The 53321-nt window shown below is 68.4% G+C and carries 49 protein-coding genes and 1 tRNA gene; 34 read left to right on the top strand and 16 right to left on the bottom strand.

Annotated features, from left to right (window positions below; genetic code table 11):
• From RJ03_RS00395 to RJ03_RS00385, 3 genes are all read left to right on the top strand, one after another.
• Positions 1–935 (top strand): LCP family protein (locus tag RJ03_RS00395; protein WP_036496983.1); only part of this gene is annotated, 935 nt, incomplete at its 5' end.
• Between the two features lie 9 nt (positions 936–944).
• Positions 945–1484, top strand: coding sequence for a ferritin (locus RJ03_RS00390; RefSeq protein WP_036496968.1), 540 nt, complete (start codon positions 945–947; stop codon positions 1482–1484).
• A 152-nt stretch (positions 1485–1636) separates the two neighbouring features.
• Positions 1637–2185, top strand: coding sequence for a ferritin (locus RJ03_RS00385; protein ID WP_036496967.1), 549 nt, complete (start codon positions 1637–1639; stop codon positions 2183–2185).
• A 93-nt stretch (positions 2186–2278) separates the two neighbouring features.
• Here the strand turns inward: RJ03_RS00385 and RJ03_RS00380 are convergent, their stop codons facing one another.
• From RJ03_RS00380 to RJ03_RS35710, 4 genes are all read right to left on the bottom strand, one after another.
• The gene (locus tag RJ03_RS00380; protein WP_036496966.1) at positions 2279–3205 is read right to left on the bottom strand and encodes a DUF5926 family protein; all 927 of its coding nucleotides are present in this window, start codon (positions 3203–3205) and stop codon (positions 2279–2281) included.
• 124 nt (positions 3206–3329) lie between these two features.
• On the bottom strand, positions 3330–4097 hold the full coding sequence (locus RJ03_RS00375; RefSeq protein WP_036496965.1) for a glycerophosphodiester phosphodiesterase: 768 nt from the start codon (positions 4095–4097) through the stop codon (positions 3330–3332).
• Positions 4094–5191 carry a DUF4328 domain-containing protein gene (locus RJ03_RS00370; protein ID WP_245552137.1) on the bottom strand — a complete coding sequence of 366 codons (1098 nt, stop codon included), beginning with the start codon at positions 5189–5191 and terminating at the stop codon, positions 4094–4096. The genes RJ03_RS00375 and RJ03_RS00370 overlap by 4 nt, the downstream gene beginning before the upstream one ends.
• Before the next feature lie 72 nt (positions 5192–5263).
• Positions 5264–5647 (bottom strand): rhodanese-like domain-containing protein, encoded by a 384-nt coding sequence (locus RJ03_RS35710; RefSeq protein WP_036496981.1) that lies wholly within the window; start codon positions 5645–5647, stop codon positions 5264–5266.
• A gap of 450 nt (positions 5648–6097) precedes the next feature.
• Between RJ03_RS35710 and RJ03_RS00360 the strand changes: the two genes are divergently transcribed.
• The 4 genes from RJ03_RS00360 to RJ03_RS00345 all read left to right on the top strand — a co-directional run bounded on the left by RJ03_RS00360 (position 6098) and on the right by RJ03_RS00345 (position 9395).
• Positions 6098–6706: a hypothetical protein gene (locus RJ03_RS00360; RefSeq protein WP_036496964.1), complete on the top strand. Its 609-nt coding sequence runs from the start codon at positions 6098–6100 to the stop codon at positions 6704–6706.
• 258 nt (positions 6707–6964) lie between these two features.
• Positions 6965–7588, top strand: a complete 624-nt coding sequence (locus tag RJ03_RS00355) for a superoxide dismutase (RefSeq protein ID WP_036496963.1) — start codon at positions 6965–6967, stop codon at positions 7586–7588.
• Between the two features lie 203 nt (positions 7589–7791).
• Positions 7792–8319: a hypothetical protein gene (locus tag RJ03_RS00350; protein ID WP_036496962.1), complete on the top strand. Its 528-nt coding sequence runs from the start codon at positions 7792–7794 to the stop codon at positions 8317–8319.
• A gap of 356 nt (positions 8320–8675) precedes the next feature.
• Positions 8676–9395 carry a TMEM165/GDT1 family protein gene (locus tag RJ03_RS00345; protein ID WP_245552135.1) on the top strand — a complete coding sequence of 240 codons (720 nt, stop codon included), beginning with the start codon at positions 8676–8678 and terminating at the stop codon, positions 9393–9395.
• A gap of 23 nt (positions 9396–9418) precedes the next feature.
• Here the strand turns inward: RJ03_RS00345 and RJ03_RS00340 are convergent, their stop codons facing one another.
• The gene (locus RJ03_RS00340; protein ID WP_036496961.1) at positions 9419–10408 is read right to left on the bottom strand and encodes a helix-turn-helix transcriptional regulator; all 990 of its coding nucleotides are present in this window, start codon (positions 10406–10408) and stop codon (positions 9419–9421) included.
• 61 nt (positions 10409–10469) lie between these two features.
• On the opposite strand from RJ03_RS00340, the gene RJ03_RS00335 reads away from it, so the two are divergent.
• Together RJ03_RS00335 and RJ03_RS00330 are read left to right on the top strand one after the other, a co-directional pair.
• Positions 10470–11039, top strand: a complete 570-nt coding sequence (locus RJ03_RS00335) for a DinB family protein (protein WP_036496960.1) — start codon at positions 10470–10472, stop codon at positions 11037–11039.
• Complete coding sequence (locus RJ03_RS00330) at positions 11039–11476, top strand: VOC family protein (RefSeq protein WP_036496959.1); 438 nt, start codon at positions 11039–11041, stop codon at positions 11474–11476. Before RJ03_RS00335 ends, RJ03_RS00330 begins: the two co-directional genes overlap by 1 nt.
• Positions 11477–11494: 18 nt before the next feature.
• On the opposite strand, the gene RJ03_RS00325 is transcribed toward RJ03_RS00330, so the two are convergent.
• On the bottom strand, positions 11495–12187 hold the full coding sequence (locus RJ03_RS00325) for a TetR/AcrR family transcriptional regulator (protein WP_051024072.1): 693 nt from the start codon (positions 12185–12187) through the stop codon (positions 11495–11497).
• A gap of 186 nt (positions 12188–12373) precedes the next feature.
• Here RJ03_RS00325 and RJ03_RS00320 point away from each other — a divergent pair, with 186 nt between their 5' ends.
• Together RJ03_RS00320 and RJ03_RS00315 are read left to right on the top strand one after the other, a co-directional pair.
• Complete coding sequence (locus RJ03_RS00320) at positions 12374–13141, top strand: SDR family NAD(P)-dependent oxidoreductase (protein WP_036496958.1); 768 nt, start codon at positions 12374–12376, stop codon at positions 13139–13141.
• Between the two features lie 263 nt (positions 13142–13404).
• Positions 13405–14682 carry a lipase family protein gene (locus tag RJ03_RS00315; protein WP_083870496.1) on the top strand — a complete coding sequence of 426 codons (1278 nt, stop codon included), beginning with the start codon at positions 13405–13407 and terminating at the stop codon, positions 14680–14682.
• Positions 14683–14780: 98 nt separating this feature from the next.
• Here RJ03_RS00315 and htpG read toward each other — a convergent pair whose 3' ends face one another.
• Both htpG and RJ03_RS00305 read right to left on the bottom strand, forming a co-directional pair.
• A complete protein-coding gene (htpG, locus tag RJ03_RS00310; protein WP_036496957.1) occupies positions 14781–16763 on the bottom strand; it encodes a molecular chaperone HtpG in 1983 nt (660 codons plus the stop codon).
• Positions 16760–18439: a TM0106 family RecB-like putative nuclease gene (locus RJ03_RS00305; protein WP_051024073.1), complete on the bottom strand. Its 1680-nt coding sequence runs from the start codon at positions 18437–18439 to the stop codon at positions 16760–16762. The genes htpG and RJ03_RS00305 overlap by 4 nt, the downstream gene beginning before the upstream one ends.
• A 432-nt stretch (positions 18440–18871) precedes the next feature.
• Here RJ03_RS00305 and RJ03_RS00300 point away from each other — a divergent pair, with 432 nt between their 5' ends.
• From RJ03_RS00300 to rraA, 7 genes are all read left to right on the top strand, one after another.
• A complete protein-coding gene (locus RJ03_RS00300; RefSeq protein WP_036496956.1) occupies positions 18872–19513 on the top strand; it encodes a DUF6474 family protein in 642 nt (213 codons plus the stop codon).
• A gap of 13 nt (positions 19514–19526) precedes the next feature.
• Positions 19527–20132 carry a hypothetical protein gene (locus RJ03_RS34730; protein ID WP_051024071.1) on the top strand — a complete coding sequence of 202 codons (606 nt, stop codon included), beginning with the start codon at positions 19527–19529 and terminating at the stop codon, positions 20130–20132.
• Between the two features lie 74 nt (positions 20133–20206).
• Positions 20207–20863 carry a YcnI family copper-binding membrane protein gene (locus RJ03_RS00290; RefSeq protein WP_036496955.1) on the top strand — a complete coding sequence of 219 codons (657 nt, stop codon included), beginning with the start codon at positions 20207–20209 and terminating at the stop codon, positions 20861–20863.
• On the top strand, positions 20860–21414 hold the full coding sequence (locus RJ03_RS00285; protein WP_083870495.1) for a copper resistance CopC family protein: 555 nt from the start codon (positions 20860–20862) through the stop codon (positions 21412–21414). The genes RJ03_RS00290 and RJ03_RS00285 overlap by 4 nt, the downstream gene beginning before the upstream one ends.
• Positions 21411–22352 carry a CopD family protein gene (locus RJ03_RS00280; RefSeq protein WP_036496953.1) on the top strand — a complete coding sequence of 314 codons (942 nt, stop codon included), beginning with the start codon at positions 21411–21413 and terminating at the stop codon, positions 22350–22352. Before RJ03_RS00285 ends, RJ03_RS00280 begins: the two co-directional genes overlap by 4 nt.
• 90 nt (positions 22353–22442) lie before the next feature.
• Complete coding sequence (locus tag RJ03_RS00275; RefSeq protein WP_036496952.1) at positions 22443–22901, top strand: SRPBCC family protein; 459 nt, start codon at positions 22443–22445, stop codon at positions 22899–22901.
• A gap of 72 nt (positions 22902–22973) precedes the next feature.
• Positions 22974–23459: a ribonuclease E activity regulator RraA gene (gene rraA, locus RJ03_RS00270; RefSeq protein WP_036496951.1), complete on the top strand. Its 486-nt coding sequence runs from the start codon at positions 22974–22976 to the stop codon at positions 23457–23459.
• Positions 23460–23493: 34 nt separating this feature from the next.
• Here rraA and RJ03_RS00265 read toward each other — a convergent pair whose 3' ends face one another.
• Complete coding sequence (locus RJ03_RS00265) at positions 23494–23715, bottom strand: RNA-binding S4 domain-containing protein (protein WP_030516732.1); 222 nt, start codon at positions 23713–23715, stop codon at positions 23494–23496.
• Positions 23716–23871: 156 nt separating this feature from the next.
• On the opposite strand from RJ03_RS00265, the gene lysX reads away from it, so the two are divergent.
• The 4 genes from lysX (at position 23872) to RJ03_RS00245 (ending at position 28852) form a co-directional block, all read left to right on the top strand.
• Positions 23872–27207, top strand: a complete 3336-nt coding sequence (gene lysX / locus RJ03_RS00260) for a bifunctional lysylphosphatidylglycerol synthetase/lysine--tRNA ligase LysX (protein WP_036496975.1) — start codon at positions 23872–23874, stop codon at positions 27205–27207.
• A 69-nt stretch (positions 27208–27276) separates the two neighbouring features.
• A complete protein-coding gene (locus RJ03_RS00255) occupies positions 27277–27906 on the top strand; it encodes a histidine phosphatase family protein (protein WP_036496950.1) in 630 nt (209 codons plus the stop codon).
• Between the two features lie 123 nt (positions 27907–28029).
• Positions 28030–28308, top strand: coding sequence for a hypothetical protein (locus RJ03_RS00250; RefSeq protein WP_232329210.1), 279 nt, complete (start codon positions 28030–28032; stop codon positions 28306–28308).
• 241 nt (positions 28309–28549) lie between these two features.
• The gene (locus RJ03_RS00245) at positions 28550–28852 is read left to right on the top strand and encodes a hypothetical protein (protein WP_036496948.1); all 303 of its coding nucleotides are present in this window, start codon (positions 28550–28552) and stop codon (positions 28850–28852) included.
• A 63-nt stretch (positions 28853–28915) separates the two neighbouring features.
• Here the strand turns inward: RJ03_RS00245 and RJ03_RS00240 are convergent, their stop codons facing one another.
• From RJ03_RS00240 to aroQ, 4 genes are all read right to left on the bottom strand, one after another.
• A complete protein-coding gene (locus RJ03_RS00240) occupies positions 28916–29839 on the bottom strand; it encodes a cutinase family protein (protein WP_083870494.1) in 924 nt (307 codons plus the stop codon).
• A 348-nt stretch (positions 29840–30187) separates the two neighbouring features.
• On the bottom strand, positions 30188–31657 hold the full coding sequence (locus RJ03_RS00235) for a glutamate synthase subunit beta (protein ID WP_036496947.1): 1470 nt from the start codon (positions 31655–31657) through the stop codon (positions 30188–30190).
• Between the two features lie 59 nt (positions 31658–31716).
• Positions 31717–36405 carry a glutamate synthase large subunit gene (gene gltB / locus RJ03_RS00230; RefSeq protein ID WP_051024070.1) on the bottom strand — a complete coding sequence of 1563 codons (4689 nt, stop codon included), beginning with the start codon at positions 36403–36405 and terminating at the stop codon, positions 31717–31719.
• 719 nt (positions 36406–37124) lie between these two features.
• The gene (gene aroQ, locus RJ03_RS00225) at positions 37125–37883 is read right to left on the bottom strand and encodes a gamma subclass chorismate mutase AroQ (protein WP_157163309.1); all 759 of its coding nucleotides are present in this window, start codon (positions 37881–37883) and stop codon (positions 37125–37127) included.
• A 282-nt stretch (positions 37884–38165) separates the two neighbouring features.
• Here aroQ and RJ03_RS00220 point away from each other — a divergent pair, with 282 nt between their 5' ends.
• From RJ03_RS00220 to RJ03_RS00200, 5 genes are all read left to right on the top strand, one after another.
• Complete coding sequence (locus tag RJ03_RS00220; protein WP_157163308.1) at positions 38166–40139, top strand: DUF4407 domain-containing protein; 1974 nt, start codon at positions 38166–38168, stop codon at positions 40137–40139.
• 163 nt (positions 40140–40302) lie between these two features.
• Positions 40303–41211 carry a hypothetical protein gene (locus tag RJ03_RS38225; protein WP_245552133.1) on the top strand — a complete coding sequence of 303 codons (909 nt, stop codon included), beginning with the start codon at positions 40303–40305 and terminating at the stop codon, positions 41209–41211.
• Positions 41208–42245, top strand: a complete 1038-nt coding sequence (locus RJ03_RS38220; protein ID WP_036496946.1) for a DUF4129 domain-containing protein — start codon at positions 41208–41210, stop codon at positions 42243–42245. Before RJ03_RS38225 ends, RJ03_RS38220 begins: the two co-directional genes overlap by 4 nt.
• A 10-nt stretch (positions 42246–42255) precedes the next feature.
• Positions 42256–43239, top strand: coding sequence for an AAA family ATPase (locus RJ03_RS00205; RefSeq protein ID WP_036496945.1), 984 nt, complete (start codon positions 42256–42258; stop codon positions 43237–43239).
• A 4-nt stretch (positions 43240–43243) separates the two neighbouring features.
• On the top strand, positions 43244–44536 hold the full coding sequence (locus RJ03_RS00200; RefSeq protein ID WP_036496944.1) for a DUF58 domain-containing protein: 1293 nt from the start codon (positions 43244–43246) through the stop codon (positions 44534–44536).
• A 4-nt stretch (positions 44537–44540) separates the two neighbouring features.
• On the opposite strand, the gene RJ03_RS00195 is transcribed toward RJ03_RS00200, so the two are convergent.
• On the bottom strand, positions 44541–45371 hold the full coding sequence (locus tag RJ03_RS00195; RefSeq protein ID WP_036496943.1) for an RDD family protein: 831 nt from the start codon (positions 45369–45371) through the stop codon (positions 44541–44543).
• Between the two features lie 78 nt (positions 45372–45449).
• Between RJ03_RS00195 and RJ03_RS00190 the strand changes: the two genes are divergently transcribed.
• Both RJ03_RS00190 and RJ03_RS00185 read left to right on the top strand, forming a co-directional pair.
• Entirely contained in the window at positions 45450–46442 is a 993-nt protein-coding gene (locus RJ03_RS00190) for a stage II sporulation protein M (RefSeq protein ID WP_036496942.1), read from the top strand.
• 711 nt (positions 46443–47153) lie between these two features.
• Positions 47154–47492 (top strand): GNAT family N-acetyltransferase, encoded by a 339-nt coding sequence (locus RJ03_RS00185; protein ID WP_036496941.1) that lies wholly within the window; start codon positions 47154–47156, stop codon positions 47490–47492.
• Positions 47493–47520: 28 nt separating this feature from the next.
• Here the strand turns inward: RJ03_RS00185 and RJ03_RS00180 are convergent, their stop codons facing one another.
• On the bottom strand, positions 47521–48144 hold the full coding sequence (locus RJ03_RS00180) for a TetR/AcrR family transcriptional regulator (protein ID WP_051024067.1): 624 nt from the start codon (positions 48142–48144) through the stop codon (positions 47521–47523).
• A gap of 78 nt (positions 48145–48222) precedes the next feature.
• On the opposite strand from RJ03_RS00180, the gene RJ03_RS00175 reads away from it, so the two are divergent.
• Together RJ03_RS00175 and RJ03_RS00170 are read left to right on the top strand one after the other, a co-directional pair.
• Positions 48223–49230, top strand: coding sequence for a GlxA family transcriptional regulator (locus tag RJ03_RS00175; RefSeq protein ID WP_036496940.1), 1008 nt, complete (start codon positions 48223–48225; stop codon positions 49228–49230).
• A gap of 109 nt (positions 49231–49339) precedes the next feature.
• Positions 49340–50305, top strand: a complete 966-nt coding sequence (locus RJ03_RS00170; RefSeq protein ID WP_036496939.1) for an alpha/beta hydrolase — start codon at positions 49340–49342, stop codon at positions 50303–50305.
• A gap of 54 nt (positions 50306–50359) precedes the next feature.
• Here RJ03_RS00170 and RJ03_RS00165 read toward each other — a convergent pair.
• Positions 50360–50442 (bottom strand) — tRNA-Leu (locus tag RJ03_RS00165).
• Positions 50443–50721: 279 nt separating this feature from the next.
• Here RJ03_RS00165 and RJ03_RS00160 point away from each other — a divergent pair.
• The 3 genes from RJ03_RS00160 to RJ03_RS00150 all read left to right on the top strand — a co-directional run.
• Positions 50722–52173 carry an FHA domain-containing protein gene (locus RJ03_RS00160; protein ID WP_036496938.1) on the top strand — a complete coding sequence of 484 codons (1452 nt, stop codon included), beginning with the start codon at positions 50722–50724 and terminating at the stop codon, positions 52171–52173.
• 186 nt (positions 52174–52359) lie between these two features.
• Positions 52360–52827 (top strand): FHA domain-containing protein FhaB/FipA, encoded by a 468-nt coding sequence (locus RJ03_RS00155; RefSeq protein WP_030516711.1) that lies wholly within the window; start codon positions 52360–52362, stop codon positions 52825–52827.
• Positions 52824–53321, top strand: a 498-nt coding sequence (locus RJ03_RS00150) for a PP2C family protein-serine/threonine phosphatase (protein ID WP_036496937.1), incomplete at its 3' end; no start/stop codon positions are given. The genes RJ03_RS00155 and RJ03_RS00150, both read left to right, overlap by 4 nt.

Below are 53321 nucleotides of genomic sequence, written 5' to 3'. Positions count from 1 at the left end.
GCAGGTGGTTGCTGATTCTGCTGCTCATCGTCATCCTGCTGCCGGTCGCCGGGCTGATCTATCTGGATCGCTCACTTCACCGCGTCGACGCGCTGGCCGCCTATCCGGACCGCGTCGCGCAGACAGCCGGTACCAATTGGCTGCTCACCGGATCCGATACCCGCGTCGGTCTGACGCCGGAACAGGAGAAGGAACTGTCGACCGGCGACAGCGCCGACGCGGGTGGTGAGCGCAGCGACACCATCATGCTCGTGCACATCCCGAAATCGGGTGCGCCCACCGTGGTGAGCCTGCCGCGCGATTCGTATGTGAGCATTCCGGGTGTCGGCAAGGACAAGCTCAACGCGGCGTTTTCCGCCGGTGGCCCGAAATTGCTGGTGCAGACGGTCGAGAACGCGACCGGCCTGCGCATCGACCATTTCGCCGAAATCGGCTTCGGCGGTTTCGCCGGCATGGTCGATTCACTCGGCGGTATCGATATGTGCCTGCCCGATGCGATCGACGATCCGAAGGCCGGTATCGACCTTCCGGCCGGATGTCAGCATCTGTCCGGCTCTCAGGCGCTCGGGTTCGTGCGGACCCGCGCCACCCCGCGAGCGGACCTGGACCGCATGAACAATCAGCGGCTGTTCCTGTCCGCGCTGCTGGAGAAGGCGACCAGCGCGGGTACGCTCGCCAACCCGTTGAAGGTGTGGCCGCTGGCCCGCGATGTGGCCTCCTCGATGCAGGTCGACAACGGCGATCACATCTGGGATCTCGGCCGGTTGGGCTGGGCGCTACACGGTAAGACGATCGCCACCACCGTGCCGATCGGCGGCTTCGTCGACGAATCGGGTTCCGGCAACGTGCTGCTGTGGGACAAGGATCGGGCGAGCCGCTTCTTCGATGCGCTGGCACACGACCAGGCGGTCCCGGACGATCTGCTCACCCGGTAGCGTCGGGGTATGTCCGGCACCGGCCCCTTCCCCGACCTGTTGCGCGCGCAGATTCGACGCGAATTCACCGCCTCACAGCAATATCTCGCCGCGGCCGTCCATTTCGACGCGCAGCGGCTGCCGCAGCTGGCACGTATCTGCTATCTGGGCGCGGAGGACAAACGCGCCCATGCCCTGCGGATGGTGCGATATCTGCTCGACCGGGATGTCGCCGTCGCGGTCACCGGTACCGACGAGGTGCGCTCGGATTTCGAATCACCCTCGGCCACCGTGGAATTCCTGCTGACTCGCGAACGGGAACTGACCGATCACATCACCACGCTGACCCGCACCGCCCGCGACGCGGGAGATTATCTCGGCGAGCAGTTCGTTCGCTGGTTCCTCGAGGATCAACTCGCGGAGGTCGCGCGGCTCACCACCCTGGCGGCGGTGTGCGAGCGAGCGGCGGGCAATCTGTTCGACATCGAGGAGTTCGTGGCGCGCGAGATCCCGGCCACACGCACGCCCGACGCCTCCGCTCCGAAACCGGCGGGAATCGCGCGGCGATGAAAATGCGAGGGCGCCCGAAATCGCAGGCAGCCGGCGAATTCCGAATTGCGGCCGCGCCGCTCGGGTGAGGCGCCGGTAACTAAGGCAATACTTGCCTCATTAAGGGTGTACTTGGATGACAGCCGAACTTGACCAGCACTAATGTCGGATTCATGTCCAGCCACGCCGATTCCTCGCACAGCAAATTTCACGCCCTGCTCCACGATCAGATCCGGCATGAATTCAATGCCGAGCACCAGTACATCGCGATCGCGGTGTGGTTCGACAATGCCGATCTGCCGGTTCTGGCGAAGCACTTCTATGCCCAGGCCATCGAGGAACGCAATCACGCGATGATGATCGTGCGGTATTTCCTCGATCGGGACATGAGCGTCGAACTCTCCGGGGTCGACGCCGCGCGGTCGCAATTCGAGAATGCGCGCGAGCCGATCCAATTGGCGCTCCAGCAGGAGAAGACCGTCACCGAGCAGATCGTCCAATTGGCCAGCACCGCCCGCGAGGAGGGCGATTACCTGGGCGAGCAGTTCATGCAGTGGTTCCTGAAGGAGCAGGTCGAGGAGGTGGCGCGGATGACCACGCTGCTCACCGTCGCCGACCGGGCCGGATCCAACCTGTTCGATCTCGAGTATTTCGTCTCGCGCGAGATGAGCGGTCCGAGCGATACTTCCGGGGCGCCGGCGGCGGCCGGCGGAAATATCTGACGCGAGAGACATCGACGAACTCGGCCTGCCGTCCGGCGGGCCGAGTTCGTCGTATGGTGCCGGTGCGGAACGCTTGTCCCGCAGTGGGTTTCGCTAGCGCAGCGTGACCTGGCGCGAGCGCAGTCCGTCGCGGGAGCGCCGCTCCTCCGAGCTCAGCGGCGCGTCGGAGGCCAGCGCCTCGGCCAAGCGGGCACCGAATTCGTGTGCGGGAGTGACCCATTCGTTCGGGTGCCGTTCGCGATCCAGATCGAAGACCGGCACCAGCAGGCCGTGCGTGCGGAACGAACCCGCGAATCGGGAGCCGTCGCCCAGGTGCAGTCCACCCGCGGCGTGGACGCGTGCGAGGGCCAGCATCAAGGCATCTTCGTCCTCGGGCCGGACCCAGCGCAGATGCGCCTTCTCGCCGGCGTCGACCCACCAGGCCGCGCCCACGGATTCGGCGCCGAGGGCCAGCCGATCCGACGGCATGATCGCCTGATCGGCCTGGTCGATGGTCGCGGCGACCTGCGGATCCGGCGTGACGCCCTCCGGCACCCACCACTGGAAGTTCTGGTGGACGGTCAGATCCAGATTCGCCTTGGGATCGATGACCTCGGACAGCGGAGGCACCGCGTCCTGGGCGGCTTCGCTTGCCGCGGTGAGCGATTCGCCGGGTTCGGCGGCCTGCGTCCACAGAATCGCGGCGGCCAGATCGGCGGCCGGATCGTCCGACTGGACCTGCACCTGCGCACCGACGAATCCGGTCGGCTCGTCACCCGCGCGAACCAGGGCGGCGACCGCGCCGGGCAGCACGGTGGCCAGCGTCACCGGGCGCTCGGCGGAGACGCCCGCGGCCAGTTCCAGGGTCGCGGTCGCCGACGGGACGAACTCGCGGAGTGCGACCAGGTCGCATTCGGCGGCCAGCCCGGCGAAGGGGCGCGTCACGGCCGAAGCGGCCTGCTGTTGCGCCGCACGACGTTCGGCGAGGCGCTGGGCCCGGTTGCTGTCGGGCTTGGGACTGTTGCGCTTGCTCTTACCCACGAACGCAGAACCTACAGGTTCCCGCGGCCACCGCCGCGCAGGGGCGCACCGAATTGCCGCGCAGGCGTGGACAGAATTCGCCGCGGAGGGCGAACCGATTCCCCCGCCGGGCTGTCCCGTTCGATCAGATACCGTCCAGCACGTTCTTGGTCCGGCCGGGATGGTTGGTAGCGACCCAGCTGACGCCCAGCTCCGCGCACAGTTCGACGTCCTGGGGATCGTCGACGGTCCAGCAGTAGGTGGCGCGTCCGGCGGCGGCGGCCTTGTCGACCAGTTCGGGATGTTCGCGCAGGGTTTTCACCGACGGGCCGACCGCGGTGGCACCGACCGTCGTCGCGGCGCTTCCGCCCAGATACCGCGAGGATTCGCCGAGCAGGACGGTCGGCAACAGCGGCGCGGCCCGGCGGATGCGCCACACCGCGGTGGCGGCGAACGACATCACGACCGCGCGGGAATGGTCGGCCGAGGCCGGTGTGGCGATGCCGAAGCGCTGCAGTTCGGCCAGCACCTTGTTCTCCACCAGCGCGCCGTAGCGGACCGGATGCTTGGTCTCGATGAACAGTTTGGTCGGCCGGCTGCGCCAGTCCAGTACCAGCGTGATCAGCTCACTCAGCGTCAGCACCGGTGCGGGGCTGCCGTTGCCGCCGAAGTCGAGATCCCGCAGCTCGTCGAGGGTCATCTCGCTGACCAGGCCGGTGCCGGACGAGGTGCGGTCCACCGTGCGGTCGTGCACACAGACCAGGTGACCGTCACGAGTCAGCCGGACATCGCATTCGACACCGTCCGCGCCCTCCTCCAATGCCAGCTCGTAGGCGGCGAGGGTGTGTTCGGGACGGGTACCCGACGCACCCCGGTGCGCGACCACGAACGGTGCGCGATTGCCCTGGCTCACTTGGCCATGACCTCCTCCTGTTCGACGCGCTCCGCCTCGGTGTTCTCGGCGCCGGTGTTCCCGGCTTCGGTGTGCTGTGTTTCGGCGTTCCCGGCGGCCGCCCGGTCCGCTGTTTCCACCGCGGTGACCGGATGGACGGGCTCGATCACCGGTACCGCCGGACCGGCCGCGGGCAACCAGCGCTTGGCCGTCCGGATCCGGCCGCGCAGATCACGACCCTCGCACATCCGCAGCACCCACAGCGACAGCACCGCCGCCGCGACCGCGACCAGATCGGTGTAGACCGTGAAGATCACACCGTCGGCTTGGCCCTGCAGCGTATCGGCCGTACGCCAGAACAGCGACGCAATGACCATCACACCGTTGAGAACCCAGACACCCCACCAGATCCGCACCGCGCGCAGCGTGCGTGGGTCACCGCCGAGCTGGCGAGCCAGTTCGGTGAGGAAAACACCCGGCCAGACCAGATTGACCACCGGGATGAGCCCGCCGCACAGCAGCGCCCGCAGGGACCGGGGATCGCGGCGGCCGTTTCCGGCGTAGGCGCTGCGGCGAGCACGGACCAGCCAGCCGAGCAGGCCGATCGCGGTGATCAACGCGCAGATCAGCGCGGCGACCGAGGTCGCGTAGACGGTGAGGTCGGAGAAGAACAACAGCAGCGGCTGGATCAGCCTGGTGCGGTTGCGCAGCAGAATCAGATAGCGGCCGAATTCGGCGACCGCCGACAGTCCGAACAGGATGACGGTGGCCAGCAGCAGACCGGCGACCCGTTCGGTCAGCCAGTGCAGGACGGCCTGGATCCGATTCTGCGGCGCGGCGGCGAGGTGCGGCGGCCGGTCCTGCAGTCCCCAGCGCGGAATCTCGGTGTAGCGCGGGGTGGCCGGATCGATCGCGGGCGCCGGACGCGGGCGTTCGACCCGCGGGCCGCGCCCCGGCGGGCGGGCCACCCAGCGGTAGTTGCGCCGTTCCGGCGGGGCATCGACGGGCGCCGGTGACAGCAGCACACCGCGGCAGCGCGGGCACCAGTGCATCGGGGTGCCGTGCACCGCCCAGCGGGCGCCGCACCGGGCGCAGGGTTGCACGACCGTACTCACCGGGCTGCTCCCCCTTCCATCCTGTCGACCTTCATCATCGGGTGTGCGGTTGCGCTCGTATTCGACGGCTCGTCAGTAGATTTTCGCCTCGATGTCGCCCGCGCCGGTCAGCGGGCGTCCGGCCTGCTGCCAGGCGACCATGCCGCCGACGACCTGGTAGACCTCGAATCCCACGTACGCGAGATATTTGGCGACCTCGATCGAGCGTCCGCCCTGGCGGCAGACGACGTAGATGTCGGCGTCGTAGTCCAGCTCGTCCAGACGTGCGGGCACGTCGATCATCGGGATGTGCAGCGCGGCCGGCGCGTGGCCGAGCTGCCATTCGTCGTCCTCGCGGACATCGAGCAGGATCGCGGACGGGGCGCCGGCTCCGGATCCGGCACCCGCCGACGGTGCGGCGTCGAATTCGGCAGGCAGATCCTGGACCGGCACCGAGGGGATTTCGGAGCTCGTCACAATGGACGATCCTGCCACGTCCCCCGGATCGGCGGGGAGACCCGGCAGTCGATCGCCCGGGTGAACTCCAGGTTTGTTCCGGCCGTCCATACCGTGCCGCACACCCCGGGCACACCGACCTGTGTATATCTCAACCCCAGTTATCCACATAATCCACAACCTCATCCACAGGTTGCGACTTGCGAGACCGGTCGGTTCGCATCAACCGATTCGGGAAAACGGAACGGGGGCCGCTCCGGGACTCCCCTCCTCGGTCCCGGAGCGGCCCCCGCCGCCGCCTGCGGGTCTCCTGCGCTGGTCAACGGCGGATCACCGGCCGCTACGAGAGCCCGACACATACTTGGACGGGGCGGCTGACCGATCGGTTCCCTCTCTTCGGCAAAAAAACGACAACACTAGCGAGAAACCCAAATACCGGGCTCTACGGCGGGGAATCGGTAGCCTGACGCTATGGACGCGAGCAGGGCGTTACTCGACGGATTGGATACGACCGGGCTCAACACCGCACTCGCCGAGGCGACCTGTCTCGGACTCGTGGTCGACGCCGCGGACGGACGACTTCGAATCGAACTGGAGGTACTCACCCTCCCCGGTGACGGGCAGCCCGCCGACGGCCGGGTGTCGCTCACACTGTCCGGGGTCAGCCGGGTCGCGGCATCCCTGCGCCGGCAGCGCTGGGACGATCTGGCACCGCGCATCTTCCCGCTCACCCTCGACACCCTCGGGGACGCCATCGCCGGATTCGGCGGCGGCGCCCTGCACGGCTGGGATTTCATCGACGTCGACGACAGTGGCTGGGCGCTGTGGCGCGAGCTGCTGAGTTTCGACACCACGATCAGCGCTCGGACCCCGGCCCACGTCCTCGAGTTCTCCCAGCAGGAGGGCACCGATCCGCGCGAGCTGGATGTGCGGGTCTGGTTCGAGGACGTCACCATCGAGACCGCCGACGGAACTCTGGTCGGCCTCGACGAATTCGCGGCCGGCGCGCGGCGCTGGTGGAAGGCACACGACTCGTGCGATCCGCGCACGATGCTGCCCGACGTCGCACCGCCGATGTAGCCGCCGGCCCACCGCCGGCGTGGCGGAACTCCGTACCGCGATCCGGGCGAAATCGCGCCGACATGCGTTCAGCGTGAATAAATCTCCGAGCCGGGGCATACCACGGGCGTGCGCCCTCGATCCTGGCCGAGCCGTCGATTTCGGGCCGTGGGAATCTAGGGTGGACCGGACCCGGTTGCATCGAGCGGGTGTACGAATGAAGGTTGGTGTGCTCGACATGACCGGGTACACGCGCCGACATCATGAGGAAGGGACATCGTGGCTGAGTACACGCTGCCAGATCTGGATTACGACTACGGCGCCTTGGAGCCTCACATCTCCGGGCAGATCAACGAGATTCACCACTCGAAGCATCACGCCGCATACGTCGCCGGCGTCAACACCGCGCTCGAGAAGCTGGAAGCCGCGCGCGAGGCCGACGACCACGGTGCGATCTTCCTGCACGAGAAGAACCTGGCCTTCCACCTCGGTGGTCACGTGAACCACTCCATCTGGTGGAAGAACCTGTCCCCCAACGGCGGCGACAAGCCGGTCGGGGACCTGGCCGCCGCGATCGACGACCAGTTCGGATCGTTCGACAAGTTCCGCGCGCAGTTCACCGCTGCCGCCAACGGCCTGCAGGGCTCGGGCTGGGCGGTGCTGGGTTACGACACCCTCGGTCAGAAGCTGCTGACCTTCCAGCTGTACGACCAGCAGGCCAACGTGCCGCTCGGCATCATCCCGCTGCTGCAGGTCGACATGTGGGAGCACGCCTTCTACCTGCAGTACAAGAACGTCAAGGCCGATTACGTGAAGGCGTTCTGGAATGTCGTCAACTGGGCCGACGTGCAGGAGCGCTTCGCCAAGGCCGTCGCTCAGGGCAAGGGCCTGATCTTCGGCTGATATGCCTCTCCGCGACTTCAGGCCATACCCGCCGGGTATGGCCTGAGTTGCGTTTCGGCCGTGTTACCTGCGATTTAGCACTCTCTGGTACTTGTGTGCCAGACATTGTTCGAGTCATTCTCGGGTACTCCTATCGCACGATAGGTCGAGGACGGGCTCGCTCATCGCGGAGCCGCCCCCGTTGACAGTTCGGGAGGCATCCGATGCGTACGAACAATCCGGTCGGGATCACGCCGTTCCAGGCGCGCGGCATACTGCGTGGCTTCGTGATCTCCGGGCGCTGGCCCGATACGACCAAGGAATGGGCGCAACTGCTGGCGCTCGCGGTGCGGGTGGCGAGTCTGCCCGGCCTGCTGACCACCACGACGGTCTTCGGAGCGCGCGAAGAACTGCCCGACGATCCGCATCCGGACACCGTCGGACTGGTGGTGGCCGAGGGGCCGGTATTGGGCGAGGAAGCGATCGAACCGGGACGCTTCGCCGATCATGTGCCACCCGCGTTGATGATGTTGCATCCCCCCTCGGAGACCAATCCGTCGCTGCCCGAATGTGTCGGTGCCGCGTCGGGATGTGTTCTGCTGCCGGGCATTCCGCATCTGGGGCTCGCGCACCGGGCGGCGTGGGTGGAGGCCGAACTCGACGGCACGGTCACCTCGATGGTCAGCCGCGTGGGCGTGGACCCGATCTCGGATCCGGATACCGCGGTGCTGGCCATGCTGCTCGCCGCCTGAGGCCGACGGGCACCCCACCACCCGCGGCACGGACGTCCGAACCCGGTGCGGAGCCCCGGCGAAACACCTTCGACGGGTACCCGAAACTTTTCGGCCGCATCGCCAAACTTATTGTGCGCATTGCGATTTCGGCAACAGGGACTTGGCGGCAGCGCGCAGGTAAGGGTAGGCTGAAAGGCAGCGAAGGGGAGTAGCCCGCAATCGCATGGTCGACATACTGATCCGCTGGACGGATCCGGCCATCCGAACCGGATTTCCGGTGGGCGAGACCTTCGGCCGACGACAGACCGTTCATACGGGCGTGGTCGGCTGAGGGCGCCCCGTCTTCGGCCGATACGCCGGAGACCTGGGAGCCGATGATGATCGCCGCGATACTACTGAGCTTCGGCGTGCTCTTCGTCGCCGAACTCGGCGACAAATCGCAGCTGATGGCCCTGACCTTCGCGTTGCGTTACCGCTGGTGGATCGTGCTGGGCGGTATCACCGTCGCGAGCGTGCTGGTGAATGTGATCGCCGTCGGCGTCGGACATTTTCTCGGAGCGGCCCTGCCCACCGACTTCATCGCACTCTGCACCGGCCTCATCCTGCTGGCGGTCGGCGTGTGGACGCTGTGGGCGGCCCGGCACGAGGAACCCGATCCCGACGAACCCGAGACCGCCGGTCCCGCCTCCCCCGGCCGTGCCTTCCTCATCGTGATCTCGTCGTTCCTGCTCGCCGAACTCGGCGACCGCACCATGTTCGCGACCATCGCCCTGGCCTCGAATCACAGCTGGGTGGCCGTCTGGGTGGGTTCGGTCGCGGGCATGGTCGCCGCCGGCGGTCTCGCCATCGCCATCGGCATCACCGTCGGCAAGCACATTCCGGGCCGGGCGGTCGCCGTCGCGTCCGGCCTGCTGTTCCTGTACATCGGTGCCGCCACCCTGCTCGGCGCGATAGCGCCGGACCTGGGCAAACTCGGCGAGTATTCGATCGCGGCGGTGGTACCGCTGGTCGGCGGCGCGCTGTGGGGACTGCTCGGGCGGTCGAAGCGGACCGACGAGGAGCCGGCCGAACCGCATTCACTGCACGGACGCTGAGGGACCCGCCCACGGCGGTCGGCTCAGCTCGGTTCGGCTGGTCCCGGTTCGGCTGGTCCCGGTTCGGCCAGGGCCGACAGATCGCGCGCCAGGTGAGCGGCGGCTTCGCGGAGTTCCGGAGGCTCCAGCACGTCGACCTCGAAGCCGAGGCGGACGACGCGAACCGCGAGCCAGTCGAGGTCGTCGCCGGCCACCACCAGTACCGACCAGCCGTCGCGATCGTCTTCGACGCGGCCGACCTGGGGCGGAATCAGATCACGTACCCGGGCGGAATCGGCGTGGACGCGGATCCGGGCGAGATGGCGGTAGGGCGCCTCGGCCACCGATCGCTGGACGTAGCCGACCGGATCCGGATGGTCCCGCGGCCGGAAACGCCAGGTCGTGGCGCGCACCTCCCGCATGCGGTCGAGGCGGAAGGTGCGCCAGTCGTCGCGATCGATATCGCGTGCCATCAGATACCAGCGCCGGCCGGTGGTGACCATGCGGACCGGTTCGACGGTCCGTTCACCGGCAGTCCCGTTACGGCCCGAGTACTGGAAGCGGACCCGGACGGCGTCGCGGCAGGCCCGGGCGAGGGTCATCAGCAGTTCCGCATCGATCTCGATACCCGGACCGACCATGGTCTCCGTGGCGTCGTGTACCGCGCGCACCTCGGCACGCAATCGGGGCGGCATCACCTGATCGAGCTTCGTCAGCGCCCGCAGCGCCGCCTCGCCCGCGCCGGCGACGGTTCCTCCGGTGGCCAGGCGCAGCGACACCGCCGTGGCGATGGCCTCCTCGTCGTCGAGCAACAGCGGCGGCAGCCGCGTCCCCGCACCGAGCCGGTATCCACCGCCGACGCCGGCCGTGGCCTGTACCGGATAACCGATCGCGCGCAGTCGTTCCACGTCGCGGCGCACCGAACGGTCGGTGACGCCCAGCTCGTCGGCCAGTTCCGTAGCGGTCCACGACGGCCGGCGTTGCAGCAGGGCCAGCAGCCGCAACACCCGTTCGGTGGTCGCCTCGACGGTCATTCGCTCATCGTGGCACAGATCGCGGAAGGTAGCTGTCCGCTATTGGCGCGAAGCTGTGCCCATGACCGACTGGAACACTCTGCTGCGCGAGCAGATCGACTGGCACTGGACTCAGCAGCTCCGCCCCCGGCTCGACGGACTCACCGACGACGAGTACTTCTGGGAGCCCGTGCCCGGCTGCTGGAATCTGCACCCGCGCGCCACCGGCAGCGCACCGATCCAGGGTGGTTCGGGCGCGATGACCATCGACTTCGCCTTCCCGCCGCCGGAGCCGGCGCCGTTCACGACGATCGCCTGGCGGCTGGGCCATGTGATCGTCGGCGTCCTCGCCGTGCGTAACGCGGCGCATTTCGGGCGCGCGGCCACCGATTACCATTCGTTCGAATACGCCGAGACCGCGAAAGACGCACTGGCCCAGCTCGATTCGGAATATGCCACCTGGCTGGAGGGCATCGGATCGCTGGACGAGGACGGCCTGAACCGTGCGTGCGGTGCTGCCGAAGGACCCTATGCCGAATTCCCGTTCTCGGCGCTGATTTTGCACATCAACCGCGAACTGATCCACCATCTGGCGGAGGTGTGCCTGCTGCGCGACCTCTACCTGCACCACGACCGACAGGAGGCGAGCTGATGGCTCGCGATGTCCAGATCACCTTCGACTGCGGCGATCCCGCGGAATTGGCCGCGTTCTGGGCCGAGGCCCTCGGCTACCGGCTGCAGGATCCACCGCCCGGATTCCGGACCTGGGACGAGGCGCTGGCGGCCATGAACGTGCCGCCGGAACGGCGCAACGACGCCTCGGCGCTGATCGATCCGGAGGGCGCCGGCCCGCGGCTGTTCTTTCAGCGGGTGCCCGAAGGCAAGCAGGCCAAGAATCGAGTCCATCTGGATGTGCGGGCGGCCCCGGGCCTGACCGGCGACGACCGGATGGCCGCATTGGAGGCCGAGGCCGAGCGGCTGGTCTCCCGCGGTGCGACCAGGCTGCAGCGCCACGAACCCGCTCCCCCGCTCGGCAACGGTCACATCGTGATGGCCGATCCGGAGGGCAACGAGTTCTGCCTCGACTGAGCCGGCGTCCGGCGGTGGTCACCAGGGATCGAAATGCTCCCGCGGATCGGCGCGGCCGAGGGCGCCGGGGTCGGCGGGCGCGCCGCCGAACAAGTCGCCGCTGCGGTGAACCAGCTCGAGCATGGGCTCGCGCAATTCCCGCAGCCCGTCCAGATCATCGGCGGCGACGTGGGTGGTCACCATGGCGCTGAGGGCGGCGACCATGGTGCGGCACGCGAAGCGCTGCTGATCGGTGCGGGCGTCGAGAATGTCCGCGACGAGCGCGACGAACGATTCCTGCAGTTCCGCGCGCCGCGCGATCGCGGTGGGACCGGCTGCGTAGACCTCGACGAGGAACAGGCGCGCGTAGGCCGGTTCGGCGGCCAAGCCGTCGAGATAGGCGTCGAGGAGGGCGCCGATCGGCGGTTCGGCGGGGGCGTCGGGCCGCGGCCGCAGCGTGTCCTGGATGCGCGCGATCAGCTGTTCCACCGCCCGCTCGTAGGCCGCCTCGAAACAGTCCTCCTTGGAGCGGAACTGCTCGTAGAACGTCTCCCGCGACACTCCCGCACGCTTGATCACCGCCGCGACCGACGTGCCCACATATCCGTGGGCGGCCATCGCATCCGCCATCGCCGCGAGAATCCGGTCGCGCTGGTCTTGGACGACCGTTTCCCGCGGGATACCGTGGCGGCCCCGAGGTAGCCGGCGGTCCGCGGGGGCCGAGGCGGTCATGTGGCAACTCCATCGTTCGATCGCGTACCGGTTCACAAACGAAACTAGCTGGTTGTCTTCCATTCTGCGCGGCGCCGGCTTCCCACGCGGCGCACCCCCGGCTGTGACGGCACCCACGCCCGATATGGTGCTGTTGACGGAAGGCCAGTACCCATAGGGCCGTCACTAACGAGAGGACCAAACACCGTGGAGATTTCGGGCTCCGCCGCGATCATCACCGGAGCTGCGTCCGGTCTGGGCGCCGCGACCGCACAACGCTTCGCCGACCAGGGTGCGACCGTATTCGGTCTCGATCTGACTCAGTCGATCGAACGGGCCGGCGACAGCGTCCCCGCCGGTGTCACCCTGATTCCGACCGATGTGACCAGCAACGACGAGGTCGCCGCCGCGGTGGCGAAGGTCGTCGAATCCGGTGTGCCGCCGCGCATCGTGGTCAACTGCGCCGGTGTGGGCTGGGCGGGACGCATCCTGTCCAAGAACGGCCCGCACGATCTGGAGCTGTTCCGGACCGTGATCACCGTGAATCTGCTGGGCACCTTCAACGTGATGCGCCTGGCCGCCGACGCCATCTCCAAGACCGAGCCGGTGGACGAGTACGGCCAGCGCGGCGTCGTGATCAACACCGCGTCGGTGGCGGCGTTCGAGGGCCAGATCGGCCAGATCGCCTACTCCGCCTCCAAGGGCGGCGTGGCCGGCATGACCGTTCCGGCCGCGCGCGACCTGGCCCAGTTCGGCATCCGCGTCAACACCATCGCCCCCGGCATCATCGACACCCCGATGCTGGCCGGCGTCACCGAGGAGTACCGCAAGGGCCTGGAGGCCGGCGTGCCGTTCCCCTCGCGCCTGGGCCGCCCGGACGAGTACGCGCAGCTCGCGCAGTACATCACCGAGCACGACTACCTGAACGGCGAAACCTTCCGCATGGACGGTGCGCTGCGCATGGCGCCGCGCTGACGTCGAGCCGAGGCCGACACGGATTCCCGTGTCGGCCTTTTGCGTCGATCGCCCGCTTGTTGTGAACCATCACAATCTCGGCGGCGTAACTTCGGTGCGAGTGACCAGGTATTTCTCCCCAGGGGGAATTAAGGCTATGTTAAAGCCGATTCTACTGGGTAGTAAGTTCAAAAGGCCAGGTCGTGACGATGCAACTGGGTGACAGAGCACCACACTCGCGGGCGAGTGGATCGCCGAGACGGCGTGAGGGCGGTTTCCGCCGGATGGTCGCGCTCGGGGCTGCGGCATGTGTGGGCGCGGCGCTCGGTTGCGCGGCCGCCGGCACCTCCACCGCCACGCCGGTGAGCGAGTTCTACATTCCCCCGGCACAATTCGCGGCCACGCCGGGAGCGGTGATCAAGACCGAGGCGATGCCGGTTTTCGTGGCGCCGCCGGGATTCGGGCCGTGGCCCGCGAACGCGCAGAAGGTGATGTACACCTCGCAGACCCAGGACGGCGCTCCCACCGCGGTCAGCGGCACCTACCTCGACGCCACCGCCGCCTGGCAGGGCACCGGACCGCGGCCGACCGTCGTGATCGCGCCCGGTACCTCCGGACAGGGCGATCAGTGCGCGCCGTCGGAGGCCTTCGCCACCGGTCTCTACGCCCGGATCACCCCGCCGAGCATCTCCGCCAATCAGGAGGCGGTATCGGCGATGGTGTGGCATGCGCTGGGCGCCCGGGTTTTCGTCACCGACTACATCGGACTGGGCACGCCCGGTGTCCACACCTACGTCAACCGGGTGGAAGAGGCGCACGCCGTTCTCGACGCGGCGCGCGCCGCGAATGCGCTCTCGGGTACCGGAGCGCAGACGCCGCTCGCCTTCTGGGGTTACTCCCAGGGCGGCGGTGCGACCGCGTCCGCGGCGGAGTTGCAGCCGAGCTACGCACCGGAGCTGAACCTGAAAGGAGTGTGGGCCGGCGCGCCGACCGCCGATCTGAGCGCGGTTCTGCAGAAGATCGACGGAAACCTCATCGGTGGTGTGGTCGCCTACGCCCTCAACGGATTCCTGGAACGCTATCCGGATTTGAAGCCCGAGCTGGACAAGCACGTGACGCCGCAGGGTGAGAGCCTGCTCGCGGAACTGCGGGACAGCTGTGTGGGCGATGTAATCCTGAAGCATCCGCTCCTGCGCGGCAGTGACTTCACCCGGGACCATCGGCCGTTTATGGACAACCTGCGCGAAGTACCGGCGGCCATGGACATCCTGAACCGGCAGCGCATCGGCACCCTCAGCCCCACCGCACCGGTTCTGATCACCAGCGGGGTCAACGACGACACCGTGCCCTATCCGCAGGCGCGGCAGCTCGCCGACGACTGGTGCGGCAAGGGTGCCACCGTCACCTTCCGCAGTAACGGTCTCCCGCCGATCCTGCCCGGTATGGCGCTGCCGAACCACTTCGGTCCGGAGATCATCGACGGTTTCAGCCCGAGCGGTGTCATTCCCTATCTGATGGACCGGTTGAACGACAAGCCGGTCGCCGGTTGCACCGTCGACTGACGCGCCGCTGACGGCGGCCCGTTCCCAATCCGAGGCCCGCAAGGAAATTCCTTGCGGGCCTCGGTGTTTCGGTTGTCGTGGTCGGACGGTCGTGGTTGTCAGACGGACTTGGTGAGGCGGTCGGCCAGGAGCCGGGCGAAGTGGGCCGGGTCCTTCAGTTCGCCGCCTTCGGCCAGAACCGCTGTGCCGTAGAGCAATTCGGCCGTCGCGCCCAGATCCTCGGACTCCTTGTCCTTGGCGTACGCATCGCGCAGGCCGGTGACCAGCGGATGCTCCGGGTTGAGTTCCAGAATCCGCTTGGATTCCGGGAGCGCCTGGCCGGACGCGCGGTACATGCGCTCCAGCTGCGGGGTGAAGTCGAAGACATCACCGACGACACAGGCCGGAGAGGTGGTCAGGCGGGAGGACAGGCGGACCTCCTTGACGCTGTCGCTCAGCGTCTCCTGCAGCCACTTCAGCACCTCGCCGAAATCCTTCTCCTGCTGTTCGCGCAGCTGTTCGGAGGCCTTCTTCTCCTCCTCGGTCTCCAGATCGACCTCACCCTTGGCGATCGACTGGAACGGCTTGCCGTCGAAGTCCGGCACCGAGCCGACCCACATCTCGTCGACCGGGTCGGTGAGGATCAGCACCTCGAGGCCCTTGGCCTTGAAGGCCTCCATATGCGGGGAATTCTCGATCTGCTGCCGGGATTCACCGGTCATGTAGTAGATCTGGTCCTGGCCCTCGGCCATGCGCTCCACGTACTGCGCGAGCGTGGTCGGCTCGGAATCCGAGTGCGTCGAGGCGAAAGACGAGACCTGCAGAATGGTTTCGCGGTTGTCGAAGTCGGAAAGCAAACCCTCCTTGAGAACTCGGCCGAATTCGTTCCAGAAGGTCCGGTACTTCGACTCTGTCGCGGTGGCGTCGTCGGAGCCGGATTCGGCCGATTCGGCGCTCTGCAGATCCTTGATCGTCGACAGCACCTTGCGGACCAGGCGCTTGCGGATCATCTGAATCTGCCGGTCCTGCTGCAGAATCTCGCGCGAGACGTTCAGCGACAGATCCTGCGCGTCCACCACACCCTTGACGAAGCGCAGATACTCCGGCATCAGCTCTTCGCAGTTGTCCATGATGAACACCCGGCGCACGTAGAGCTGCACGCCGCGCTTGTGCTCGCGCATGAACAGATCGAACGGCGCGTGCGACGGGATGAACAGCAGCGCCTGATACTCGAACGTGCCCTCGGCCTTGAGCGGGATGATCTCCAGCGGATCGTCCCAGGCGTGCGAGACGTGCTTGTAGAACTCCTTGTACTCCTCGTCGGAGACGTCGCTGCGCGGGCGCGTCCACAGCGCCTTCTGCGAATTGAGCGTCTGCTCCTCGAGGATGGTCTTTTCCTGCTTCTCCTCGCCCTCACCCTCGGTGACGGTGCGCTCCACCTGCATCCGAATCGGCCAGGAGATGAAGTCCGAGTACTTCTTGACGATCTCGCGGAGCTTCCACTCCTGCGTGTAATCGAAGAGGTGATCGTCCTCGTCCGCGGACTTCAGATGCAGCGACACCGCGGTGCCCTGGGGCGCGTCGTCGAGGGTTTCGATGGTGTAGGTCGAGCTGCCGGCCGCGGACTCCCAGCGGGTGCCTTCGGACTCACCCGCGCGGCGGGTGGTCAGCGTGACCTTGTCGGCCACCATGAAGGTCGAATAGAAGCCGATACCGAACTGGCCGATGAGGTCTTCGGAGCTCACCGCGCCCTCGCCGCTCTTGGATTCCAGCAGCTGGCGGCGCAGTTCCGCGGTGCCGGACTTGGCCAGGGTGCCGATGAGATCGACCACTTCGGCGCGCGACATGCCGATGCCGTTGTCACGGACGGTCAGCACCCGGGCGTCCTTGTCGACCTCGAGTTCGATATGCAGATCCGAGGTGTCGACCTCGAGATCCTTGTCCCGGAACGACTCGAGCCGCAGCTTGTCCAGCGCGTCCGAGGCGTTCGAGATCAACTCCCGCAGGAAGGTGTCCTTGTTCGAGTAGACCGAGTGGATCATCAGTTCCAGAAGCTGATGGGTCTCGGCCTGAAACTCCAGTTGTTCGACGTGATCGGTCACGTGCAGATATTACGACGGACCGCGGGTGGCTCGCGAAAGTCGGTCATCGCGGGAACCTCCGCGTCGGCACTGTGCGCCCGCGGCTGCGCCGGCGCCATCCATTCGCGCAGCACCTGGGTGGCGCGGACGTCGTCCTCGTTGTATTCCAGCAGGCGGGTGCGCTGCGACAGATCGGGCGCACCGTCGTATCCGACCGCCAGGCGATACCAGCTCATCGACGCCTCGCCGCCGGCCTCGGGATCGCGCCAGCCGAATCCGGCGACCGGGGCGATCTTCTTGAGCCCCTTGCCGTTCGGGCAGATGAACTGCTCCGACACCGCCTGGAACATATCCACCCACTGCGGACTGTCGACGAAGGCACGGACCTCGTCCGCGGTCGGGACGCCGGGCCGTCCGGCGAATCGGCGCGCCGATTCGTAGAGCCACTTGTCCTCGGCCGTGCGCGAATAGCAGTAGGCGGCGAACGTCTTGCCCGCCGCGGCCGCGTCGGCGCGCACCGCCATCAGCCAGGTCCAGAATTCGGCGAACGAGCGGGCCTCGTCGGCAGTCGGCAGCGGGTCCCAGGTGAAGAAGGGGCGATACACCCCGTCGAGCAGGGTCCCCCACAGGTAGGCGCCGTACTCCTGATAGCTCTCCAGGTCGACATCGACCTCGACGTCGGCCCGGGTGACCCGCACCCGGTCCACGCGGCGGACCAGAGGCGCGCCCGAGATCCAGGCACGCGCGGTCACGACCGTCTCGGCGAACGGCTCGTACTGCCAGTCCTCGGGCTCCTCGGCGGTCCACTCGGCCAGGTCGTCGATGGTCTGCACACCGTGGCGGCGCAGCAGTTCGGCGCGTGAGCCGGGTGCGACGAGGCTGACGTCGCGGTGGGCCGCCAGCCAGCCCTCACAGCTCACGGCGGGTGGTTCGGTGATATCCGGACGCTCACCGCCGGTCACACTGGGCGCCCGCGTCCACCACGGGCATTGCCGGCATTCCGGCACCTTGGACGGAACCGTCGGCAGCTCACCGCGCACCACCGCGATGCGGTCGGCATAACGCCGGTCGTACTCGTCGAGCACCGGGGCCAGATCGTGCACCAGGATCCGGTCGAAGTGATAGCCGATGGCGCCGCCGACCAGCGCCGGACTGGCCAGCCCGTGCCGCTGCAACATGCGGTAGAGATGGGCCAGCCGCTGCTGGTCGCGCGGCTGGGTGCGGACCCGGACGTGCCGGTCGGGGCGCGGATCCCAGCGGTACAGATCGGAGGTGGTGGGATGGAAATCGGCCGGATCCGGCTGGCGCGGGTCGGTCACCTTGTGGTTGACCACGATGATCGGGATGTAGCCGCCGCGATCGGTATCGCGCAACAGGATCTCGCAGCCGCCGCGACGGCCGGTATCGGCCTCCTGCGGTAGCAATGCGCCCCAAATGCGCTGCGCCCCTTCCGCACACGCGCGCAGCGTGTCCTCGGCGCGGCCGCTCGCGTGCTGATCCGGGTCGATGATCACCCATGCCCGCGGATCGGCGGCGACGAGTGTGTCGCGGACCTTCGAGCGATGCGCGGTGGCGGCGTCGCGGCGCTGTTTGACACCCGCGTCCTCCGGCACCCCCAGCAGCCGTTCCGGATGAGTCGCGTCCAGATGCAGCCGGTGCCGGCAGCCGACCAGCGCGCGGGCGTCGACATAGGCGATGCGCGGCGGGTGCTCGCCGGACCCGGCGGGCGCCGACGGATTCGCGGGCCCGGCCGGAGCACTCGCCGTGCCGGCCGAAACCTGCTGCGCCCGTTCCACTTCGGCGGGCACCACGACGGTTCGTCGAGCAGCAGCCCGCCGCTCGTCGCCTCCGCCGTCCTCCTCGCGACCGTCTTGGTCGCCGCTGCCCGAATACACGCTAAGCAGTATGGTCCCTACCTCCGACACTCCCGCGAACCGCCTGCGTGCCGGGCGTACGCGGAGCCGCTACCTCGGCACTCACGCGGCGGGCGAGCCCGGATCGGCACGCGCCCCGACCGTGCACCGGCCGCCGCGACGGCGCCCCCGGGTGCGCATCCCGCTACAGTTGGCGCAAACCGTGTGGCATGTGGGTATATCAGCATGACGGAACTTCGTGACGGAGGGCTTTCGATGGGGTTGTTCACCAAGCGCAAGCGGCGTGCGGACCGCAAAGCCGAGGCGAAAGCCCTCAAGCACAAGGCCGCGATGGAGGCCAAACTCGGCGCCCGCAACGAACGCAAACGCCAGCGCGCCGAACTCCGCACCCAGCGCGATGTGGCGAAGGCACAGATCGCGGCATTGAAGGCCGAGGAGAAGGCCGCCCTCAAGACCGCCGAACGCGCCGACCGCGAACTGCTCACCGCGAGCCAGGTGAAGAAGTATCTGGGCGTGGCGCGGGTGCTGGTGCCGGTGCTGGCGCCGCTGGCCTACCGGGCCGCCACCTTCGTCCGCGGCCAGATCGACACCCGCCGCGCCCACCGGCTGGGTATCGGCCTCGGCGAGCTGGGCAACTTCACCGGTCACGGCGCCCGCCTGCAGGCCCGCATCACCGGCGTCGAATCGACTCTGGCCGGTATCGAGAACTCCGGTGACAAGAGCGGCGAGACGCAGAAGTTCGTGGCCGCCACCCGCGACCGGCTCGCCAGCCTGTCCGCGGCCGTGCGGACCGCCGAGCAGATGCCCGCGCCGCGCCGCCGGGCGGTGCACAACTCCATCTCGCACGAACTCTCCGGCGTCGAAGCCGATATCCTCGCGCGCCTCGGCGTGCACTGACCGCCGTTCCGCCATGCTGCCTCGTGCCCGGCCCGCGACCGGATCCCCGCCGTCCCGGCGAGCGGTCCGGCGGCCGGGCATCGATGGGCTGCGCGGCGGCCTGGTCGGTATGGCGGTGGTCGTCCTCGCGACCGCCGCGCACGGCTGGGCCGACGGCGGCTATCCCGGCTCGGCGACGCTGGCGCTGCTCCTGCTGAGCGCGACGGTCGCCGGAACCTCAGCCTCGATGCTGCCGCCCGCCGGCGGTGCGTGGGGCCGGACCGGCGTCCTGGCGGCACTCGGTGGCGGACAGGCGGTTTCCCATATCGCGCTGAGTCTGCTGCCCGCCCACCGACCGGGTGAAACATCGTGCGGGAGCGGCTTTTCCGGGCTGACGTCGATCTTCCCGAGCGGCTGGATGACGCTGGCGCACACGCTCGCGACCGTGGCCTGTGCCGCGCTCATCGTGGCCGTCGAACGTCTGTATGCCGCTGTCTCCCACTCGGTCCGGGCCGTCACGACCCGGCCGCTGCCGCCGGTGGATATCGCCACACCCCGGTGGCGGAGTTCCGTGCGGCCACCGTGGCAGCAATGGCGCGCCGGCGCCCTCGGCTCCCGCGCACCACCGGTACTCGCCTGAACCGCTCCCGACCCCAGGCACTTCCCCCGGCACATCGCCGAGTACCGAGAAAGTCACCCATCGTGCGCTCAACTATGTCCACCTCACTGTCGCGCGCCCTGGTCGCGACCGGCGCCGCCGCAGGTCTCGCCCTGCTCGCCTCCGGCACCGCGGCCGCGCATGTCACCGCCGACGCGCCCGGCGCGGCCCAGGGCGGTTACGCCGTCATCACCTTCCGCGTGCCGACCGAATCGGCGACGGCGTCCACCACCAAGCTGACCGTCGCGCTGCCGCAGTTGTCCGCGGCCCGCACCGAACCCGTCGCGGGCTGGACCGCCAAGACCGAGAAGAACGACAAGAACCAGTTCACCTCCGTGACCTGGACCGCCAACCCGGGTAATCCCGGCATCACCCCCGAACAGTTCCAGCGCTTCGCCCTCGCGGTCGGTCCGCTGCCGAAGCAGGACAAGATCAGCTTCCCCGCCACCCAGACCTACAGCGACGGCAAGGTCGTCAACTGGAACGAACCCATGCCGGCCGGCGGCGACGAACCCGAGCACCCCGCACCGAGTGTCACGCTGGCGGCCGCCGGATCCGATCACGACCACGTGGCCGGCATGTCGAGCGAGGCCGACAGCGACGAGTCCGATTCCGACAACACCGCGCGCTGGCTGGGCGGTATCGGGCTGGTGCTCGGCGCCCTCGGCGCCGCGCTCGGACTCGGCAGCCTGATCCGGAGCCGGCGCGCATGATGCGCCGCATACTGTTCGCCCTGGTCGGTGCGCTGGCGCTGGGCGGCCTGACGATCGCGGTCGCCGGTCCGGCTGCCGCGCATTCGACGGTGGTATCCACCGACCCCGCCGACGGCGCGAAACTCGCGTCCGGCCCGGCGCGGGTCAGCATCACCTTCAACGAGAATCTGCAGCCGAGCTTTCCGTCGCTGACCGTCGTCGGCCCGGACGGGAATCTGTGGTCGAAGGGAAAACCGGTGGTGGACGGGCCGACCGTCAGCGTCGAGGTCGGTGACCTCGGGCCGGCCGGCACCTACACGATCGCGTACCGCGTCACCTCCGCCGACGGCCATCCGGTCAGCGGCACCCGCACCTTCGAGCTGACCACGCCGGGGCACGGGACACCGGGGGCCAAGGCCGATGCCAAGAGCAGCTCCGGTGGTGACGGCGATTCCGGTGGCGTTCCGCTGTGGGTGTTCATCGTGGCCGCGGTCGTCCTGTTCGGCGGTGGGCTGGCGTTCGCGCTGTTCGGCGGTCGCTCTCGACGGCCGGGCAGCGGCGGCAAACCGTGAGGCCGGGGACGGCCGGCAGCAGATCGACCGCACTGCGTTACGCACTGCTGCTGGTCGTCCCGGCCGCCCTCGTCGGTGTCGCCGCCGGATGGGCGCTCGCCGCACCCGATCCGGTACAGGCCGAGGCGCCGGTACGCACCCTGGCCGACGGGCTGGGCGCCACGGTTCTCGGCCTCGCGGCTCTGCCGCGCCTGCACGACCGGCTGCGGCCCGCGTGGCGGCTGCTGGCCGTGTTCGGCGGGCTCTGGACGCTCGCGGAATTCGTGCTGCTGTCCACGGAGGCCGCCGAGGTGGTCGGGGTCCCGCTGAGCCGGTTGCGCGCCGGCGATTTCGGCGACTACGTCGCACATGTCAGCGGCGGCCAGATCGGCATCGCCGTGCTGATCGGCACCGCGGCGGTCGCCTGCTACAGCACGCTGGCCTTCCGGCGACCGGAGCGCGCGAGCGCCGACCTGGTGCTGGTCTTCGCCGCGGTGACGCTGGTGCTGCGGCCGATCACCGGCCATATGTCGCAGCAGACGCTGGGCTCGGTTCTGGCCGCGGTGCACGCTCTCGCGGCGGCCGCCTGGTTCGGTCTGCTGCTGGCGCTGGCGCTGGTGGTGCGCACCCGCGGTGAATGGGCGGTGATCCTGCCGCGCTATTCCGGCTGGGCGCTGCCCGCGGTGGCGGCGGTGACGGTGACCGGCGTGGTCAACGGGCTGGTCCGCGTCGGCGATCCGGTCGCGCTGGCCGACACCGGGTACGGCCGCATCCTGCTCGCGAAGACGATCATGGCCCTCGCGCTGCTCGGGCTCGGCTGGTGGTGGCGGCGCAGCTGGGTTCCGGTGGCCACCGACCATCGGATGAGTGCGGACGACTCGCTGCGCCGGGCCCTGATCGAGGTGGTGGTGATGGCGGCGGTGTTCGGCTTGGCGGCGACACTGTCGGTGACGGCCTGAGTCCGAGCCCGGGCCGGATAGGCCCTGCGAACTGGAGTGATAGCAATTACATCCGGTCCGGGCCGGACTGGAACACGTTACGGTTACGGCATGACCGCAGTGAAGATCGTGGCCGATTGCGCCGCGCCGGCCGAGACCGCGTTCGACTACGTCAACGACTATCGCCATCTGCCGGAATTCGTCACCGAGGTCCATTCCTTCCGCCCGATCACCGATCAGGTGGCCGGGCTGGGCGCGACGTTCGACACCGAGATCAAACTGGGTCCCGCCTCGCTGACCTCGCGGCTGCAGATCGTGCGCTGGGAGAAGAACGTCGCGATCGCGGTGAAGGCCGTGACCGGCTTCGAGATCGAATCGACCTTCCTGTTCCATCCTCGCGGCGACCGCGACTGCACGGTGGACGCCATCGTCGAGTACCGGGTACCGGGCGGGCTCGCGGGCAAGGTGCTGGGCAAGACCATCGAGCCGTTCGTCAAGCTGTCGGTCAAACACACCACCCACAATCTGACGACCAAGATCGCGGAGTATCAGCGCACCCTCGACAGCTGAACCGGCCGCGCCCGCGGCGGGCGGCGGGAAGGTCTCAGGATTCGATCGCCGCCCGCATGGCAAGCTTATTTGGTGACCGATTCAGCAAACCTAGTGGCAACCGCCGACCTCGCCGACGAGATCGGCCCCGAGATTCGTAGCTGCGATACGCAATTCACGCAGTTCGGCGGCAATCCGGTGTTCAGCGGGCGCATCGTCACCATTCGCTGCTTCCAGGACAATCTGTTGGTCAAGCAGACTCTCAGCGAACCCGGTGAAGGACGTGTGCTGGTCGTCGACGGCGGCGCGAGCGTCCACACCGCCCTCGTCGGTGACGTGATCGCCGGACGCGGCGTCGACAACGGCTGGTCCGGCGTCGTCGTCAACGGCGGCGTGCGTGACTCGGCGATTCTGCGCACCCTGCCCATCGGCATCAAGGCACTGGGCACCAATCCGCGCAAGAGCACGCAGACCGGATCCGGCGAACGCGATGTGCCGGTCGAATTCGGCGGCGTCACCTTCGTTCCGGGCGAGATGCTCTACAGCGATCACGACGGGGTCGTCGTCCGCGCGGAATGAGTCGCCGATCGCCGCCGGCCCCGCGCCCGCCGAACTATCCGCCTGCCACCCGCACGCGGTGGCCGGCGAGCGCGACCACGTCTCCGGCATGGAGCTGGCGGCCCCGCCGTAGTTCCACCTCGTCGTTGACGCGCACGAGCCCGGCGGCGATCACGGTCTTGGCCTCCGACCCGCTGTCGATGAGATTGGCCAGCTTCAGGAATTGCCCGAGTCGAATGACTTCGTCTTCGATCGGCACATCGACTGGATCCGACATGGGTTACATCTTTACCGCCGCGCCCGACGGGCCGCACGCCGCCCCCGTCGCGATGGGTACCGGGGTCCGGCGAAAGGATCGAATATGACCGTGCACGAGCAGGACTCGCCCGGTGGCCTTCTCCCCTCGGGCGGTCCCAGCCCGCACACTGGTGCGGTGACTTCCACGCAAGACCAGCTTCACTCGCGCGACGGCAGATCCCCTTCCTCACCGGTTCCACATCGCGCCCACGGTCGGCTGAGCGAAGTCCCCCACCTGGTCGGCCTGGTGCTCGGCGTGTTCTCGATTCTGTGTGCGCTGTGGAGTATTTCGCCCGGCCTGCGCTACATCACCTCGGTCCCGCGGCACTACCTCGACGCCTACTATTTCGACGCGCCCGACACGAACCTGATGTGGGCGGTGATCGTCGGTCTGCTCGCCGGCGCGACGGCGTCCCGGAAACGCATCGCCTGGTGGCTGCTGGTCGGGTACATGGCGCTGTTCGCGCTCGCCAACGGACTGGATTTCGCCGAGGAGCAGGATCCGCACGCCCTGGCCGCGCTGTTCGTCCACCTGGCCGTGGTCGGCTTGATGATCGCGGCGTGGCCGGAGTTCTACACCCGGGTGCGGCGGGGCGCGGTGTGGAAGGCACTCGGTGTCCTGGTCAGCGGGCTGATCATCGGCAGTCTGCTCGGGTGGGGGCTGGTGGAACTGTTCCCCGGCAGCCTGCCCCGCGGTGCGCAACGCCCGCTGTGGGCGGTCTCGCGGGTCACGGCGACAATTCTGGTGGCGGACAACAACTTCGACGGGCATCCCCCGCATGTGGTGAATCTGCTGCTCGGCCTGTTCGGCGCGATCGCGCTGCTGGCGGCGGCGCTGGTGCTGTTCCGCTCCCAGCGCGCCTCCAACGCCATGACCGGACTGGACGAATCCGCGGTGCGCGGCCTGCTCGCCCGTTCCGATGTCGAGGATTCGCTGGGCTACTTCGCGACTCGCCGCGACAAGGCCGTGGTGTTCGCGCCCAGCGGTAAAGCGGCGATCACCTATCGCGTCGAACTCGGCGTCTGCCTGGCCTCCGGCGATCCGATCGGTGTGCGGGAGGCGTGGCCGCAGGCCATCGATGCCTGGTTGCGACTGGCCGACGAATACGGTTGGGCCCCGGCCGTGATGGGTGCGGGTGAACTCGGCGCCACCGCCTACCGCCGGGCGGGCCTGTCCGCGCTGCGGCTGGGCGACGAGGCGATTCTCGACACCCGTTCCTTCTCGCTGGCCGGGCCCGAGATGAAGCAGGTCCGCCAGGCCGCCAACCGTTTACACAAACAGGGCTTCACCGTCCGGGTCCGCCGGCACAGCGAACTGTCGCCGGACGAGATGGCGCAGATGATCGTCCGCGCCGATTCCTGGCGCGACACCGAAACCGAACGCGGCTTCTCGATGGCATTGGGCCGGCTCGGCGACCGGCTCGACGGAGACAGCCTGCTGGTGGAGGCGCTCGACCGCGACGGCCGCGTATGGGGCATGCTCTCGCTGGTACCGTGGGGCCGCAGCGGTGTCTCGCTCGATGTGATGCGACGAGATCCCAAGGGCCCCAACGGAATCATGGAATTCATGATCTCCCAGCTGGCGCTGACCTCGGAACAGTACGGGATCACCCGGGTCTCGCTGAACTTCGCGGTGTTCCGCTCGGTCTTCGAGGAGGGCGGCCGGATCGGCGCCGGCCCGGTGCTGCGGCTGTGGCGCAGTGTGCTGATGTTCTTCAGCCGCTGGTGGCAGCTCGAGGCGCTGTACCGGTCGAATGTGAAATATCAGCCGCAGTGGGTGCCGCGGTTCCTCATCTTCGAGGAACGCCGCCAGCTGCCGCGAGTGGCGTTCGCCGGCGCGCTGGCCGAGGGCTTCCTGCCGCGGTTCGGCACGCAGCCGGACGCCTCGGCGCACACCGGTCTTCATTCCGCGGTACCGCCCACCCTCACGGGCCTGCACGCCGACGGCAGCCCGCCCGAGGCGCCGCCCTCGGAACTCGAGCAGGCCGCCGCTCGCCGTCCCGAGCAGGTGCGGGTGCGGATGGACAAGGTGCGCCGGCTCGAATCGGCCGATATCGACGCCTACCCGGTGGCCTACGCCCCGACCCATTCGATCGCCGATGCCCGCCGCTCCCCCAAGGGCACCACGGTGCGCGTGTGCGGGCGGCTGTTGCGGATCCGCGATCACGGCGGCGTCACCTTCGCCGCGCTGCGCGACTGGTCCGGCGACATCCAGATCCTCATCGACCGGGACCGGGTCGGCGCGCGCCGCTCGAGTTCGTTCGGCGAGTACTTCGACCTGGGTGATCTGATCGAGGTGAGCGGCCAGATCGGCAGCAGCCGCCGCGGCGAACTGTCGCTGCTCGCCCAGGACTGGCGGATGATCGGCAAATGCCTGCACCCGCTGCCGGACAAGTGGCGCGGACTCGCCGACCCCGAGGCGCGGGTGCGGCAGCGCTTCGTCGATATGACGATCAACGTCGAGGCGCGCGAGGTGCTGGCCAAACGCAGCGCGGTGGTGCGGTCGCTGCGGGACACGCTGAACGGCTGGGGTTTCCTCGAGGTCGAGACACCGGTACTGCAGCAGGTGCACGGCGGCGCCAACGCCGCGCCCTTCCGCACCCACATCAATGCCTACGACCTGGATCTGTATCTGCGCATCGCACCGGAGCTGTATCTCAAACGGCTGTGCGTGGGCGGGATGGAGAAGGTCTTCGAACTGGGCCGGGTGTTCCGCAACGAGGGTGTGGACTACAGCCACAATCCGGAATTCACGATTCTGGAAGCCTATGAGGCGCACAGCGACTACGAGCGGATGATGCACGCGTGCCGCCAGCTGATCCAGAATGCGGCGATCGCGGCCAACGGCGCCTGCGTCGCCCTGCGACCGGACGCGGACGGAACGCTGACCGAGGTCGACATCTCCGGCGACTGGCCGGTGCGCACCGTGCACGGCGCCATCTCCGAAGCCGTCGGCGAGACCGTCACCCCCGACACCCCGGTGGATCGGCTGCGACTGCTGTGCGACAAGGTCGAGGTGCCGTATCAGCCGGGCTGGGACGCCGGGCAGATCGTGCTCGAGATGTACGAACACCTCGTCGAGGACCGGACCCAGGAACCGACCTTCTACATCGACTTCCCGACCTCCGTCTCACCGCTGACACGCGCACATCGGCGCATCGACGGTGTCGCCGAACGCTGGGATCTGGTGGCATGGGGTGTCGAACTCGGCACCGCCTACAGCGAATTGACCAATCCGATCGAACAACGCCGCCGCCTGACCGAACAGTCGCTGCTGGCCGCGGGCGGCGACCCGGAGGCCATGGAGCTGGACGAGGATTTCCTCGAGGCGCTGGAATTCGCGATGCCGCCGACCGGCGGCCTGGGTGTGGGCGTGGACCGCGTGGTCATGCTGATCACCGGCCGCAGCATCCGCGAAACCCTGCCGTTCCCGCTGGTCAAACCGCGCACCGGCCAGGGCGACGGACGCTGACCGCACCTGCGGCGTCCGAGGCGCGCACCCGTTCGCGAACCCGGAACCGGCGTCCGGCACAGTAGATCCGTGCAGCTTGTTCTCGTGCGTCACGCTCAGCCCGGACGGGTGCTGACCACCTCCGGTCCCGCCGATCCCGAACTCACCGAACTGGGTGTCGAACAGGCCCGGCGGGTACCCGCGGTGATCGCCCGCTTCGCGGGAAGCGAGCATCGCATCGCACGGGTGGTGAGCAGTCCGCAGCGGCGGGCCCGCGATACCGCCGCGCCGACGGCCGAGAAGCTGGGACTGCCGGTCGAGGTGCTCGACGGGCTGGCCGAATACGACCGCGACCTACCCGCCTACATCCCGATCGAGGATGCCAAGCGGGACTTCCGCGCCACCTACGACCGGATCAAGGCCGGACATCTGCCCGAACAGATCGACGGTCCCGCATTCGTGGCGCGGGTACTGGGCACGATCGCCGAAATCGTCGCGGCCGCCGAACCGGCCGATACGGTCGTCGCCTTCGCCCACGGCGGGGTGATCAACGTACTGCTGCAGGACGTACTCGGCCTGCAACGGCCGCTGACCTTTCCGATCGACTACTGCTCGATCACCCGAGTGCTCTTCTCGCGCAGCGGGACCCGGACCGCGGCGACGGTGAACGAGAACAGCCACGTCTGGGAGTTGTTGCCGCGCAATCTGCCGGTGGACTGAACAGCCGCCACAATTCACAGCCGATTACCAGCGCGATCGCTCTTCCATCCCAGGGTCGAGTCGTTCGATGAGTGACCATGGGCCCCCGCACGACGGCCCGTGTTCCGAGTGAAAGGTAATCCGTTGCTCTCCAAGAGTTCTTCGCGCCGCAGGCTGATCGCCCGCATCGCCGTCGCCGGCGCCGTCGCCGCCGCCCCCGTGGCAGCCGTCGCCGTTCCCGCTTTCGCCGACACCCCGTCCGCCGCGCCCGTCGACTGGCACGATCACGATCACGACCACGACGGGTGGCGTCATCACCACGATCACGACCACGGGCCCTGGCAGCCGGGCCCGGGCGGTTTCCTGCCCGGCGGGCCCGACGGCTTCCTTCCCGGACCGCCTCCCACCGGCTCGTTCGGCTGATCGACCGCCACAGCATACGAGGGCCGCTCCTTTGCAGGAGCGGCCCTCGTTGCCATGTGGGCGGCGGAATCAGTGGCCGTGACCGGGATCCGCGGCACCGTGACCGGCTTCAAAGTTCATTCACAGTTCGCGGACATCACCGACCCAGCCGGGGGCGTTTCGATGTACTCGTGAGCCGCCGGGCCGACCGGCCCGAAACCGAGAGTGCGGCTCCATATTTCGCAGACGAAAGGCCGAAACCTTGCAGAACACCGCGAAGCCGAAGAACCGCACCCGCCGCCTCGTGACCCGCGTCGCCGTCGCCGGCGCGCTCGTCGTCGTTCCCCTGTCCGCGCTCGCCGTGCCGGCCTTCGCCGACACCCCCGCCAATGCCCCCAGCGCGGTCGCCATCGACCGGGACAACCACCCCGGCGACCGCGATCACGACGGCGACCACCGCGGGCCCGACGGCGACCACCGCGGCGACCGGGACCGCGGACCGGAGAACCAGCCGGCTCCCGCGCCGCAGCTGCCCCAGCTCCCGCCGACCGGTTCCGCCGGCTGATCCCGGAAACGGTGCAGGCCACCCCGCTCGATGCGGGGTGGCCTGCACGGGTGGATCACCGGCTCATGCCATTCCGGCGATCCAGTTGTGCATCCAGGTGATCGCGGTCTGACCGCCACCCACCGAGTAGCTCCCGTAGGAGGTGTGGGTGCCGGACTGGTAGAAGTGCTCGAGCTGTTCCACCCGCTGCTGGTTGGCGTCGTCGGTGAGCTGCGACTGCAGAGCCGCGACACCACCGTGCGCCATCAGATCGCCGATGATCGAACCCGCCTCGAGCTGGTAACGCCACAGGTTGGCCGCGCTCGCACCGGAGGCCTGCGCCAGGAAGCCGGCGAAGCGGGTGACGTAGTCGGTGTCCTCGGTGGAGCAGTACAGATCACCGGCCGCGCAGATGGTGCGCACCCGGTCGCTGAGGAAGCCGAATCCACCCACGCGCGGACCACCGGCGCCGGCGCCGCCGACGACCGGGCCGACCTGGACGTCGGTGGGAGAACGGCGCGGATCGGAGATCAGGCCGACACCCGAAACGCGGTCCGGCGGAACCACGCCCAAGCCGGTGCCGATCTCGGCCGCCAGATCGCCTGCGGCATCCGCACCCTGGCTGTAGCCGACGATCGCGTAATGCGTACCGGCGCAGCGGGCCGCCATCCCCTGGATGAGACCGCGCGCGTTGTCGGTCGCTTCCTTCTTGGAGGCGCCGTAGACATCGCCCTCCCACGGGAAGGCGGTCGCGGCGTAGCTGACGTAGTCGACGTCCGTCGAACTCGGCAGGCCGCGGGTCACACCGGACAGCATGCCGGGGCCGACCATGTGATCGGGTTTGTGATCACCGGTTTCCCAGGTACCCGGAATGGCGACGACATACAGGCTCGGGCATCCGGGATCCGCACTCGCGGAACCGCTTCCGATCGCGGTACCCGACACTGCCATACCAGCCAGTACCGCGACTGCCGCCCCGGCGGCCGCGACAACCTTCTTCAACCGCATGCTGCTCCAGTTCAAGCCAGCCCTCGCCGGGGCTCCTCATATGTATTCGCCGCTGATGATGCCGCCGCCACATTGCCGCGCGGTAAATTCCCGGCGAAGCAAAAACCGCCCACCTCCGTGACGCGCGGCAGCGAGACGACCTCGCGACAACGAGTCCGGACATGGACCAAGAGCATTTACGACATACCGGTGCTCAGGATAACGGCGGCATCGAGGAACTGCCATCCGAGCTCGAAATCCCGTCCGATTTCCGATGTTTGAGACTCGGGTACACGTTTCCGCACTACAGAGCGAAAAAGGAGGCGCCCACGGGCTCGAAAGCCCGTGGACGCCTCTGATTTTCGGTTGTCAGCGCTGGGCGACCGCCGTCGGAGCGATCGGCGCCGGCAGCGCGGTCTCGCCCTCGAGGTGCTTGTCCACCGCCGACGCGGCGGCCCGGCCCTCGGCGATGGCCCACACGATCAGCGACTGCCCACGACCCATATCGCCGGCGACGAAGACGCCGGGAACGGTGGTCTGGAAGTCCTTACCGCGCTTGACGTTGCCGCGCTGGTCGTAGCCCACGCCGAGATCCTCGAGCAGACCCGGCTTCTGCGGGCCGACGAAGCCCATCGCCAGCAGGACCAGATCGGCCTCCAGCGTGAAGTCGGTGCCCTCGACCTTCTCGAAGCGGCCGTTGACGTTGCGAACCTCGTGCGCCTGCAGTCCGGTCACCTTGCCGTCCTCGCCGATGAACCGCTCGGTGTTCACCGAGAAGACGCGCTCGCCGCCCTCTTCGTGCGCCGAGGAGACCCGGAACATCAGCGGGTAGGTCGGCCACGGGGTCGACTCCGCCCGCTCGGCCGGCGGCTTCGGCATGATCTCGAACTGGTGGATGCTGGCCGCACCCTGCCGGTGCGAGGTGCCCAGGCAGTCGGCGCCGGTGTCACCGCCACCGATGATGACGACCTTCTTGCCCTTGGCGTGAATCCGCGGCAGGCCCTCTTCGTCGGCGACCGGATCGCCCAGCTGAACGCGGTTGGCCAGCGGCAGGAATTCCATCGCCTGGTGGATGCCGTCCAGATCGCGCCCCGGAATCGGCAGATCCCGCGCGATGGTGGAACCACCGGCGAGCACCACCGCGTCGAACTGCTCGCGCAGCTGTTCGGCGGTGATGTCGACACCCACGTTCACGCCCGCCTTGAAGATGGTGCCCTCGGCCTCCATCTGCGCCAGGCGGCGGTCGATGAAGCGCTTCTCCATCTTGAATTCCGGAATGCCGTAGCGCAGCAGACCGCCGATGCGGTCGTCGCGCTCGAACACCGTGACGGTGTGGCCGGCGCGGGTCAGCTGCTGGGCCGCGGCCAGACCGGCCGGACCCGAACCCACGACCGCGATCTTCTTACCGGTCAGGCGAGTCGGATAGACCGGCTGCACCCAACCCTCGTCGAAGGCGTTCTCGATGAGCTCGACCTCGACCTGCTTGATGGTGACCGGATCCTGGTTGATGCCGAGCACACACGACGCCTCACACGGCGCCGGGCACAACCGCCCGGTGAACTCCGGGAAGTTGTTGGTCGCGTGCAGACGGTCGATACCCTCGCGCCAGCGGTCCCGGTACACCAGGTCGTTCCACTCGGGAATCAGATTCCCCAGCGGGCAGCCGTTGTGGCAGAACGGGATACCGCAGTCCATGCATCGGCTGGCCTGGGTCTGCAGGGTCTGGTGGGAGTAGCTCTCCTCGTAGACCTCTTTCCAGTCCATCAGTCGCAGCGGAACCGGACGGCGGGTGGGCAGCTCCCGCTTGGTGTGCTTCAGAAATCCCTGTGGATCACCCACGTGCGGCCTCCGTAATTTCGCCTCTCACGGCCGTCCGTGCGTCTTGCACGCGTCTCACGTTATCCACGTGCGGCCTCCATGATCGCCTCGTCGACATCCCGCCCGGCCTTCTCAGCCTCGGAGATAGCGAGCAATACCTTCTTGTAGTCGCGAGGCATAACCTTCACGAAGTGGTTCACCTGCTGCGACCAATCGCTCAGGATGCGTTCGGCCACCGCCGAACCCGTCGCATCGCGATGGCTCGCGACCACGTCGCGCAGCCAGGTGAAGTCCTCGCCCTCGAGCTGTTCGATATCGACCAACTCGGTGTTGAGGTTGGCTTCGAACGTGCCGTTCGGGTTGTAGATGTAGGCGATACCGCCCGACATACCGGCACCGAAGTTCCGGCCGGTCTCGCCGAGGATCACCACTCGGCCACCGGTCATGTACTCGCAGCCGTGGTCACCCACGCCCTCGACCACCGCGGTGGCGCCCGAGTTGCGCACACAGAACCGCTCGCCGACCACGCCGCGGATGAACGCCTCACCGCTGGTGGCGCCGAACAGGATCACGTTGCCCGCGATGATGTTCTCTTCGGCGACGAAGGACTCCGGCGCGTTCAGCGACGGCCGCACCACCAGGTGCCCGCCCGAGAGGCCCTTGCCCACATAGTCGTTGGCATCACCGAACACCCGCAGGGTGATACCGGCCGGGACGAACGCGCCGAAGCTGTTGCCCGCCGAACCGGTGAAGGTGATGTCGATGGTGTCGTCGGGCAGGCCGGCGCCACCGTAGAGCTTGGTCACCTCGTGGCCGAGCATGGTGCCGACCGTGCGGTTCACGTTCGTGATCTTGGTCTCGAACTTGACCGGCTTGCCGCGCTCGAGCGCATCCGCAGCCTGGGCGATGAGCTGGTTGTCCAGCGCCTTGTCCAGGCCGTGGTCCTGAGTCTTGGTGTTGCGGCGGTCCTGGTACATGAACGCCGTCTCGACATCGTCGAGGATCGGCGACAGATCCAGCTTGCTCGCCTTCCAGTGCTCCTTGGCCTTGGTGGTGTCGAGCAGGTCGACCCGGCCGATGGCCTCGTCGAGCGTGCGCAGACCCAGCGAGGCCAGCAGCTCCCGCACCTCTTCGGCGATGAACAGGAAGAAGTTCTCGACGAATTCGGGCTTACCGGTGAAGCGCTGACGCAGTACCGGGTTCTGGGTCGCGACGCCGACCGGGCAGGTGTCGAGATGGCAGACGCGCATCATGACGCAGCCGGAGACCACCAGCGGAGCGGTCGCGAAACCGTACTCCTCGGCACCGAGCAGCGCGCCGATCAGCACGTCGCGGCCGGTCTTCATCTGGCCGTCGACCTGCACCACGATGCGGTCGCGCAGACCGTTGAGCAGCAGCGTCTGCTGGGTCTCGGCCAGACCGAGCTCCCACGGGCCGCCCGCGTGCTTCAACGAGGTCAGCGGCGAGGCGCCGGTGCCACCGTCGTGGCCGGAGATCAGCACGACGTCGGCGTGCGCCTTGGAGACGCCGGCCGCGACCGTTCCCACACCCGGCTCCGCGACAAGTTTCACGTGAATCCGAGCCTGCGGATTCGCGTTCTTCAGGTCGTGGATCAGCTGGGCCAGATCCTCGATCGAGTAGATGTCGTGGTGCGGCGGCGGCGAGATCAGGCCGACACCCGGCGTCGAGTGCCGCACCTCGGCGACCCACGGGTACACCTTGTGCGCGGGCAGCTGACCGCCCTCACCGGGCTTGGCGCCCTGGGCCATCTTGATCTGGATATCGGTGCAGTTGGTCAGGTAGTGCGCGGTCACACCGAAGCGGCCCGAGGCCACCTGCTTGATCGCACTGCGCCGCCAATCGCCGCTGTCCTCCGGCTCGAAGCGGGCCGGCGACTCGCCGCCCTCACCCGAGTTGGAGCGGCCGCCGAGACGGTTCATCGCGATGGCGAGGGTCTCGTGCGCCTCCGCCGAGATCGAGCCGTAGCTCATCGCGCCGGTGGAGAAGCGCTTCACGATCTCGCTCGCCGGCTCGACTTCCTCGACCGGAATCGCGTGCCGGCCCTCGGTCTTGAACTTGAACAGGCCGCGCAGCGAGGCCAGGCGCTCGGACTGGTCGTCGACCAGCTTGGTGTACTCCTTGAAGATCGAGTACTGACCCGAGCGGGTCGCGTGCTGCAGCTTGAACACCGTGTCCGGGTTGAACAGGTGGAACTCACCCTCGCGCCGCCACTGGTATTCACCGCCGATCTCGAGTTCGCGGTGCGCGCGCTCGGTGCGGTTCTCCAGGAAGGCGACCCGGTGGCGGGCGGCGACCTCGGCGGCGATGTCGTCGAGACCGATGCCGTCCAGCGGCGAGGTCAGGCCGGTGAAGTACTGGTCGCACAGTTCCTGCGACAGGCCCACGACCTGGAACAGCTGCGCGCCGCGGTAGGAGGCGATGGTGGAGATGCCCATCTTGGACATCACCTTCAGCACGCCCTTGCCGGCCGCCTTGTTGTAGTTCTTGACGGCCGCGGCGTAGTCGGCCGCCTTGTCACCGGTGCTGCCCGGCATCTCCAGCGCACCGCGCTCGAGCATGTCCTCGATCGACTCGAAGGCCATGTAGGGGTTGATCGCGGCCGCGCCGAAGCCGACCAGCATCGCCATGTGGTGCACCTCGCGGGCGTCACCGGCCTCGACGACCAGGCCGACCTTGGTGCGGGTGCGCTCGCGCACCAGGTGGTGGTGCACCGAGGCGGTGAGCAGCAGCGACGGAATCGGCGCCAGCTTCTCGTTGGATTCGCGGTCGGACAGCACGATGATCCGCGCGCCGCCGTCGATGGCGGCCGACACCTGGGCGTTGATCGCCTCGAGCGCCTTGCGCAGGCCCTTGCCGCCCTTCTTCACCGAGTAGAGGCCGCGCACGACCACCGAACGCAGCTCGGGCCGCGAACCGTCGTCGTTGATGTGGACGAGCTTGGCCAGCTCGTCGTTGTCGAGAATCGGCTGGGTCAGCGTGATGTGACGACAGGACTCCGGTCCCGGATGCAGCAGGTCGGCCTCGGGGCCGATGGTGCTGCGCAGGCTGGTGACGACCTCCTCGCGGATGGCGTCCAGCGGCGGGTTGGTGACCTGGGCGAACAGCTGCGCGAAGTAGTCGAACAGCAGGCGGGGACGCGAGGACAGCACCGCGATCGGCGTATCGGTGCCCATCGAACCCAGCGCCTCACCGCCGGTCTTGGCCATCGGCGTGATCAGCAGGCCCAGTTCCTCGGTGGAGTATCCGAAGATCTGCTGGCGGATGAGCACGCGGTCGTGCGACATGTGCTCGTGCGGACGGTCGGGCAGCTCGGCCAGCTTGATGATGCCCTCGTCGAGCCACTCCTGGTACGGCTGCTCGGCGGCCAGCTGCGACTTGATCTCGTCGTCGCTGATGATGCGGCCCTGCGAGGTGTCGACCAGGAACATGCGGCCGGGCTGCAGACGGGCCTTGCGGACCACCTTCGACGGCTCGATGTCGAGCACGCCGACCTCGGAGGCCATGACGACCAGGCCGTCCGCGGTGACCCAGATGCGCGACGGGCGCAGACCGTTGCGGTCCAGCACCGCGCCGACGACGGTGCCGTCGGTGAAGCACACCGAGGCCGGGCCGTCCCACGGCTCCATCAGCATGGAGTGGTAGCGGTAGAAGGCGCGCTGCGCCGGGTCCATCGACTCGTGCCGCTCCCAGGCCTCCGGGATCATCATCAGCACGGCGTGCGGCAGGCTGCGGCCACCGAGGTGCAGCAGTTCCAGCACCTCGTCGAAGCGCGCGGTGTCGGAGGCGCCCGGGGTGCAGACCGGGAAGATCTTCTCCAGCCGGTTGTTGCCCTCGCTGTCGGTGCCGAAGATCTCGGAGTTCAGCAGCGCCTCGCGGGCGCGCATCCAGTTCTCGTTACCGGTGACGGTGTTGATCTCACCGTTGTGCGCGACGCGGCGGAAGGGGTGGGCCAGCGGCCAGGACGGGAAGGTGTTGGTCGAGAACCGCGAGTGCACGATGCCCAGCGCCGATTCGACCCGGTCGTCCTGCAGATCCAGGTAGAACGCCCGCAGCTGCGGGGTGGTGAACATGCCCTTGTAGACGAAGGTCTGACCGGACAGGCTCGGGAAGTAGACGGTCTCGCGGCCGACCGCGCCCTCACCGGCGCCCTGCTTGCCGAGTTCGTGCTCGACCCGCTTGCGCACGACGTAGGCACGCCGCTCCAGATCCATGCCGCTGAGCTGCTCGGCGGCGTCTGCGGGCGAGGCGATGAACAGCTGCCGGAACGTCGGCATGGCGTCGCGCGACAGCGCACCCAGGGAGGACTCGTCGATCGGAACCTCGCGCCAGCCCAGAACGGCCAGGCCCTCTTCCTTGACGATCTTCTCGACCCGGTAGCAGGCGCGGGCGGCCTCGCGGCGGGCCTGCGGCAGGAATGCGATACCGGTGGCGTAGGAACCTTCCGGCGGCAACTCGAACGCGGCACCGCTCTCGGCCAGCGTGGCCCGGAAGAACGCATCCGGGAGCTGGATCAGGATGCCCGCACCGTCACCGGAGTTGGGTTCCGCACCCGCAGCACCACGGTGCTCCAGGTTCAGCAGTGCCGTAATAGCCTTGTCGACGATGTCGCGGCTACGACGGCCATGCATGTCGACGACGAACGCGACACCGCAGGAGTCGTGCTCGTTCGCCGGGTCGTACAGACCAATTCGACCCGGTGACCGGTGTCCAATTCGCGGCTCGCCGCGGTGGCCAGGAAGTTGCGTCATGCCTCTGCCTTCAAGAAATAGGCGCCTTCAACGAAGAGGCCTTCGATTTCGATGCCTTCTTTCCGATGGCCCTCGTCGAAACGCCTCCGCCTAGACTGCGTCCGGACGTTGCGGCGACCAGCGGCGCTGATGGTCATCCCGTGCAGTCAAACTCTCCAGTTGTCCACCCGCTTCGGTTTCGTAGTCGGGTGCTCGGTGGTAGCGGAACTCTGAGGAGTTCCTTACCCACCGCGCCGTGCTCGCCCGCTAGGCTGATGCTTGCGGCTCGTGGCCGAGTGCGGGCGACGAGTCGGACATTTCACGTCCGACACTTAGAGCAAACGATAAGTCAGGACCGGAGCCCAACCAACTTAGGTTGTGCTAAATACTCCGTCTACCTGGGCATCTTCATCGGTCCTCCACTACCTGCGCGTTCTCCAGTGTAAAGCAGCCAGCGCGGATCGCTGAGTCGCGTTCGCCACTGCCGTCGATAGCGCCTGGGCATCGCCCACGAGCTGGGAGCCCAGTCCTGTGCAACGCTCTCACCTGCGTCGAATCAGATTTCCCCGGACGCGGCGGCGGCAAACCGGGGTGTAAGGCGGCTAACTCTCCGGACACCCGGAGGAGACATTCCGGATACCGGAGCGACAAGCCACGCCAATGTGCGGACCGTACGGCATCGTTTGCGAATGTGGAGTTCAGCACATTCTCGGCAAACCAAGATCGAGAATGACTGTGGTTTATTTCACATCCGTTGCGGGACAAAGCGTTACGGTCGCGCGGACCAGCGCCGCGCCGTGCAGTGCGTCCACCCGGCCCGAGGTCAGAACGGGGAACACCGCGGCCGCGAGCTGCTGCGCACAATCCGGCGCGCCGAGCACGGTGCGATGCGCCGCCAGCTGACTCAGGATTTCGCCGTTCACCTGGTCGATCACGGGCCGCACGGCTGCCAGATCCGACGCATCCGATACGGGCGCGGCAGCCGGATCGAACCGCCACCGGGTGAGTAGTCCGTACTGCACGGTCTTGTTGGCTTCGATCTGGCCGGTGAACACCTGCCGCACCCAGTCCTGCGGCAGCCCCGATCGGGTGCCGGCGGCGGCCATCGCGTCGTAGACCTGCGCCTCGCGCACCGGATCGTCCACCACGGGAGCCTGTCCGGTCGCCTGCGACGTGGTCCATTTCGCGGCGGCGACGGCGTCGGCGGTGTTCAGGCGGCGCAGCACCAGCTCCACCAGGGGACTCGATACCGACCGGCCTTCCGCCGCGGGAGCCGCCTGCGCCTGCGGAAGTACTTGTTCCGCGGTCACCGGCGCCACGACCGCGAATGCCGAGGTGAGAAGCACGGCGACCGCGACGAGGCGAGCGCTGCGGCGCGGGCGGTGACCATCGCATCGCGACCGTGCGGCGTGGGCGTCGACCGCCACCGCGGAGTCGCCGGTCTCACCCGCATATGCTCCCCCGCTCCCATGAGCGCCGGCTTCCGGAGTCGCTCGCACGTTCCGCCCTCCTGTCACGGCCGCACCCTCGTGTCGATCGGCGCCGCCTACCCGAGAGTAGGGTTTCGCTCCCCGGCCGTCTGTGAGGCTTACCACATCGATGCCACCGCACTCGGTGGTTCCCCGGTCGGCCTGTCACTCTGAACCTGATTGCGCGCGGCCGGGGCGCTCGGCGGATTACCCGCTCCGCCCGCGCGCGGGGGCACACCACCGCCCGGACCACGATGCAACGACCGTTTCGCCCGTGGCGACAACGACTGGGACCCAGAGGATGTGAATCCGTTGACCGATCCCCGCGTCTTCGATCAATCCGCCACCGGACGTCCGGCGTCCGAAGCCTCGGCCTCCGAAAGCCCGGCCTCCGAAAGCCCGGCCTCCGAAACCCCGGCGCCCGAAACCCCGGCGGCCGACTCCCGCACGACCGCACCGCGACCGACATCCCGGCGGTCGCCGATCGGCGCGCTGACCTGGCTCGGCGGCGCCGAAGCCGGCCGCGGCGACCGGCACGAGGCGTCGGCCTACGCCGTCACCGGTGGGGTGGTGCTGTTGTTCGCGGTGCTGTCCGGAATCGTCGTCGCGGCAGCGGGTGCGGCGGCACACTGGCCCGCCGCGGTCGTGGCGATCGTCGCGCTGCTCGCGACACTGCTGGTCGGCGCGATATCGCGAGCGCTGGCCACCGCGCCACTGTCGGACCGGGCCGGCCGCGGCCGAGCCGAGCGGTTCGGGCGGATCGTGGTCGCGGTGATCACCGGTGTGCTGGTGGCCGAGCTGGCGAGCACGGTGATTCTCGCCGGATCCGTCGACCGCACACTCGACGATCGGTCCCGCCGCGACGCCGAATCCGCCGCGACCGTGGTCACCGCGCGCACCGAACTCGACCGGGCGACGGCCGAACGCGCCGCACTCACGCAGACCATCGCCCAGGCGCAGGCCGATATGGATCAGGCCCTGGTCGTCGCCCGCTGCGAATACAACCCCACGCCGCAGTGCCCGCAGACCAAGATCACCGGGGTGCCCGGCCGGGGCCCCGAAGCACAGACCGCCAACGCGATGCTCGACGACGCCCGCGGGCGGTTCAACACCGCCCAGGCCCGCATCCAGCCCTCGGACGCGGAAATCGCCACCCGGCAGCGCGCCCTGGAGCAGGCCCGTACCGCTGCCTTCCACACCGGGGACCGTGGTCTGGGCGCGCGCTGGCTGGCCATGAACGACTACACCATCGGGCATATCGGCGCGCTGCTGTTGCGCCTGCTCACGATCGCGATCGCGGTGGTACTGGCCCTGCTGCCGCTGATACTGCGGTCCTGGCGTGGCGAATCGTCGTTCGACCGCGCCGTGGCCGCGCGGGCCGAAGCCGACCGCGCCGCGCGGGCCGCCGACACCGCGGTCGCGGTCCAGCACGCCGAACACCGGGTGGCCGCCGCGCAACTGGCATTGCACGCCGATACCGCGATCGATCGCGAACGCCAGCGCAAACGGGTGATAGCCGCGATCGGCAACCTGGAAATCGGCATCACCGAACCGCAGCGCCGGGCGGTGGCCGAATTCGAAGCGCTGGCCGCCCTTCCCCCGGGGGCGCAGACCGCCCCGAACGCATTGCCCGCCGCCGAATCCACGGCCCGAACCGACCCCCTACAGGAGGCGACCGTGACCGCACGGAATCTGCCCGCACAGCTGCCCTCGACCGGCCTGGCGCCGAATTCGCCCGCTGCGGTGCCCGCCCCGCGCGAGGATGCGAAAAAGGGTGGTGGACTGGAACTTCCGGTGATCGGCACGGTGCCGTTCACCGATACCGCGGCGCGCTGGATCCGGCCGCTGGTACCCGGATTCGTCACCTCCGCACTCGACCGGACCATCGACACCGCGACGGCACCGCTGCGCACCGTCCGTCAGGTCTTCGAAGAGGCGGAGGAGATCACCTTCACTCTCAAACGCACCCGCAAGGTGACGGTGAACTCCGAGGATTCGCACGATGCGGCGGTGGGCTACGGGCATCCGGGCCAGGCACTGCCGAATGCGCCGTACGGCCAGGTCACCGCGTCGTACCCGTACGACGCGTACCAGCACGACCCGCGTTACGCCGCCTACCGGCACGACCCGCGCTATGCGCGCTACGCCGCGCTCCCGTACCGGGATCCCGCGGCCCACCCCGGCCTGCCGGAATCCGGCCCGTACCGCGAATTGCCCGCCGCCGACGCGACCGAACTCGGCTACCGCGCCCCGCGCGAACTGCCGCCCGGCTCCGGCCGCGACTGACCGAGGGCTGCGACCGGACGCGCCCGGGACCACGGCCGGGGGCGGCACGGTGCGTCGTCGCGTCGGTGTGGCCGAACCGGGTCGCGTCAGCTCGTGGGCGGACCCGGCCGGGTGGCCGCTCGGATAACCGTCACGCGTCCGGGTCCGTGGATAGACTCGGCCCGTGTTTCCAGCCGTGACCGGTCGAGAGGGGCGATCGTCCGCCCACCGCGTGGTGCCGCCGCGCGGTGCCGGCGACCGCGACTCCGGCGGCGGAGACGACGCCGAACGAATTCCGGTGCGACCGCTGTCGTGGCGCGAGCTGGCCGATCTGCCCTTCGCGGTGTTGCAGCATCGGATTCGGCTGATCGCCGGGCTGGCGGGTGCGGGATCGGCCGCGGCCCTGGGGATCGTGGCCGGGATCACGGCCCTGGTGTCGTTCGCGACCGGCGGCTCGAGCGCCGGAACCGCCTGGGCGGCAATTCTTTCCACAGCCTGCTGTGCATGGGTGCTGCGCCTGTGGACAGTCGGTGTCACCGTGCCGATCGGGCTCGCCGTCGTCGACGACCAGCCGATCACCGCGCGCACCGCGGCCGGGCGTCTGTTTCCGGTCTCGGGCCGGCTGCTGCTGAATCAGGTGATTTCCACATCGATCGGCTTCGGCATCCTGTTGCTCGGCACGCCGCTGATCGTCACCCTGATTCCGGCGGTGATCTGGCTGGCCCGGGTACGCGGGACGAGGTGGCCGATCGCGCCGGTCCTGTTCACCGAATCGATTCCGTACCAGGCGGCGGTCCGACGAGCGAAACTGCTCGCCACCGGCCGCGTGATGCCGTTGGCCGGTCTGTGGCTCTATCTGCGCGCAGTGCTGCTGGCGCTGGCGGCGCCGGTCGCGGGACTCCTGGGCTTCCTCTCCGATATCTCCGGCACCCATCGCTGGGCGGTCGTCATCCTGCTGTCCGGTGCGGTGCTGCTGATTTCGGCGTTCGCCGCGGCGGTGGACGCCGCGACCGCGGTGGTGGTCCATATCGACCGGCGCTGCGGCCGCGAAGGTTTCGACATCCGGATACCGAGCGGGCAGGCGGCACGGTGACCGACGACGACGCCCGGCCCGATCGGCCCTCGGCGCCTCCGCCACCGACACTCGGCCCGGCCGCCCAGCACCGCGCCGCGGCCGAGTCCGCCGCCGGGCACCACGACTTCGATACCGCACTGCGCGAACGCTTCCGCGCCGTCGTGCGCGGTCTCGAACAGGGTGGGGTGCTCGAGGTCCGGCGTTCGCGCACCGCGCGCGAAACCGCATCGGCCGCAGCGCATGCCCTTCCCGGTGCCGCCGCCGAATTCGACGGCGCGGCACACAGTTTCGACGAGATCGTCTACGGCGGGCGCACCGCCACCCCGGACGAATATCAGCGCCTCACCTCGGCCGACCGGTATTCGCTGGCGCCGCCGCCACCGCCGGACCCGATCGAACAGCAGCGCTCGGCACGCACGCGCCGTGGCCGTCGTCAGCTGCCGCCCCTGCCACAATTGTTGCGCGACAAGCGTTTCTGGATGGTCGTGGTGGGCGCGCTCGTCGTCGCGCTGGTCGTGTACCTGCTGTTCCGGCTGGCCGCCGCGCCGACGGCCCCACCACAGCCGACGCAGCCGCACCCACCGCCGCCGCCCGATCACCCGGATGTCCGCCCACCCGATGTGGGCGAGGGCGACGATTCGATCTTCCAGCGCCTGCCGCCCTGGCTGGCCTACGGCGGACTGCAGGCGCTGATCTTCGCCGCGGTCGTGGTCTGGTGGCGCGCCCGCCGCCGCGGTGCGGTGGTGGGCGAACCCCGACCGGTGCGGGTGGCGGCCGGTGAGCTGCTCGCCGGTCAGGCCGCGCTCTACCGCACAACCAAGGATCGCGACCATGTCGCGGCGAAATTGCGCGCGGCCACCCTGCGGCGCATCCGCGCCCGCGTGGACCTGCGCGCCGATGCCGCGCCGGAACGAGTGAGCGCGGTGATCGGAGCCCGGATCGGCGTCGATCCCGGCCGCGTCGCCGCAGCCTTCTACGGGCCCGTCGCCGACGATGCGGCACTGGAATACGTGGCGGCACAACTGGACTGGATCGAATCGGAAATAGGATGACGGAGACCGGATGACAACGGCGCAGACCAACCACACCCCCACCGCCGACCAGGCGCTCCGGGCGCTCGGCGAGGTGCGTGCCGAGATCGGCAAGGCCGTCGTCGGCAACGACCACGCGGTGCTGTTCCTGGTACTCGCGCTACTGTGCCGGAGCCATGTGCTGTTGGAAGGTGTTCCGGGCGTGGCGAAGACGCTGCTGGTGCGATCGCTGGCCGCGGCGCTGGAACTCGAGCACACCCGGGTGCAGTTCACTCCGGACCTGATGCCGGGCGATGTCACCGGCTCCCAGATCTACGATCCGCATTCGGCCGAATTCACCTTCCGCCGCGGCCCGGTTTTCACCAACCTGCTGCTCGCCGACGAGATCAACCGCACACCGCCGAAAACCCAGTCGGCACTGCTGGAGTCGATGGAGGAGCGGCAGGTGTCGGTGGCCGGCGTGCCGCAGCCGCTGCCCGATCCGTTCGTGGTGATCGCGACCCAGAATCCGATCGAACAGGAGGGCACCTACCCGCTGCCGGAAGCTCAACTGGACCGGTTCCTGTTCAAGGTGGACATCCAATTGCCCGGCCGGGACGACGAATTCCGCATTCTGCAGCGCCACGCCGCCGGCTTCGATCCGCGCGATCTGGACGCGGCGGGTGTGCGGCCGGTCGCGGGGGCGGCGCATATCGCGGCGGCGCGGGCCGCCGTCGCGCAGGTGACGGTCAACCCGGAGGTGCTGGCCTACATCGTCGATCTGTGCCGCGCGACCCGCACCTCTCCCGCGGTTCAGCACGGCGCGTCACCGCGCGGGGCGACCGCGGTGCTGGCCTCGGCTCGGGCCCTGGCCTGGCTGAACGGGCGCGCCTTCGTCACTCCGGACGACGTCAAAACCGTTGCGGTGACCGTCCTGCGGCATCGTCTGCAGCTGCGTCCCGAAGCCGAACTGGACGGCGTGACGGGTGACGGCGTGATGTCCTCGCTGCTGGCCGCGGTCCCGGTTCCGGTGTAGCGCGATGATCGTCACGGGTCGGCTCGCCGTCTGCGCGGCCGTGGCGGCGGTGGTCGTCGGAGTCGCACTGCCGTCCTGGGCCGGAGTCGTGGTGCTGACGGGTGTGCTGGCTCTGCTGGTCGCCGTCGACGTGATCGCCTGTCGCACCGGCGCTCTCGAACTGTCCCGGGTGCCGCTCACCACCGTCCGCGTCGGCCGCACCGCCACCGTCGAGCTCACCGTCCTGAATCGCGGCCCGGGCGTGGTGCGGGCGCTGCTGTGGGACGACTGGCCGCCCAGTGCGCAGGCACCGGCCGAGACCCACCGATTGCGCCTGCCGCCGAACACCGCCACCCGGCTGGCCACCACCGTCCGCCCGGCTCGCCGCGGCGATCGGATCGCGGGGCCGGTCACGGTTCGGCTGGTCGGACCGCTCGGCCTGGCGGGCCGGCAGTTCCGCCGCACCGTTCCCGCCACGGTTCGTGCACTGCCGCCGTTCCGGACCGAGCGGATCCTCGCTGCCAAGGTGAAACGGCTGCAGCATCTGGACGGCCGATCGGTCGCCAACCTGCGTGGCCCGGGCTCGGAATTCGATTCCTTCCGCGAATACGTAGCCGGTGACGATGTGCGTTCCATCGACTGGCGAGCCACGGCCCGCGCGACCGATGTGCTGGTCCGCACCTGGCGGCCCGAACGCAATCGCCACGTGCTGATGTTGATGGACACCGGCCGGATCAGCGCCGCCCGGCTCGGCGAGCAGACCCGGTTGGACACCGCCATCGAGGCCGCGCTGCTGCTGGGCGGATTGGCGGCCGCGGCCGGGGACACCGTCGATCTGCTGGCCTTCGATCGCGAGATCCGCGCCGAGGTGCGCGGCGCTCGCGGAAAAGCCGTGCAGCCCAAGCTGATGCACGCCCTCTCGGGCGTCGTGCCCGCACTGCTGGATGCCGACACCCCGGCGATGGTCCGCACCGCGGTTCGCCATACCCGGCGACGCAGCCTGGTGGTCTGGTTCACCAGCCTCGACGGGGCGATGGTCGAAGAGAATCTGCTGCCGGTGCTCCCGGTGCTGAGCAGTCGGCACCGGGTGCTGCTGGTGTCGGTCACCGATCCGGAGATCGCCGCGACCGCGACCCGTCGCGATTCCGCCGCCGAGGTCTATGCCGCCGCGGCCGCCGAACATCTGCTCACCGAACGCGCGATCGTGCGAGAAACCCTGCAGCGCCAGGGAATCGACGTGGTGGCCGCGGCGCCGGATCGCGTGCCGGAGGCGCTGGCCGACGAGTACCTGGAACTGAAACGGTCGGGAGCGCTCTGAGCGTTCACGCCCCCGGCCGGGCCACCGGGGCATACGGCTGCGCGGGTGCCGCCCACTGCTGGGGCATCGGCCAGAAGGGCAGGCGCGGTGGCGGCAGAATCCGTCGTTGCCGCTCCCCGATCACCGCGCCGAGAATTTGCAGCGGCGGATATCCGGCCGGTGGCGCCACCCGCAGTTGCTCGCAGACCGCGACCACCAGCGCCGCACCGAGTTCCGCCTGTACCTGCGGGGTGAGGTGCGGGAAGCGGGTCAGATACCGGCGCACCGGCAGAGCGAGATCCTCGGTGAGCCCGGACAGATCCAGCCGTCCCACCCAGTCGACCAGCCAGGGCGGCGCGACGGCCAAGGCGGGCATGGGAATTCGCGCCCGATCCGACACCACGACGGTGCCGGCCAGGATGTCACCGACGCGCCGCGCCCGCGGCGAACACAGCGAGGTGACCACCGCGACCAGACCGAACCCGCCGAGATTCCAGAAATCGACGAGGGCGCCGGCGAGGCCGCGGGTCAGCGCGTGCCGGAAATCGACGGGGCCGCCGTCGCCGCGCACCACACGCAGGCCCAGTGCCATTTTTCCGACGGTCCGCCCCCGCATCAGAGTTTCGCTGACGACCGGATATCCGACGAGGACGGTCACCATGGTCATCAGCACGGCCACATCGACCCACGCGCCGTCGGGTTCGAATCGGAACAGCACGCCGACGACGGCCGACAACAAGAGGAGGGCGAGGACGAGCTGCAGCACCAGATCGATCGCGAAGGCCGCGGCGCGGGTGGGGATGCGCGCGATCGGCAACTGCAGGGAGACGGCCTCCCCCGTGGTGAAATCGGCCATGATCGCTCCAGTATCCCGAATCGGGCGCGTGCGAACTAGCCTTCGGGGGGCAGGTCGGCACGAACACAGGAGGAGCCGATGGACGTCGATGCCTATTCGTTCGCGCAGCGGCGGCATTGGGATCGGCTCGACCGGCTGACCGCGCAGCGGCGCCTCAGCGGCGCCGAGGTCGACGAATTCGTGGCCCTGTATCGCCGCACCTCCCAGCAGCTGGCGCGACTGCAATCGCATTCACCGGATCCGGAGTTGATCAACGGTCTGAGCGCGGTCCTGGCGCGAGCGCGGGGGCGGCTGCTGGGCGCGCGGACCGACACCTGGTCGCAGATCGGCTATTTCTTCACCCACCGGTTTCCCGCCGCGGTGTATCGAGCGTGGTCGTGGTGGGCCGGGGTGGCGGCCGCGTTCCTGGCCGTCTCGGCCGGAATCGGCATCTGGGTGTCCGGTTCCGGCTCGGCGCGAAGGACTTTGGGGCTGCCGTCGGACGCGGCATCGCTGACCGCGCCCGGCGGTCGCTTCGAGTCCTACTACTCCGAACATCCGCACGACGCCTTCGCCGCACAGGTGTGGACCAACAACGCCTGGGTGTCGGCGATCGCGTTGTTCACCGGCATCCTGATTCTCCCGGCCGCCTATCTGCTGTTCATGAACGCACTGAACGTGGGGGTGTCCGCCGGGCTGATGGCGGATGCCGGGCGGCTCGACTCGTTCTTCGGTTTCCTGCTGCCACACGGCATGCTCGAACTCACGGCCGTTTTCGTCGCCGGCGGTGCGGGGCTGAAGCTGGGGTGGACGCTGATCGATCCGGGGCGGTCGTCGCGGGCCGAGGCGCTGGCCCGGCAGGGCCGGGCGACGGCCACGATCGCACTCGGTCTGGTGGCGGTCCTGCTGGTATCGGGCCTGATCGAGGGGTTCGTCACACCCGCCGGCTGGCCCGCGCCGGTGCGCATCGGTATCGGGCTGGTTGCCGAGCTCGGATTTCTGACCTACGTCTTCGGCCCCGGACGCCGTGCGGCGCAGGAAAGTGTGGCGTTGCGGTCCGCGGCGGACGCGGACGAGCGCATATCGAGCTAACGCCGACCGGGTTCTGCTGAGGCTGAGAAAATCCCTTGCGAGAGGGCGGGGATTCGAAGGATCATCGGAGTGCCGATTTGAGATCCACTGGCCGCAGCGAGTCCAGCTCAGCTGCGGCCAGCGTTACCGTCGACTCTACACAATCGTTACCCCTACGCAACCTCCTGCGTACTCCGTCTGCCCGGTCGTAACCGAGCCGAAACCCGCAGCCAGACAGCACTTCCGGAGACTGGGCGCAAATACCTGGCGGGCGGTCGGAAATAGCGGTGCACCCCAGACCGCAACGCTCGAGTAGCCGGGATTTTTCTGCCAATTCGGCCGTTGGTTCCGCTGCCGGATAGGCGGTCCGCAGTCATTCCGCCGGCGCGTCGCCTGTTGCTTACCTGTTCGTCATCACCGCAGGTCAGCGCATCAAACGAAGGCACTGTGGCACTATCCAGAAGAGCGACACGAGCGAGAAACAAACTTTGAGTTTGTTACCGACGGAGATTCCAAGCCTGCCGTCAGGTAATTCTCAGATAGTTACGGATGCGCTTCCATTGAATTGTGCAGTTATTTCGACAGCGAACTCGAACAACAATTCTTCGCCAGTAATACCGGAAACGAATAACGACCGGTCAGCCGCCGAGAATGCGGCGAAGATCACACTGCCGCGCGCGTCCTCACCCGAACCTGCCCGAATCCGGCCGGCCGGGCCGCGATACTGAGACCATGACCGCCGAACAGCAACCCTCCCCGGTCGTCACGCAGGCCGCGGAGCGGTTCGAAATCAGCGTGGACGATCGGCTCGCCGGCTTCACCGAATACCTCGACCACGACGGGCAGCGGATCTTCTACCACACCGAAATCGACTCCGACTTCGCCGGACGCGGCCTGGCCGGCGCCCTGGTCTCGCAGGCACTGGACCGTACCCGCGAGGCCGGTCTGCGCATCGTGCCGATCTGCCCGTTCGTGGCGGGCTACATCCAGAAGCACGAGGAATTCGCCGACATCACCGACGCTGTCACGCAGGACGCCGTCGACTACGTGCGCACCCAGCGAGGCCGCTGACGAACGGCGGCCCCGGAGGACGACACCGTCAGAGAACTCCGCCCGCGACCGGAGCGTCCCACGCTCCGGGCAGATTGCGACTCGACACCTCGGCGATTTCGCGCAGACGCGAGAGCGGAGTTCCCAAGCGACTCAATTGAATGAGACCCTGCGCCGTCATCACCACCGCGGCGCTGTAGGCGGCCAGGGTCGCCGCATCGAGTTCGGCACCGGATTCCTCGGCGGCGCGGCGTAACCGCTCGGCGACACTCTGTTCCATCGCGGCCGTGGTCCGATTCCCGATGCCGATCACCTCGGGCAGGCGCGAGCCGAGCTGGGCGATGCTGTTGAGCATCAGGCAGCCGCGCCGATCGGGCTGTGCGACGCAGTCGTCGATGATCGCCTCGAACAACGCGCGCACGGCCGCGCGCGCCGAACCGGGAGCCGAGGTCACCACCTCGCGCACCAGGCGGGCGCGGCCCTCGCAGTAGCGTTCGAAGGCCGCGAGGAACAGTCCGCGTTTGCTGCGGTAGGCGGCGTAGATGCTGCCGTTGCCGATGCCGCTCGCGCGCGAGACGTCCTCGACCGACGTCTGTTCGAAACCCTGCGACCAGAACAGTTCGGTGGCGGCGTCGAGCAACGCCGATTCGTCGAACTGCCGTGGCCTCCCCATGGCGCCCACCGTATCAATCGCACTGCGACCCCGGCCACAAAGCTTGTTCTGGAGGCGTTACTCCAGAATGATGGCGGGATGGCCCTCGAACTCGACCGACTACCGCGCCGGCGGGTAGGAATTCTGGTCTTCGACGGCGTCAAGATGCTCGACTTCACCGGCCCCGCGGAAGTTTTCGTCGAGGCCAACCAGGCCTGCCCCGGATACGAGGTCGTGCTGGTGTCGGCGGACGGCGGCAGCGTGCAGACCTCGATCGGCGCCCGGATCGAATGCGCGGTCGCGGCGGCCGACGCGGGCGTCTTCGACACCGTCGTGATACCGGGCAGTGAGCTGCCGCCCTCTCGATTCGTCACACCCGAACTGCTCACGGCGGCGCGGCAGCTGTCCTGGAACACGCGGCGCCTGGCATCGGTGTGCAGCGGCGCGTTCGTCCTCGCCGAACTGGGCCTGTTCGACGGGCGCCGGGCCACCACGCACTGGAAGTTCGCCGCACATCTGGCGCGGCGCTATCCCGCGATCGACGTGGCCGCCGACGACATCTACGTGCGCGACGGAAACCTGTACAGCTCGGCCGGGGTGACCGCCGGGGTCGACCTGGCACTGGCGATGGTCGAGGAGGATTTCGGCCCCGACATCGCACGCCGGATCGCCCAGTTGATGGTGGTGTACATGCACCGCGCGGGCGGGCAGTCGCAGTTCTCGGCCTCGCTGTCCGGGCCGGCGCCGCGCAGCCCGCTGGTGCGCAAGGCGGTCGATCTCATCTGCGCGGAACCCGCCTTCCCCCATACCGTCCGGACGCTGGCCGCCCATGCCAACGTCAGCCCGCGGCATCTGACCAGACTCTTCCGCGCCGAATTGGAGCGCTCCCCCGCCGAATACGTCGCCTTCATCCGCTTCGGGGTCGCCCGGGACATGCTGCATGCCGGCTGCGGGGTGACCGAGGCGGCGATGGCGGCGGGCTACGGCAGCACCGAGGCGATGCGTCGCGCGTTCACAGCCCGGCTCGGGATATCGCCCAGTAAATATCAGCGCCGGTTCCGGTCCACCGGTTCCGGTGAGACGCCGCTGGTGGCCGCCGTGTCTTGATCCGGTGTTTTCCCGTCCCGTAGCGAGGGGCGCGTTGCCATCCCACCAGCGGAAACTGATCGGGCGCCGCGTTGTCCGCAGCCGCACACCCCGCCGAAAGGAATCACCGATGACCGGAAATCCGCTGGGCGTCTCCCTGGAGCAGGCCGCTCAGGAGTTCGTCGACGCGACCTCACAGCCGCCGTTCCTCTACCAGCTGCCGCCCGAGGAGGGCCGCAAAGCCGTTGACTCGGTGCAGGATTCGCCGATCGAGAAGCCGGCGATCGACGAGGAGTGGATCACGGTCGAGGGCGGCCCGACCGGATCGGTGCGGGCCCGCATCGTCAAACCACAAGGGGTGACCGAAACGCTGCCCGTCATCGTGTACACCCACGGCGCCGGCTGGGTGTTCGGCGATGCGCACACCCACGACCGGCTGGTGCGCGATCTCGCCGTGGGCGTGCACGCGGCCGTCGTCTTCCCCGAATACGACCGCTCCCCCGAGGTGCGCTACCCGGTGGCCAACGAGCAGTCCTATCGGGTCGCGCAGTGGGTGCGCTCGAACGGCGCGGAGAAGGGCCTCGACACCGCCCGGATCGCGATCGCGGGCGATTCGGTGGGCGGCAATATGGCCATCGCGCTGACGCTGATGGCGAAGGAGCGCGGCGATGTCTCGTTCGTCCAGCAGGTGCTGTTCTATCCCGTCACCGACGCCAACTTCGACACCCCGTCCTACGAGCAGTTCGCCGAGGGCTACTTCCTGACCCGGGAAGGTATGCGGTGGTTCTGGGACCAGTACACGACCAGTGAAGCGGACCGCGCCCAGATCACGGCCTCCCCGCTGCGCGCCACCACCGAACAGCTGGCCGGACTGCCCCCGGCGCTGGTGATCACCGGTGAGGCCGATGTCCTGCGCGACGAGGGCGAGGCCTTCGCCGCCAAACTCCGCGACGCCGGCGTCCCCGTCGTCCAGACCCGGTACGGCGGCATCATCCACGATTTCGTGATGGTCAACTCCATGCACGACACCAACGCGGCGAAAGCGGCGGTCGCCCAAGCGGTCTCGGTGCTGCGTGCGGCACTGCACACCGCCTGACGGATACGAAAAAGAAGAGCCGCAGATCGGATTCGATCTGCGGCTCTTCCTCTGTGGGCGAAGGGGGACTTGAACCCCCACGTCCCGAAGGACACTGGCACCTGAAGCCAGCGCGTCTGCCATTCCGCCACTCGCCCGAGCGACTGGAAGACAGTATCACGCGCCCGCTTCACACACGAAATCGCCTGCTCACAACGGTTGCGGAGGAGAATTTTCGGGTAATGGGAACCGTGGGTGGCCGGTCGTGAGTTACAGCGGTGGAGGATCGTGGATATCATGCAGTGACCGTGTCCGTTCGACGACACGCCCTATCGGCATGTCGTGTCGCGGGATCGTGACGCCCGGACGACACAGACGATCAGCTGACGTGGACAGACAGCGCAGGCAACGAGGGCGGGCATCGAAGGGAGGCCGGTATGGGCATCGTCTCGCGTTTCGAGCGACGTCTGCAGGGCGCCGTCGGTGACGCCTTCGCCAGGGTCTTCGGCGGCAGCGTCGTTCCCCAGGAGGTGGAAGCGGCGCTGCAGCGCGAGGCCTCGGATCGCCTGAGCGAACTCGAGGGCGGGCATCTGCTCGCCCCGAACGTCTATGTCATCACGGTCAACCCCACGGACCTGCAGGAACTCGATGCAGACCACGAGTTGACCACCCGCGCGTTCGCCAAGCATTTACAGGACTACATCCGCGATCAGGGGTGGCAGACCTACGGTGAAGTGCACGTCGAATTCGAGGCATCCCCTACGCTGCACACCGGACAGTTCAGGACGCACGGACGGGTCGACCCGGATGCGGGCCGCCGGAACCCCCCGGCACCGCGCCGGCCGCCCGATCGACCTGGACGACCCCCACAACGACCCGCACACCCGCAACCAGGAGCTGGCCCCATGACGCAGAACTCAGGCTACGACCCCAGCCGAGAGCCCGCGGAGTCCGATCCACGCAGCCGCGGGTACGCACCCCCGCCGGGGGGCCGCCCCGCGCCGCAATATCAGGACGACTACGGCCGGGGTGGTCAGTACCCCGGTGCCGGTGAATACGCCGCTCCGGAATCGCAGCCCGCCTACGGCGACTATCAGCAAGGCGGCGACTACCAGAACGGCTACGACTACCAGCAGGGCGGCGCGGGCTACCCGCAGGGTGGCGCGGCCTACGGGCAGCCGGGCTACGAGCAGGGCGGCTACGACCAGAGCAGCTACGACCAGGGCTACGGCCAGCAGGCCTACGCCGACCAGGGGTACGGCCAGCAGCAGGCGTACGAGCAGGGTGGCTACGAGCAGAGCGGCTACGACCAGGGCTACGGCCAGCAGGGCTACGCCGACCAGGGGTACGGGCAACAGCAGGGTTATCCGGAGCAGAACTACGGTCAGCAGCCGGGCTACGGCCAGACTCCCGGATACGACCAGGGCTACCAGGCTCAGGCCGGCTACGGCCAGCAGGGTTACGCCGACCCCGGCTATGCCGATCAGGGGTACGCCGACCAGGGCGGTTACGGCGCCGAGGATCAGGCGTACGGACAGCAGCCGGCCTACGGACAGCAGGGCGGCTACGCCGCGGCCCCGCAGCCGGCGCGTGGCGGGTCCGGCTACGCGGCCACCCTGCACCTCGACGACGGCAGCGGTCGCACGTACCAGCTACGCGAGGGCAGCAACATCATCGGGCGCGGCCAGGACGCCCATTTCCGGCTTCCCGACACCGGGGTGTCCCGTCGCCACATCGAGGTGCGCTGGGACGGTCAGGTCGCCATGCTCTCGGATCTCGGTTCCACCAACGGGACGCTGGTCAACGGCTCGCCCGTCCAGGATTGGCAGCTCGCCGACGGAGATGTGATCCGGGCCGGGCATTCCGAGATCCTGATCCGAATCGTCTGATCCCGTAAGCTCGCCGGTGCAGGTCACGATGGGGCGCGAAAACCGCTCGCCCGTATCGTGATCGCAACCGGTCATCGGCCCTATTATGCTGCCAACATTCGCTCGGCAGCCGGGCCGTGCTGACCAGCACGCCGGTTGGGGGACGAAACGCCACTACGGGACCGGTCGAACAGGAGGTGGAGCGCCGTGCAGGGACTGATCCTGCAGTTGACCCGTGCGGGGTTCCTCTTGTTGTTGTGGCTGTTCGTGTGGGCGGTGCTTCGCACCTTGCGCAGCGACATCTACGCGGCATCAGGCATTCGGATCCAGCCCCGACCCACCCGAGGTTCGGTGGTGCTGCCATCCTTCAGCCGTGGCCAGAAGGGCGCCAAGTATCTAGTGGTGACTCAGGGTTCACTCGCCGGCACTCGGATCACGCTCGGCACCCAACCGGTGCTCATCGGGCGTGCAGACGACTCCACGCTGGTACTGACCGACGACTACGCCTCGACCCGGCATGCACGGTTATCGCCGCGCGGCGAGGACTGGTACGTCGAAGACTTAGGATCGACCAACGGGACCTACCTCGATCGAGCGAAGGTCACCACTCCCGTCCGAGTTCCACTCGGCACCCCTGTCCGTGTCGGTAAGACTGTGATCGAGCTGCGATCGTGACTCAAGTTCTCCGCTACGCAGCGCGTAGCGACCGTGGTCTCGTCCGGGCAAACAACGAGGACTCCGTCTACGCCGGTGCACGCCTGCTGGCGCTCGCCGACGGCATGGGCGGGCACGCCGCCGGTGAGGTGGCCTCGCAGTTGATGATCGCCGCGCTGGCTCATCTCGACGACGACGAGCCCGGCGACGATCTGCTCGGCAAACTCGACCGGGCGATTCGCGAAGGCAACGCCGCGATCGCCGACCAGGTCGAAGAGGAACCCGAACTCGACGGTATGGGCACCACGCTCACCACCATCCTGTTCGCGGGCAAGAAACTCGGCCTCGCCCATATCGGCGACTCCCGGGCCTACATGCTCCGCAACGGCGAGCTCGCCCAGATCACCCGCGACGACACCTTCGTCCAGTCGCTGGTCGACGAGGGCCGGATCACCCCGGAGCAGGCCCACACCCATCCGCAGCGGTCACTGATCATGCGGGCACTCACCGGAAAC

Origin of the sequence: Nocardia aobensis NBRC 100429 (assembly GCF_000308375.1) — a bacterium.
Classification (GTDB): Bacteria; Actinomycetota; Actinomycetes; order Mycobacteriales; family Mycobacteriaceae; genus Nocardia; species Nocardia aobensis.
Note: the sequence above shows the minus strand (reverse complement) of the source record. Positions and strands in the feature narration are given on the sequence as shown.

Coding starts and splice junctions, on each gene's coding strand:
- gltB (WP_051024070.1), bottom strand. CDS start 36,405: ATGACGCAACTTCCTGGCCACCGCGGCGAGCCGCGAATTGGACACCGG.
- RJ03_RS00290 (WP_036496955.1), top strand. CDS start 20,207: ATGTCCACCTCACTGTCGCGCGCCCTGGTCGCGACCGGCGCCGCCGCA.
- RJ03_RS00195 (WP_036496943.1), bottom strand. CDS start 45,371: ATGGCCGATTTCACCACGGGGGAGGCCGTCTCCCTGCAGTTGCCGATC.
- RJ03_RS00180 (WP_051024067.1), bottom strand. CDS start 48,144: ATGGGGAGGCCACGGCAGTTCGACGAATCGGCGTTGCTCGACGCCGCC.
- RJ03_RS00170 (WP_036496939.1), top strand. CDS start 49,340: ATGACCGGAAATCCGCTGGGCGTCTCCCTGGAGCAGGCCGCTCAGGAG.
- RJ03_RS00345 (WP_245552135.1), top strand. CDS start 8,676: ATGATGATCGCCGCGATACTACTGAGCTTCGGCGTGCTCTTCGTCGCC.
- RJ03_RS00350 (WP_036496962.1), top strand. CDS start 7,792: ATGCGTACGAACAATCCGGTCGGGATCACGCCGTTCCAGGCGCGCGGC.
- RJ03_RS00330 (WP_036496959.1), top strand. CDS start 11,039: ATGGCTCGCGATGTCCAGATCACCTTCGACTGCGGCGATCCCGCGGAA.
- RJ03_RS00200 (WP_036496944.1), top strand. CDS start 43,244: ATGATCGTCACGGGTCGGCTCGCCGTCTGCGCGGCCGTGGCGGCGGTG.
- RJ03_RS00390 (WP_036496968.1), top strand. CDS start 945: ATGTCCGGCACCGGCCCCTTCCCCGACCTGTTGCGCGCGCAGATTCGA.
- RJ03_RS00325 (WP_051024072.1), bottom strand. CDS start 12,187: ATGACCGCCTCGGCCCCCGCGGACCGCCGGCTACCTCGGGGCCGCCAC.
- RJ03_RS00160 (WP_036496938.1), top strand. CDS start 50,722: ATGGGCATCGTCTCGCGTTTCGAGCGACGTCTGCAGGGCGCCGTCGGT.
- RJ03_RS00340 (WP_036496961.1), bottom strand. CDS start 10,408: ATGACCGTCGAGGCGACCACCGAACGGGTGTTGCGGCTGCTGGCCCTG.
- RJ03_RS00385 (WP_036496967.1), top strand. CDS start 1,637: ATGTCCAGCCACGCCGATTCCTCGCACAGCAAATTTCACGCCCTGCTC.
- RJ03_RS00175 (WP_036496940.1), top strand. CDS start 48,223: ATGGCCCTCGAACTCGACCGACTACCGCGCCGGCGGGTAGGAATTCTG.
- RJ03_RS00360 (WP_036496964.1), top strand. CDS start 6,098: ATGGACGCGAGCAGGGCGTTACTCGACGGATTGGATACGACCGGGCTC.
- RJ03_RS00335 (WP_036496960.1), top strand. CDS start 10,470: ATGACCGACTGGAACACTCTGCTGCGCGAGCAGATCGACTGGCACTGG.
- RJ03_RS00300 (WP_036496956.1), top strand. CDS start 18,872: ATGGGGTTGTTCACCAAGCGCAAGCGGCGTGCGGACCGCAAAGCCGAG.
- RJ03_RS00185 (WP_036496941.1), top strand. CDS start 47,154: ATGACCGCCGAACAGCAACCCTCCCCGGTCGTCACGCAGGCCGCGGAG.
- RJ03_RS00205 (WP_036496945.1), top strand. CDS start 42,256: ATGACAACGGCGCAGACCAACCACACCCCCACCGCCGACCAGGCGCTC.
- RJ03_RS00240 (WP_083870494.1), bottom strand. CDS start 29,839: ATGCGGTTGAAGAAGGTTGTCGCGGCCGCCGGGGCGGCAGTCGCGGTA.
- RJ03_RS00285 (WP_083870495.1), top strand. CDS start 20,860: ATGATGCGCCGCATACTGTTCGCCCTGGTCGGTGCGCTGGCGCTGGGC.
- RJ03_RS00265 (WP_030516732.1), bottom strand. CDS start 23,715: ATGTCGGATCCAGTCGATGTGCCGATCGAAGACGAAGTCATTCGACTC.
- RJ03_RS34730 (WP_051024071.1), top strand. CDS start 19,527: ATGCTGCCTCGTGCCCGGCCCGCGACCGGATCCCCGCCGTCCCGGCGA.
- RJ03_RS00275 (WP_036496952.1), top strand. CDS start 22,443: ATGACCGCAGTGAAGATCGTGGCCGATTGCGCCGCGCCGGCCGAGACC.
- RJ03_RS00190 (WP_036496942.1), top strand. CDS start 45,450: ATGGACGTCGATGCCTATTCGTTCGCGCAGCGGCGGCATTGGGATCGG.
- RJ03_RS00315 (WP_083870496.1), top strand. CDS start 13,405: ATGGTCGCGCTCGGGGCTGCGGCATGTGTGGGCGCGGCGCTCGGTTGC.